The sequence below is a fragment of the Methylobacterium sp. HMF5984 genome, assembly GCF_045033435.1.
GTDB lineage: Bacteria > Pseudomonadota > Alphaproteobacteria > Rhizobiales > Beijerinckiaceae > Methylobacterium.
Map to the genome: position 1 here is coordinate 5,372,501 of NZ_JBJFLN010000001.1, position 54,250 is coordinate 5,426,750.

Genomic DNA, 54,250 nt, shown 5'->3' on the forward strand with positions numbered 1-54,250 from the left:
GATCCGCTCGGTCCCGATCGAGCGCAGGAAGGCCCGGGTGCCGGCCCCCCCGTCGCCGCGGGTCATGTCGTAGTAGACCGCCGCCGCCGTCTCGGACTCCGGCAGGCGGCGCTCCTCGACCGTCAGGCCGGCCTCCGCGAACGCCCTCGCCGCCGCGCGCACGGCCGCCGCGATCTCCGGCGTCGGGGCCGAGGCGCCGTCGTCGTCGAAGAAGGCGAGCTTCAGCCCGCGCAGGCCAACGGTGTCCGGATCGCACAACGGCATGTCGACGATGGTGTAGTCGCGAAAATCCGGCCCGGCGACGATGGGCAGCGCGAGGGCGAGGTCGTCGACGCGGCGGGCGATCAGGCTGACGTGGAACACGCTGTTGCGGGCACCCATCGGCCGGGGAAACTGCCCGGTGCGCGGGATGCGGCCCGAGGTCGGCTTGAGCGCGGCCAGCCCGCAATAATGCGCCGGGACGCGGATGCTGCCGCCGGCATCGGTGCCGAGGCCGAGGGGCGAGCCGCCGGCCGCGACGATCGCCGCCTCACCGCCGCTGCTGCCGCCCGGCGTGCGGGCGAGGTCGTAGGGGTTGTTGGTGCGGCCGTAGACGAGGTTGTCGGTCTCCAGCGCGCCGGCGAGCTCCGGCACGTTGGTCTTGCCGAGCACGATCGCGCCGGCCGCGCGAAGGCGGGCCACCGCAGTCGCGTCGGCCTTCGGCACGTAGGCGGCCCGGCCCAGCGTGCCGCCGGTGCAGACCACGCCCGCGGTCTCCAGCGTGTCCTTGATCGTCACCGGGACGCCGTGCAGCGGTTTCGGCGCCTCGCCCCGCGCCAGGGCGGCGTCGGCAGCCGCCGCCTCGCGCCGCGCGGAGTCGGCGGTGAGCTGCACGACGGCGTTGAGCTGCGGGTTGACCGCAGCGATGCGGGCCAGATGCGCCTCGACCACCTCCGCGGCGGTGACCCGCCGGGTGCGGATCGCCTCGGCCAGCGCGCTCGCGGAGGCGGCGGTGAGCGCGTTCGTGCCGCTCGCCCGGGCGGGCGATGCCGCGAGGGCCGCAGCCGTCGCGATCCCGCCGAGCAGGGCGCGTCGGTCGATGGTGGAGGTGTCGTGCACGGGCGTCATCCGCTGGGGTGTGGGGGACGAGGCATCTTCCGTGCCGGCGAGGCCGGGAGACACGCGGCGCCCCGGTCAGTACCCCTTCTTCACCTGCGCCAGCGCGCCGGTGAGGCCGCGGGCGATGCGGGCGCGCTCGTCGGGCGAGGCGTCGCGGGCGACGACGACGTATTCCCGGCGCGAGACCAGGGTCAGGCGCTGCAACCCGAACTCCTCGTCCTCGACCTGGGTGAGCTTGGTCCAGAGCGGGTTGAAGCGCCATTGGTGGCGCTCGCCGCGGTGGCTGACGCGGGTGAGCAGGATCTCGAGCTGGGAGATCATCACCTCCTCGAAGGAGCGGCCGCGGCGGAAGCTGACCTTGAGCGCGGCGTAGATCGCCAGCATGTCGAGGCCGAAGAAGCCGGCGACCGGCCAGAAGCCCATGCGCCAGCACCACACCGAGATCACCAGCGAGACCAGGCAGCAGCCCGTCATCACCACCTTGAAGCCGGCGCGGCTCAGGGACTGGGCCGGCCGGATGGTGGCCGAGAACACCGGCCGGTCGATGGTATCGGGATCGAGGCCGTCCGGGTGGACGTGGAGGTTGCCGCTCGCCATGGGGCCAATATAACCCGACGATGCCAGCCAGGAAGCCGCCCGCCGTGAAGAAAGCCGCGATCGGGGGCACGCTCGCCCGACCGATCGTCGCACGCGCCACCCGCGCGCCCGATCCGGTCGGCCCCGAGGCCGTCGTCGCGATCTTCTCGCGCCTGCGGGCGGCCAATCCCGAGCCGCGGGCCGAGCTCACGTTCCTCAACCCCTACACGCTGCTCGTCGCGGTGGTGCTGTCGGCCCAGGCGACCGACGTCGGCGTGAACCGGGCGACCGGGCCGCTCTTCGCGATCGCCGACACCCCGGAGGCGATGCTGGCGCTCGGCGAGGACCGGGTGCGCGACTTCATCCGCACGATCGGGCTGTTCAACACCAAGGCGAAGAACGTGATTGCGCTCTCGCGCATCCTGGTCGAGCAGCACGGCGGGGTGGTTCCGCGCAGCCAGGCGGAGCTGCAGGTGCTGCCCGGCGTCGGCGCCAAGACCGCGAGCGTGGTGCTCAACGTCGCCTTCGGCGAGGCCCGCATCGCGGTCGACACCCACATCTTCCGCGTCGCCAACCGCATCCCGCTGGTGGTCGCCGCCACCACCGACAAGGTCCAGGCCGGGCTGGAGGCGCTGGTGCCCGAGCCCTTCCGCCTCAATGCCCACCACTGGCTGATCCTGTTCGGCCGCTACGTCTGCAAGGCGCGCAAGCCCGACTGCCCGAACTGCCCGATCGCCGACCTGTGCCGCTACCCGGACAAGACGGCGTGAGGGGGCGCCCCGGTGCGAGGCCTGCAAGGGGGAAGGCATCCCGTCATCCCGCCCGCCATCCCGGGGCGCCGAAGGCGAGCCCGGGATGACGAGGCGGGGGCGGGAAGCGTGCGCGCGACGGACGAACGCCGGCGTCGACCAAGGCCGAGGAAGGCGCGCCGCGCGTATCCCCCACCCGGCTAACGCGTTGTGCTGCCAGCGCGCTTCGGGTAGTTTGCGGCACGGTCGCCGGGGTTCCCAGCCATGACATGTGCCCGCGGCCCGACCTCTCCCGAGGTCTGAACGCCGCGGAATCCGCGCACGTCTCGTCGCCAAGGAGCCACGGCCCGATGGACTTCCTCAAACCACGGTACACGCCTATGAACCGCCGCCGTCGCATCTACGAGGGCAAGGCGAAGGTCCTCTACGAGGGTCCGGAGCCGGGAACGCTCATCCAGCACTTCAAGGACGACGCGACCGCCTTCAACGCGAAGAAGCACGAGATCATCGACGGCAAGGGCGTGCTGAACAACCGGATCTCGGAGTTCGTCTTCCAGCACCTCAACGACATCGGCGTGCCGACCCATTTCATTCGCCGGCTCAACATGCGCGAGCAGCTGATCCGCGAAGTCGAGATCATCCCGCTCGAGGTGGTGGTGCGCAACGTCGCCGCCGGCTCGCTGGCGACGCGGCTCGGGCTCGAGGAGGGCACCCAGCTGCCGCGCTCGATCATCGAGTTCTACTACAAGAACGACGCGCTCAACGACCCGATGGTGTCGGAGGAGCACATCACCGCGTTCGGCTGGGCGACGCCCCAGGAGATCGACGACATCATGGCGCTGGCGATCCGCGTCAACGACTTCCTGTCGGGCCTGTTCCTCGGCGTCGGCATCCGCCTGGTGGACTTCAAGATCGAGACCGGCCGCCTGTGGGAGGGCGACATGATGCGCATCGTCGTCGCCGACGAGATCTCCCCGGATTCGTGCCGGCTGTGGGACATCAAGTCCGCCGACAAGCTCGACAAGGACCGCTTCCGCAAGGATCTCGGCGGCCTGATCGAGGCCTATACCGAGGTCGCCAAGCGGCTCGGGATCATGTCGGAGAACGAGAAGGTCCAGACCGGCGGACCGCGCCTGGTCCAGTAGGGCCGTCGACGGCGCCCGCGCGCAGCCGCGCGTGGGTCGAGAGATCGGGATCGAAGCCCGGATGATAATGGGGGTCCTGCGCCAGCAGCGGCCCCCATCGCATTTTGAATGCCGCGACCTCGCGGGCGTGGCGGCTTTCGGCCTCCGGCGAGCGCCTACGGCTCGCGCCCTCGCGGTGATGCAGCACCGCGCTTGGCACCATCAGCGTGCGGTGGCCGGCCGCGTTCAGGCGCAGGCACAGGTCGACGTCGTTGAAGTCGACCGCGAAATGCGCGGCGTCGAAGCCGCCGACCGCGCGGAACTTGGCCGCCTCGACCACGAGGCAGGCGGCGGTGACGGCCGAGACCGCATGCGTCGCCCGCAGGCGCATGCCGTCGCCGGGGGCGTCCCCGGGGAAGTGCCGATGCGCGTGGGTGGCGAGGCCTCCGGTGCCGAGCACGATGCCGGCGTGCTGGATCCGGCCCTCCCCGTCGAGCAGCTTGGCGCCGACCGCGCCGATCTCGGGCCGCAGCGCCTCGCGCACCATCCGCCCGAGCCAATCCGGCCTGAAGGCCTCGACGTCGTTGTTGACGAAGGCGAGCAGCGCGCCCCGCGCCAGCGCGGCGGCCGCGTTGTTCATGCCGGCGAAGTCGAACGGCCCCGGGCAGGCGACGACGCGCACCCCCTCGCCTTCGAGGGCGCGGAAGTAGGCCAGGGTCTCGGGCGCGCGGCTGTCGTTGTCGGCGATCAGGATCTCGAGGGTCGGCCAGTCGGTGCGGGTGCGCAGGCCGTCGAGGCACGCGCGCAGCAGATCGACCCGGTCGCGGGTCGGGACGATGACGCTGACCAGGGGAAGCGGATCGGGCAGCGGATGCAGGGCCGAGACGACGCCGTCGGGTTCGCGCGCCAGCCCGGTCACGGCCCGACCAGTGCGGTCGAGGTGGCGGCGTAGGCTGGCGAGCCGGGTTTCGAGATGGGCGTCTCGCGGCCCCCGCCTTCCCTCGCCCTGAAGCGGGAGAGGGTGGGCCTCGCGCGAGCGAGGGTCGGGAGCGGGGAGCGCCGTAGCCGGATCGGTCGCTCCCCTCTCCCGCCCGCCTTCGGAGGGTCCCCTCCCCCGCAGAGGGGGGAGGGAAGACGCGCGGTCGGAAGCGAGGTCCGGCCCGATCCGAACCGACACGATCCCCGGCAGGTGCCCGATCGCGTCCGGGCCGAAGCGCTCGACGATGCGCAAGGCGGCGTCGAGGGCCGAGATCTCCGCGTCCCCGCCGGCGATCGCGCAAAGGCTCGTCCGGCGCACGGCGAGCACCGGGCCGAGCCAATCGACGGCCATCAGGTAGTCTGGATCGAAGGCCGGGCGCAGCAGCGGGAACACCGGGCCGCCGGGCGAAGCCTGGACCAGCGCGTCACCGTAGAGCGCGTGCAGGCTCGGATCGGCGGCGAAGGCGGCGGCGAAGGCCCGGCGGGCGCCCGCGACGAGCGCGTGACCCGGTGCCGTGAGCAGGCGGAGGTCGGGATCGTCGGACGGGACGGGCTCGGTCGGAAACCGGTCCAGGATCCCGGGCGGCAGCGCCAGGCGGTGATCGATGCCGACGAGGGCCGCGCATTGCTGGCGCGCGCGCAGGCGCCGGCCGGTGAGGCGGGCCCAGAGGATCGCGAAGGTCCGCCGCGGATGACGCGCCAGGGTGGCGGCGACGGCGCGCGTGCCCGAGCCAGCCATGGCTATTCCAGGTCCTCGCCAAAGGTCGTGAGCGACAGGGCGGGATGATAGAACGGATCGTGCCGGATCACGTCGCGCCAGCGCTCGGTGAAGCGGGCGGCCTCCGCCTCGAACCGGATGCGCTTGGCGCCCACCGACGGGCCGCGGCTCACCGATTCGAGGTGGGCCAGGGTGGCGGCCGGCGTCCACACCGTCTTGCAACCGGCCGCCCCGAGGCGGAGGCAGAAATCCACGTCGTTGAAATCGACCGGGAACGCCTCCGCGTCGAAGCCGCCGACCGCCCGATAGTTTTCCCGTGAAACAGCGAGGCACGCGGCGGTGACGGCCGAGACCTCGTGCGCGACCCGCATCTGCCCGAGACGGCCGGGGCTGCCCGCGGGGCGCTTGCGCAGGATGTGCCCGGCCCGCCCGCCGAGCCCGACGACGACGCCGGCATGCTGCAACGTGCCGTTCGCGTAGAGCAGCTTGGCGCCGACCGCGCCGACCTCCGGCCGCAGCGCCTGCCGGACCATCGCGTCGAGCCAATCCGGGTGCAGCACCGCCACGTCGTTGTTGAGCAGCACGACGACGGCGCCGGTCGCGGCCGCCACCCCGGCATTGACCATCGCCGAGAAGTTGAAGGGCGCATCGAACGCGACGATCCGCACCCGCCGATCGCGCCGGAGCGCGTCGTAGTGAGCGAGCACCGCCGGATCGGTCGAGCCGTTGTCGACGATCACGCACTCGATCGCAGGGTAGGCGGTCTCGTGCAGCACGCCGCGGCAGACCCGCTCGATCAGGTCGAGCCTGTCGCGCGACGGGATCACGATGCTGACGCGCGGCGCCGGCTCGGGCAGCGGCCAAAGCAGGTCGACGACGCCGTCGCGGATCGCCGGCTCGGCGGCGTCGGTGCGATGCCGGGCGAGCGCGGCGGCGCGCGGCGCGGCATCCGGCGCGGCCCCGGTGGTCTCGGCGAGGATGCGCGGGAGGTGCGCCACACGGGTCGCGCGCGCGCCGAGCCACAGGTCGAGGGCGAGCGGAAACGCCGCGATCGCCCCGGCCGGGTCTTCGGGAAGGCGCGCGAGCAGGGCCGGCGCGGCGAGCCACGGCCGGCCCTGGTAGCCGGTGGTGCGGGCGAGATCCGGGCTCCAATCCGGTTTCAGCCGGGGCGCGCCGTCGCGCAGCTCGTCGGCGTAGATCAGGTCGGCGGTGCCGATCTCCGCGAAGAGCTGAGCGAGCGCCTCGGGCCTCAGCCGGTCGCCGGCGCGGAGCAGGCAGAGGGGCGCGATTCCGAGGACATCCCCGAGGCCGCGATCGTCGCGCCAGGCCTCGTGCGCGATGCGAGGGTCGTCGGGCGTGGCCTGCAAGGCGGCGGCGTGCAGGACGATCGCGCGCCAGTCGGGATGGGTCTGCGCGCGCAGGCTCGCGAGCGTCGCGGCGAGGCTTTCGGCATCCGCGTCGGCCAGGACGAGCACGCAGATCATGCCGAACGCCCCCTTCCCTCCCCCGCCTTCGGGGGAGGGCGGAGGGAGGGCGCGGTCCGCCGCCCAATCCGAGAACCGCGCGCGCGGCGTCACCGCGCAGGTCCCGCGGAGGGTGTCGCGATAGCGGCGCTCGTCGCCGCGCAGGCGTTCGTAGAGGGCGGAGACGGCGCGGAGCGGCCGGGTCGCGAGCGCTTGCAGGAACAGGCTCGCCTCGGTGCGGCGGCCGACGCGCTCCAGCACGAAGCCGGGTCCGGCGGCGAGGCGGATCTCGCGGAGGTCGTCCGGGAGCAGGCCGAGCCAGTGGGCGCAGGGCTGCGCGACGCCGGGCAGCACCACGTCCTGCGCGCCCTCGGCGCGGATCAGGCGCAGCATCGGCCGGCGCGGCCGGGCGGTCGGCGGCTCGCGATAGGTCAGGACGACCCAGCCGCCGCGGCCGATCTCCGGCAGCACGAGGCGGCGGTCGAAGACCGGGTCGGCCGCCGGCACGCAGTGGAACGCGGTCGCGCGCCCGAGGTCGAGCCGGGCGGTCAGGCGCGGAACGGGCCGTCTCCCGGCTTGGGCTTCACTGCGCGGCGCCCGCCTCGGCCGGAGCTTCGGAGGGCGCCTCGGACGGGGCCTGGGCCACCGGCGCGCGGCGGCGGGGTTTCGGCTTCGCCGCCGCCGCCTTCGGGGCGCCGCCCAGGCCGACGACGATCTCGTAGTCGGCGCTCACGGCGGCCGGCACGGGGATGTCGTCCTCCACCACCGTGGCGAAGCCCTGGGCCTCGCCCGACCCGACCGAGACCGCGACGCGGCGGGTGCGGGTGCTGACGGTCTTGTCGTCGTGCTTGATCGCGATGGTGAAGGGCACGTCGAACCGGCCGGGCGCGCCGGAGGGGCCGAGCAGGACGCGGGCCTCGATGCCGACCTTGACCGTGATCGACCCGTCCGCGCGCCGGGTGCACTCGCGGGCGATGCGCCCGAGGGAGACCTGGCTGCGGATGCCGGCGCCGGTGGCGCCGGCCGGGTTGGTGAGCGCGGCGCCGCCGTCCGGCACGTCGACGGTCGGGCAGTTGGGCGCCTCGAGCTCCTTGGGCTGCGACGGCGGCACGGTGGTGCCGCCGTACTTGAGCAGGCTGGAGAAGATGTTGCCCTCCTCGGCACCCGCGGGCGCCGCGCCGAGCGCGAGGGCGAGCCCGCAGAGGGCCGTTCGCCCGATCCCCAAAGCCCCGATCATGCCGCGCCTCCCGATGCTCACTTCAGGCTGTCGAACCCGGCCGCGAAGCCCTTCATCGACAGCGGGATGCCGACGCCCTCTTCCGGCGTCTGGAACACGATGAAGGTCGCCTGCGTGCCGGCCTTGAACTGGCGCACGAGGCCCTCGTCCATCACCACCTCGGCGACGCAGCCGGTGGTGAGGCAGCGCACGAAGCCGGCGCGGCCGACGTCGGTCTGGTCGATCTTCAGCCCGAGGCCCGACGGCAGCAGCACGCCGAGCGGCGCGACCACCCGCAGCAGGTAGCCGCGGTTGTCGGCGGTCTTCAGCACGATGACCACCAAGGTGAGGTTCGGGCGGTCCTCGGCGGCGAGGTACTGCACCATGGCGCATTGCTCGGCCTTGGCGCCGGCCGGGGTCTCGCAGCGCAGCTGCCAGTCCTCGAAGGTCTTGCGCACCATGCCCTGCGCCTGCGCCGCGCCGCCGAGGCCGCCCAGCAGGCCGCCGGCGAGGGCCACGGTTGCCAGCGCCGACGACAGGCGCCTGACACGGTCGAAACTCCTGTGCAGCCGCACCGACGATCCCTTCACGAGCGCCCCCCCGGGCCCGTTGCGGGCGGGAGGCCTTGCCGAAAACCCGGGTGTTCCGACCATGCGGGGCCCGGCGCTGTCAAGCGAGCCGCGCCGGCGCCCGCGGCAAACGCGCGGGCCTCAGCGCCGCCTCGTCCCGCCCGGGCCCGAAACGCGGCGGCCGGACACCGTGCGGACCGAATGTTGCCACAATGCGCTATCGCCGGGACGCGCCGCGACCTAGATATCGCAGCGATGCATCATCACACGAGAGCCGGCGCCATGCGTGTCCTCGCCCTGACGGTCCTGCTGCTCGGCGCCACCGGCGTCGCGGCGACGGCCGAGCCGCTTCCGATCGGCGAGACGACCTACGTCGAGCGCTCGCTCAACCGCAGCGGCCTGCTCACGGTCGAGCATCCGCCGGTGGAGGTGAACCCCTACGGCCGCCGCAACGGCAACGCCGCCATCGCCGGCTTCTGCCGCGAGGGCGGGCTGATCCGTCGCCGCGACGAATTCGGCAACCCGATCGTCGTGCGCCAGCGCGAGCTCTGCGACAGCGTCGCCCCGCGCACCCTCGATCCCGGCGAGGTCGACCCCCGCCCGGCCTGGCCGGCGGAACGGGTCTCGCGCGAGCGGGTGCTGCGCGCGAAGGGGTGAGATTCGCGAAGCCGCACCGTTCGCCCACGCGGTTTCTCGCTCCTTCCCGTCATTCCGGGGCGCCGAAGGCGAGCCCGGGATCCAGAACCGCAGGTCGTGTTCCCGTATGCGCCGTCGCGGCTCTGGATTCCGGGCTCCGCTGCGCGGCCCCGGGATGACGGGGAGGGACCGGTGGAATGGCGCGTCCTCGGTCCGCGATCCGCACCCTCACCCGTAGCGATGCAGCGCCGTGCCGTTGCGCTTGAGCCAGGCCTCGGCCGCGTCGACCTCGGGGCAGAGCTGGCCGAGCAGCGTCCAGAACCGGGCCGAATGGTTCATCTCGCGCAGGTGCGCCATCTCGTGGGCGACGAGGTAGTCGAGCACGACGGGCGGCGCGAGGATCAGGCGCCAGGAGAAGTTCAAGGCGCCGCCGGCGGTGCACGAGCCCCAGCGGCTGCGCGTGTCGCGCACCGTGATCCGCACCGGGCCCTGGCCGAGCTTGGCCGTGTAGTGCGCCACCGCACGCGCGAGGTCGCGGCGCACCTCCCCGTCGAGGAAGGCCTGCACCCGGCGGGCGACGTGCTCGGGCCCGCAGGAGACCGACAGCACCGGCTCGGCCGCGTCGGCCTCGATCCGAGTGATGCCGCTGCGCGAGCCCCGCCGCACGATCCGGTGCGGCACGCCGCGCAGGGGCACCATCGCGCCCTCCGCGAACGGCACCCGCTCGGGCACGCGGGCGAGGCGCGCGGCGATCCAGCCGCCGTGGCTCACGGCGAAGCGCTGGGCGGTGCTGATCGCGCTGCGGGCCGGCAGGGTAATCACCACCTCGCCGGTGGCGGCCGAGACCCGCAGCGTCAGGCGCCGCGCGGTCGGGCGCCGACGCACCGCGACGCGGTAGGTCTCGCCGTCATGCACGATATCGAGATGGTCGGGATCGGGGCGTCGCAGCAGCGCGAAGGGCATGGTGCCAGTCTAGCTGCGTGGCCGCCGCCCCTCCAGGGCGGCGACGCCAGATTCCGGCGCGTTTTCGCCCCGTCGGAAGCGCCGCTCAGCTCGCGAGCTGAATCGGCGCCGCGGCGTCGGCCGGAAGCCCCTGCATCGCGCGCACGAAGGCGGCGATCCGCGGGGCGATGATCGTGCGGTAGCGCGAGCCGTTGAACACGCCGTAATGCCCGACGCCCGGCTGCAGGTGGTAGGCCTTGCGCTCCTGGGGCAGGTTCGGCGTCAGGTCGAGGGCGGCGAGCGTCTGGCCGACGCCGGAGATGTCGTCGTTCTCGCCCTCGACCGCGAGGATCGCGCAGCGGCGGATCGCCGTCAGGTCGACCGGCACGCCGCGGTGGCGCATCGTGCCCTTGGGCAGGTCGTGGTTCACGAACACCGTCTCGACGGTCTGGAGGTAGAACTCGGCCGTCAGGTCCATCACCGCCAGGTACTCGTCGTAGAACTCGCGGTGCTTCTCCGCCGAATCGCCGTCGCCCTTCACGAGATGGTCGAACATGTCGGAATGGGCCGTCACGTGCCGGTCGAGGTTCATTGCCATGAATCCCGAGAGCTGCAGGAAGCCCGGATAGACCGCCCGCCACGCGCCCGGATGGATCGGCGGCACGTAGGAGATCGTGTTGGTCTCGAACCAGGCCTGCCCGCGCTCCTGCGCCATGCAGTTCACGGCGGTGGGCGAGCGGCGGGTGTCGATCGGCCCGCCCATCAGGGTCATCGAGACCGGCACGCCGGGATCGCCCGCGGCCTCCATCACCGCGATCGCCGCCAGCACCGGCACCGCGGGCTGGCACACGGCCATCACGTGCAGGTCCGGCCCGAGCGCGGCGAAGATCGCCTTGCAATAGTCGATGTAGCTGTCGAGATCGAACCGGCCGGCGAGCAGCGGCACCATGCGCGCATCCGACCAGTCGGTGACGAAGACGTCGTGGTTCGGCAGCATCGCCTCGACGGTGCCGCGCAGCAGCGTCGCGTAGTGGCCCGACATCGGCGCGACCACGAGGAGCTTCGGTTGCGGGCTGGCCGGCGGGGTCGCGAAGGCGCGCTCGAACGCGATCACCCGGCAGAACGGCCGCTCCCACACGATCCGCTCGGTCACCGGCACGGCGACGCCGTCGACGACGGTCTCGGACAGCCCGAAGGCCGGCTTGCCGTAGCGGCGGGTGGCCCGCTCGAACATCTCGCAGCCGGCCGCCATCGAGCGGGCGTAGGGCGAGTAGGCGAGCGGGTTGGCCGGGTTCTGCAGGCCGAACCGCGCCATGTCGGCGGCCATGCGCGCCGGCGCCATCAGGAACCGCATGCCCTCGAAGGCGGTGTAGGCGAGATCCATCCGGGCCATCGAACGCTCCTTCGCCCGGACGCGGCCGTCGGGCGTTGCAGGCAACCACCTTACCCGGGCGATGGTTCCGGTGAAGGCCCGTCGCGCGGACGTGATGCGATGGTCCTCGGCTCGTTACGCGACACGGCGTGGTCGAGGCGCGGGTCCCCTCTCCCGGACGGGAGAGGGGCGGGGCGGTGCTTCCCGGCCCCCCGAACGACCTACGCGTTGTCGCCGCGGATCGCGGCGATGACCGCGTCGGTGACCTGGCGCGTGGTGGCGGTGCCGCCGAGGTCCGGCGTGTGCAGGCTCGGGTCGGCGGTGACGCGCTCGACCGCGCGCATCAGCCGGTCGGCCGCCGGCGCCTCGCCGAGATGCTCCAGCATCTGGCACGCGGTCCAGAAGGTGGCGATCGGGTTGGCGATGCCCTTGCCCGTGATGTCGAAGGCCGAGCCGTGGATCGGCTCGAACATCGACGGGTAGGTGCGCTCCGGGTTGATGTTGGCGGTCGGCGCGATGCCGAGCGAGCCGGCGAGCGCCGCGGCGAGGTCCGAGAGGATGTCGGCGTGGAGGTTGGTCGCGACGATGGTGTCGAGGGTCTGCGGCTTCATCGTCATGCGCATGGTCATGGCGTCGACCAGCATCTTGTCCCAGGTCACGTCGGGAAAGTCCCGGGCGACCTCCGCCGCGATCTCGTCCCACATCACCATGGCGTGGCGCTGGGCGTTCGACTTCGTCACCACGGTCAGGAGCTTGCGCGGGCGCGACTGCGCGAGCTTGAAGGCGTAGCGGATGATCCGGTCGACCCCGGAGCGGGTCATCATCGAGACGTCGGTGGCGACCTCGTTCGGATGGCCCTGGTGCACGCGCCCGCCGACGCCCGCATACTCGCCTTCCGAGTTCTCGCGCACGATCACCCAGTCGAGCTCCGGCCCCGACACGTGGCGCAGCGGCGAGGTGATGCCGGGCAGGATCCGGGTCGGGCGGACGTTGGCGTACTGGTCGAAGGGCTGGCAGATCGCGAGCCTGAGGCCCCAGAGCGTGATGTGGTCGGGCACGTCGGGCGCGCCGACGGCGCCGAAGAAGATCGCGTCGTGGTGGCGGATCTGGTCGCGCCCGTCGGCGGGCATCATCACGCCGTGGCGCTTGTAGTAGTCCGAGCCCCAGTCGAAGTGGTCGAACCGGAAATCGAAGCTGCCGGCCTTCTCGGCGAGCGCGTCGAGCACCTCGATGCCGGCGGCGATGACTTCGATGCCGATGCCGTCAGCGGGAATGGCGGCGATTCTGTAGGTGGTCATGATGGGTCTCCGTGGGATGCGGTGCGCGGATCGAGCGGGGTTCTAGCGCGCGGTGGCGCCGGCCGGCTCGGCCCGCCGCCCGGAACGGGCGACGACGAGCGTGAGGACGGCCGAGAGGACGAGGAGCGCCGCCACGAAGACCAGGCCGCCGGTGAAGCTGCCGGTGCGGTCCTTGATCCAGCCGATCGCCCAGGGGCCGACGAAGCCGCCGAGGTTGCCGATCGCGTTGATCGTGGCGATGCCCACCGCCGCGGCCGAGCCGGACAGGAACATCGTCGGCATCGCCCAGAGCGGGGGCTTGGCCGAGCTGATGCCGACGTTGACGAGGCTCAGGGCCGCGACGACCGCCAGCGTCGAGGCGGCGCCGCCGGCCAGCATCAGGCCGGCCGCCGCGACGAGGCAGGCGACGACCACGTGCCAGGTGCGCTCGCCGGTCCGGTCGGAATGGCGCGCCCACAGGATCATCGCGACCACCGCGATCGTCGGCGGCACGGCATTGAGGAAGCCGACCGCCAGCGTCGACAGGCCGAAGCTCCTGATGATCTGCGGCGCCCAGATGCCGAGCGTGTAGAGGCCGGCGGAGGTGCCGAAGTAGATCAGCGCGAGCGCCAGCACGCGGATGTCGGTGATCCCGGCCATGAGGCCGTGCTTGGCGTGCACCCGCTTGCCGGCGCGCTCGGCGTCCATCTCCGCGACGAGCCAGGCGCGCTGGTCGTCGGCGAGCCACGTCGCCTTCTCGGGCCGGTCGGTGAGGTAGAACAGCACGACGACCCCGAGGATCACGGCCGGCACCGCCTCGACGATGAACATCCACTGCCAGCCGTGCAGGCCGAGGAGGCCCTCCATCTCCAGGAGCGCGCTGGAGAGCGGCGAGCCGAGCAGCACCGAGATCGGCGCCGACGCCATGAACAGCGAGACCACCGCCGCGCGGTAGCGGGCCGGGAACCAGTAGGTCAGGTAGAGGATGATGCCGGGAAAGAACCCGGCTTCCGCCGCGCCGAGCAGGAAGCGCAGCGCGTAGAAGCTGGTCTCGCCTTGGATGAAGGCGAAGGCGCCCGACAGCATCCCCCAGGTGATCATCACCCGGGCGATCCACAGGCGCGCGCCGACCTTGTCGAGGATGTAGTTCGAGGGCACCTCGAACAGGAAGTACCCGAAGAAGAACACCCCGGCGCCGAAGCCGAACACCGCCGAGGTGAAGCCGAGGTCCTTGTTCATCGTCAGGGCGGCGAAGCCGATGTTCACCCGGTCGATGAAGGCGACGAAGTACAGCAGGCAAATAAACGGCACCAGGCGCCACGCGACCTGGCGCATGGTCGCCTGCTCGAGCGTGCGGTCCATCGTGTCCTCCTCGGATGGGCTCCAGCGATCGAGTCGGTCTTCAGTGCCAACTTCCATGCAAGATGGCATGTGGTAAGATATTGCAGGCGGCCGCGTCAAGCCTGCATTGCAGCCTCCATGGAAGCTGATAGGCCTGCGCCGCGGTGGGAGGTCGTGATGGTTCGGGTGCGTGCGGAGAAGGCCGAGGAGGGCGACAGGCGTCCCTCCCTCGTCGACGACGCCTATGCGGCGATGAAGGAGGAGATCCGCGAATCGCGGTTTCCGCCCGGGTACCAGGCCTCCGAGCAGGAGATCGCGCTGCGCCTCGGCATGAGCCGGACGCCGGTCCACGAGGCCGCCATCCGCCTGCAGGAGGACGGCCTCGTCCGGATCCTGTCGCGCAAGGGCATCGTCATCTGCGCGCTGGCGCCGGCCGACATGCGCGAGATCTACGACGTGGTGATCGCGGTCGAGGGGCGGGCGGCGGCGCTGATCGCGGGCCTGCCGGAAGCGGAGCGCGAAGCGGCGGCGGCGCGGCTCGCCGCCGCCACCACCGCGATGGCCGAGGCCCGGGCGGCGGGCGACCACGCGGCCTGGGGCCATGCCGACGAGGATTTCCACCGCACCCTGGTCGAGCGCGCCGGCAATGGCCGCATGATCCGGATCAACCAGACGATCAACGACCAGTCGCACCGCGCCCGCATGCTGACGCTCAAGCTGCGCCGGGAGCTCGGGGCCTCGGTCGCCGAGCACGAGCGGATCGTCGCGGCGATCCGCCTCGGCGACGCCGCCGCGGCCCAGGAGCGCGCGCAGAGCCACCGCCTGCGCGCCCGCGACGAGCTGCTTCCGCTGCTCGAGAGCTTCGGGCTGAAGCACCTCTGACCCGAATGCGGCCGTGTCCCGGCGCCGTTCGGTCCCGCCGGGGACGGAGGCGGCGGTGGACGCCCGGTCTCACGCCGTCCTTCGCGCCACCGCCGGCCCCTCGTTTCGGCGCGGAGACGATGAGATCGGGACGCGTTGCTGTGCGTTAAGCGCTTTTTTACGGTCTTCGAAAAATCGAACTGAGCAATGACGCCTCATGGACGGTCGTTCGCGCGGAACAACTTCACGTTAAATATTGCGGTTCTATACATGCACCGTGGATTGCAGGCTCGGTGATCTCGGGCCTGGGTTGCGTGTGGAGATGTCGGATGCGTCGGGCCGTGTCGCGCGCGAGACCAGCGCTGGCTCGAAACCAGAGCGGCAACGTCGTCGTGATCTTCGCCCTGAGCCTGCCGTTGCTGCTCGGCGCCGGCGGGCTCGCGATCGACTACGGCAATGCCGTCCGCATCCGCGCCGTCGCGGCCAGCGTCGCGGACGCGACCGCGCTCCTCGTCGCCAACGCCGATACGGTCGCGGCGGCGGCCGAGGGCTTCCGCCTCGCCAACGCCCAGCTCACGTCCCGCCTCGGCACGGCCAATGCGGCGAACGGCTATCAGATCAACGGCACCTGGATCGACGGCGCGAACTATCGCGTGACCATCTCGACGACGCTTCGGACGAGCCTGCTGCACCTGCTGCCCGGCATGCCGCGCCAGATCACCGTCGCGACCGCGACCACGGTCAACCGCGTCGCCCCCGTCTACGAGACGGCTCCGCCGACGGTGAGCCAGCTGTCTCCCGATGCCGCCGACTACAATCGGATCTACATCTACTGCTATTCGTCCGACCCGGCCCGGCAGGCCTCCGCCGACAAGGGCCGCACGATCCCGGTGCCGATCGCCGACAACGCGACGCCGCCGTCGGACTATTCCAAGTACAAGGCCCCGACCTGCGGCGCCAACGAGGCGCCGTCCTACATGCTGCGGAACGTCCGGAACGGGCGCAGCAACAAGTCCGCCTGGGACGACCCCAATCAAGAGGTGTATCAATACTACACCGATACGATGATCGACACCGGACTGCGCGTTCAGACGATGGGCATGAAGGGCTATCGCGTCAATTCCAACGGCAGCATGACCACGGTCAACATGGTCTCGAACCCGATCCTCGAGACGATCGTCTGCGACAACCTGAGCCAATGCCGGAACAAGTCCAACGGCGGCATCCTGCCGAACAACAACACCACCCATACGCCGGCGACCTCCACCGCGAGCTGCAGCGAAGGGAAGTACATGTATTACGGGTGGGAGGATCGGCCGCCGAGCGCGGGAAGCGATCGCGACTACGACGACATCCGCATCGTCGTCTCCTGCCCGACCACGACGAAAGTCTCCGACAAGAAGCTCCGGATCGTGGAATAGGCGTTGTTTTCATGAACGCCCGCCCGACCCGTGAACCCCCTGCCCTGAGCCCGGGAATGGTCGTCGATGCGATCCGCCATCCTCGTCATCGGCAGCGGAAGACCGGCCCGGCCCTGCGTCGCTTCCCGGCGGCGCGCGATGGAGCCAGCGCCGTCGAGTTCGCGCTGGTCGCGATGCCGTTCATCGCCCTGCTGGCCATGGTCCTGCAAACGGCCCTGCTGATCTGGGCCTCGCGCGATCTCGACGATGCGCTGCAACGCGCCGGGCGGACGATCTACACGGGAGAATTCCAGACCTCGAACGCGGGCCAGAGCGACGCCGGCACCCTGCTCGCCGCCATGAAGACCGCGATCTGCGGCACCACCGCATCGCGCGTCGTCACCGTGTTCGATTGCGACACCCTGAAGCTCGACGTGGCCCTGGGCAGCTCGTTCGCCGGCAGCACGATCCCGACCCCGTTGGACACAAAGACGCGCGACTGGTCCAAGGGCTTCGGCTCGAACTATGCGTGCGCGCAGCCCGGATCGATCGTCGTCGTCACCGCGGCCGTCAAGCAACGCGTCGCGTTCGGCTTCCTCTACGCGAGCCTGCCGAGCTTCGGCGACGGCTCGCGCCTGCTTCAATCCACGGCGGTGTTTCGAACCGAACCCTATGACACGTCTTCCAGCAAGAGCTGCTAGGCCGAGGAACCGGGCGATGCTGCGGACGGCCGATCGGCCGGCATCGTCGTCCGGCTTCGGATCCGATGCCCGCGGCGTCTCGGCGATCGAGTTCGCGCTCGTCCTTCCGATCCTGCTGACGATCTCGCTCGGCATCTCGGAATTCGCGCGTGCGATCGACCATTACCGGAAGGTCACGCTCCTGGCGCGGACGGTCGCGGATCTCACCGCGCAGGGCGACGCCGCGACACCGATGGCGACCGCCACGATGACCGACATCCTGGCCTCGGCCAAGCTCGTCCTCACGCCCTATGCCAGCGGCTCGGCCAGCATCGTGGTCAGCGCGCTCGGCGTGTACGCCGACGGCGGCGGCCAGCGTCCCAAGGTCTGCTCCAGCTACGCCACGAGCAACGGCACGGCCCGCGGGCTCGGGACGGCGGCCGACCTCACCGTTCCCGACGGCTTCCAGATCGGCGGCATGCGCTACGTGCTGGCCGAGGTGAGCGTTCCCTACGCGCCGCTGCTCGGCAGCAACCTGATCCGCTTCGTCGGCGGGGCCAACAACCAGTTCACGTTCAAGGCCAACGTGCCCTGGCCGGTCCGCGGCGGCCAGCCCGCCAAGTCGACCTACAACGAGGTCGTCATGCCCGGCGGCAAAGCCTGCACCTGACGAGGCTTGCACCTGAGCGCGCCTCGCCGATCTGCAAGGCGCGCGACAGCCGGCCCTTCGCGCGGGCGGGACCGCGCCGTCAGGCCCGGCCCATGCTGACCGAGAGCATTGCCGGGTCGATGCCGTTGCCGCGCAGCGCCCGGTCGTACTTTCCGGCGAGGTCGGCGTGGAAGATCAGGTCCGGGTCGGCCGGGCAGTTGAGCCAGCCGTTGGCCATGATCTCGCTCTCGAGCTGGCCCGCCTGCCAGCCGGCATAGCCGAGCGCCAGCACGGCGCTGGCCGGCCCGTCCCCCGCCGCGATCGCGCGCAGGATCTCGACGGTGGCGGTGAGGCAGATGCCGTCGTCGATGATCAGCGTCGACTGGTCGATGTGGAAGTCGTCGGTGTGGAGCACGAAGCCGCGCTTGCCCTCGACCGGGCCGCCCATCAGCACCGGCATGTGGCCGACCCGCTCGCGCAGGCGGATCGCGTCGGCCTCGCCCGCCACGTCGAGCTGCACCAGGAGGTCGGGCATCGACAGGTCGGTCACCGGCTTGTTGACGATGATGCCCATCGCGCCGTCGGCGGAGTGCGCGCAGACGTAGATGACGGAGCGGGCGAAGCGCGCATCCGTCATCCCCGGCATCGCCACGAGGAACTGGCCGTCGAGGTAGGCGGGATCGCCGGAATCGGGCATCGGTATCGAAGGCCTGGGCATCCGCGCATGCTACGCTCCGCCCCCCCGATGTCCAGCGGACAAAACGCCGTGCGGGTGTCGCCGGTCACGCGGGCGGGTCGCGCTCCGGCGTCGCCCGGTCCGGCAGCGCTCTCCGCCCTTGGGCGGTCGCCGGCGCCGAAGCGAGCACATGAGCGAGCACGCGCGCGCGCAGCAGCGGGTCGTCGATCCCCTGCCACAGGCGAAGCAGCTCCGCCGTGTCGCCGAGCGGGCCGCCGAGCGGGCAGGCGCGCGGGTCGTCGAAGGCGGAGACCGGGATCGCGAGGGACCGGGCGATCTCCGCCAGCCTGGCGGCCGCTCGGCCGGAACCTGCGACGGATTCGGAACCCATGCGCATCACCGATCGAATGATCGGAAATCAGTTTTACAGTCGGCCATGCGGTCAGCGTAACCGATCTACGTCCGACAAAAACTATCGGATGATGGCACGACAGCTCGATGTTTTCGGGCCGCGCGTCAAACCCGTATCGAGGACGGATGAATTCGCATCGCGATCTCGCGACGACGGTCGATGCCTGCATCGCGGCGCAGGCGGCGGTCGAGGCGGCGGGGACGCCGGAGATGCGGACCCTCGTCCGCATCCTCCTGTTCCGGCCCAGCCGGGAGCTGGCGCGCCTGGAGCGCGCGCGGGCGAAGGCGGTGCGCCGAGGCGCGCGGCCCGAACCGGCGACCGCATCCCGATCCCGCGGCGCCATCCCTGCGATCACCCTGGCGATCGCCCTTGCGCGCGCCGCCTCGCTCGACAGCCCCCGCGGGCCGCGCTACGTCACCGCCGATCCGAAGCGGCGCGATGCCGCGATGCGCGAGGAACGGTCCAACATGACGATTCAGGTCGGCGATCACCTGCCCCAGGCCACCTTCCGCATCACCGGCCCCGAGGGCCCCCTCGCCAAGACCACGGACGACGTGTTCAAGGGCCGCCGCGTCGTGCTGATCGGCGTGCCGGGCGCCTTCACCCCGAGCTGCCACCGCAACCACCTGCCGGGCTTCGTCAACAACAAGGACGCGATCCTCGCGCGCGGCGTCGACGCCATCGCGGTCACCTCGGTCAACGACGTGTTCGTGCTCGACGCGTGGTCGAAGGCCAGCGGCGCGGAAGGGCTCGAGTTCCTCGCCGACGGCAACGGCGACTTCGCCAAGGGCCTCGGCCTGGAGATGGACGGCAGCGGCTTCGGCCTCGGCATCCGCTCCAAGCGCTACGCGATGCTGGTCGAGGACGGCGTGGTGCGCGTCCTCAACGTCGAGGAATCGCCCTCGAAGGCCGAGACCTCGAGCGCCGAGGCGCTGCTCAAGGTGATCTGATCCCGGCGGGGACGCCCTTGGGAGGGCGCGCCGGCCGAGGCCGGACATGCGCCCTCGAATGGCCACCTTCCCGTTGCGAATTGCGGCCCGATCAACCTCAGGGGCCGCATGTCCTTCCTGCACGAACTGCCGATCGCCGACCTGATCGCGTCCTACGGCTACGTCGCGATCTTCGTCATCATCACCCTGGAGAGCGCCGGCGTGCCGATGCCGGGCGAGACCGTGCTGATCTCCTCGGCCGTCTATGCCGGCAGCACCGGCAACCTCAACATCGCGCTGATCATCGCCGCCGCGGCCGCCGCCGCGATCATCGGCGACAACCTCGGCTACTGGGTCGGCCGGCGCTGGGGCATGCCGCTGCTGCTGCGCTACGGCCGCATGATCGCCCTCGACCACGGCCGGCTCAAGCTCGGGCAGTACCTGTTCCGCGAGCACGGCGGGAAGATCGTGTTCTTCGGCCGCTTCACCGCGATGCTGCGCGCCTACGCGGCACTGCTCGCCGGGGTGAACCGGCTCGATGCCCGCCGCTTCATGCTGTTCAACGGGCTCGGCGGCCTCGCCTGGGCGACCAGCATGGGGCTGGGCTCCTACTATTGCGGCCGCTCGATCGAGCAGATCGCCGGCCCCGTCGGGCTGGCGCTGCTGGCCCTGGTGATCTTCGGCGGCCTGGCCCTGTGGCTGTTCGTGCGCCGCCACGAGACGCGGCTGCTCGCCGAAGCCGAGCGCGCGATCCCCGGCCCGCTCGCCTGAGGGGCGCGGGTCCTCCCCCCTCAGCGGCGGGTCTTGAACGGCGCCATCGCGGCCACCGCCAGCGCGTCGACGCGGTTGTTCAGCGGGTCGCTGGCGTGGCCCTTGACCCAGTGCCACTCGACCGTGTGGCGGGTGCGCGCCGCGTCGATGCGGCGCCACAGGTCCTCGTTCTTCACCGGCTTCTTGTCGGCGGTGCGCCAGCCCCGCGCCTTCCAGCCGTGGATCCAGCTGGTGACGCCCTGGCGCAGGTACTGCGAGTCGGTGAACACGTCGACGCGGCAGGGACGCTTGAGCGTCTCCAGCGCCTCGATCGCGGCGAGCAGCTCCATGCGGTTGTTGGTGGTGTGCGCCTCGCCCCCCGAGATCTCGCGGCGCGTGTCGCCGTAGATCAGGATCGCGCCCCAGCCGCCGGGGCCGGGATTCCCCGAGCAGGCCCCGTCCGTGTAGATCTTGACCCGGGTGGGGGCCGCGTCGGTCGCCGCCTCGCTCATCGCGACCATCCGTAGGCCGAGGCGTCCGCGGCCTGCCGGTGGAAGCTCAGGCGGCGGTCGTACTCGCGCGGGTCCTTCGGCTGCACCAGGGCGCCGGGCGGCACGTTCAGCCAGTCGACCAGCCGCGTCAGCATGAACCGCAGCGCCGCGCCGCGGCACAGGATCGGCAGGGCCTCGATCTCGGCGGCCTCCAGCGGGCGCACCGCCTCGTAGCCGGCGATCAGCGCCGCGCCCATGTCGCGGTGGTAGGTGCCCTCAGGAGAGAAGCACCACGCGTTGAGGCAGATCGCGAGGTCGTAGGCGAAGGCGTCGGTGCAGGCGAAGTAGAAGTCGATCAGCCCCGACAACCCATCGCCGATGAAGAACACGTTGTCGGTGAAGAGATCCGCGTGGATCACCCCGCCGGGCAGGTTCGCCGGCCAGCGCGCCTCGAGCAGGGCGAGGTCGTCGCGGGTGCGCGCGGCGAGCCCGGGCGCGACGCCGTCGGCCTGGCGCTCGGCCTGGTCGAACAGCCCCCGCCAGGCGCCGACCGAGAGGCTGTTGTCGCGGCGCATGCCGAAATCGGCGCCCGCCGCATGGAGCCGGGCCAGGGCGCGTCCGAGCTCGGCACAGTGATGCGCGGTCGGCGCCTTCACCGAGACCCCGTCGAGGAAGCTGACGATCGCCGCCGGGCGGTCGCACAGGGTGCCGAGCGCCGTGCCGTCGCGGTTGCGGATCGGCTGCGGGCAGGCCAGCCCGCGGCTCGCCAGGTGCTCCATCAGGCCGATGAAGAACGGCAGGTCGCCGGCCCGCACCCGCTTCTCGTACAGGGTGAGGATGTAGGCGCCGCCGGTGGTGTGCAGGAAGAAGTTGGTGTTCTCGACCCCTTCCGCGATGCCCTTGTAGGAGAGCAGCCCGCCGATCTCGTAATCGGCGAGGAAGTCGGTCAAAGCCGCGTCGGATACCTCGGTGTAGACGGCCACGGCGCTTCTTTTCTACGGATCTTCAGATCAATCGGCACGCGACGATGTTCCCCGCCGGCCCGAGCCGGCGAGACGGGCGGGCGATGGCACCCGCCGCCCAAAGTCGCAGAGAACCTACTCGGCGGCTTCGCTGCGCAGCTCGCGCGGCAGCGGGAAGACCATGTCCTCGACCACGGTCTGCACCGTGTCGACCGTCACCGTGTAGCGGGCGGCGAAGGCGTCGATGATCTCCTCGACCAGCACCTCGGGGGCCGAGGCGCCGGCGGTGAGGCCGAGCTTGGTGATGCCCTCGAAGGCGGGCCAGTCGATCTCCTCGGCGCGGAGCACGAGGCGGGTGATTGGGCAGCCGACGCGCTCGGCGACCTCGCGCAGGCGCTGCGAGTTCGAGGAGTTCGAGGAGCCGACGACGATCAGCGCGTCGACCAGCGGCGCGATCTGCTTCACCGCCTCCTGGCGGTTGGTGGTGGCGTAGCAGATGTCGTCCTTGTGCGGCCCGGTGATGGTCGGGAACTTCGCCTTCAGGGCCGCGACGATGTGCAGGGTGTCGTCGACCGACAGCGTCGTCTGGGTGACCCAGGCGAGGTTGTTCGGGTTCTCGGGCTCGAGCGCGGCGATCTGCTCGAGGTCCTCGACCAGGGTGATCGAGCCCTTGGGCAACTGGCCCATGGTGCCAACGACCTCCGGGTGGCCGGAATGGCCGACGAGGAGCACGTGGCGGCCGCGCTTGTGGTGGATCTCGGCCTCGCGGTGGACCTTGGTCACCAGCGGGCAGGTGGCGTCGATGGTGATCAGGCCGCGGGTGTCGGCGTTGGCCGGCACGGTCTTGGCCACGCCGTGGGCGGAGAAGATCACCGGCGCCTCGCCGTCGGGGACCTCGTCGAGCTCGCGCACGAACACCGCGCCTTTGCGCTTCAGGCTCTCGACCACGTACTTGTTGTGCACGATCTCGTGGCGGACGTAGACCGGCGGCCCGTAGATCGCGAGCGCGCGCTCGACCACGTCGATCGCCCGCACCACGCCGGCGCAGAAGCCGCGGGGGGCTGCGAGCAGGATCTCCAGCGGCGGCTTTGCTGCGGTTGCGGACGCCCCGTCCGAGGCGGTGTCGAGATTCGTGATGGCGCTCATGATCCGGGATGTGGCGAGGAGGGGCCCGCCCTGTCAACCGGGCGGCCGCGGCAAACCCGCCGCGTGGGCACGCGCTATAGCACGTTTGCCGGCGCGGGTGACCCCCGGAGCCGGCGTTCGTCGAAGGGTGGGGATTCGGGGGCGCTGCGCGGGTCGCGTCGGGCTTCAGGTCCCGGCGCCGACGAGCCGCGCCTTGGCGGCCGAGGCGAGAAAGCCGGACCGGGTCTCGCCGGCCGAGGCGGCCGCGCGATCGATCCGCTTCAGCAGATTCTCCTCGACCGAGATGTTCACCCGCACGGCGCGCCCGGGGAGGTCGACGTCGATGAGGGCGACGATCGCATCGGCGCTGTCCTCGCGGAACACGGGATCGCAGCGTAGAACGTCGAGCGAGCGGATGCCGGGGATCGGCTCGCCATCCTCGGCCAGGCCGCCGACATGGAAGGCCAGCATCTCGGCCGCCTTCACGTAGAGCGTGTCGAGGTCGTCCGCGCCGGTGGTGGCGCCGGGGAAATCGGGGAACGAGGCGCCGTAGTTTCCGGCCTCGCCGTGGATCAGCATGACGACACGGGCCATGGGCGGTGCTTCCCGTCGGGCCGACGATCCGGCCTCGTCCTCGAAGGGGGAGGCGTCACCACACCCACCCGGCTTGCCGATACACGCTTCGCAGCGGGCCGATCGCCTGCTCGCGCCGACCGGCATCCACAGTCACCCGTCCCGGCCTGGTCGGATGCTTGAGCTGGACATGGTCGCCCGGGCCCTTCCGCGCGATCCCCCATCCGTCGGCTTCGAGGGCGGCCAGCAGGTCGCGGGTCTTCGAGAGGCGGACGCGAGGCGGCATGGCGATCCCGTCCGGGTCGCTCGCTGCGGCCGCAGCGCGGTCGATCCGCGGGCCTGCAAGCCGGATTATAAGCGTCGCCCGTCGCTTGCAAGCTTGTGTATGGCAAGCGCGCGTGCGGACGGCGCGATCGGCAGCGCGCGCCTGCCGTCCGACCTTCGTGACCGCGCGTCCCGCAACCGGGACGCGACCGCCGCCCCCTCCGGCCCCGCCTCAGGCGGCGCGGAGCGAAGCCAGCATGCGGCTCATCTCGGCGTTGAGGTGCTCGGACTGGCGCGACAGCTCGGTGGCGGAGGTCAGCACCTGCGAGGCCGCGGCGCCGGTCTCGTCGGCCGCCGCCGCGAGCCCGCCGATGTTGGCCGTCACCGCCCCCGTCCCGGAGGCCGCCTCGCCGACGTTGCGCACGATCTCCTGGGTCGCCGCGCCCTGCTCCTCCACCGCCGCCGCGATCGAGGCCGACACCCCGGAGATCTCCCGGATCCGTCCCGCGATCGCGTCGATCGCCGCGACCGCCTGGCGGGTCGAGTCCTGGATCCGCCCGATCTGGCTGCCGATCTCGCCGGTGGCCCGCGCCGTCTGCGCGGCGAGCTCCTTCACCTCGGCCGCCACCACCGCGAAGCCGCGGCCGGCCTCGCCGGCGCGCGCCGCCTCGATCGTGGCGTTCAGGGCGAGCAGGTTGGTCTGCCCGGCGATCGACGAGATCATCGCCACCACGTCGCCGATCCGGGCCGCCGCCTCGCTCAGGTCCTGCACCACGGCCGCCGTCTGCGCCGCCTCGGCCACCGCCCCCTGCGCCAGCGCCGAGGAGCCGCCGACCTGCCGCCCGATCTCCAGCACCGACGAGCCGAGCTCCTCGGCCGCCGCCGCCACCGTGTTGACGTTCGAGGCCGCCTCCTCGGCGGCCATCGCCACCGTCGTCGACTGCGATGCCGTCTGCGTCGCGGTCGCCGTCATGCTCTGCGCCGTCGCCTGCAGCTCGGTCGCCGCCGCGGTCACCGTCGCGACGATGCCGCCGACCGAGCGCTCGAAGGTGTCGGCCATCTGCCGCATCGCGGCCTTGCGCTGCGCCTCCGCGCCGGCCCGCGCCAGGGCGGTCTCGCTCTCCAGCGCCCGCATGCGCAGCAGCGCAGCCTTGAACACCTGCACCGCGTCGGCGATGCGGCCCATCTCGGTGCGCGTGCCCTGGAGCGGGATCGCGGTCTCGAGGTCGCCCTCGGCCAGAGCCTGCATCGGCCGGACGACGTGGTCGATCCCGCGGCCGATGCCGGCGATCAGCAGCACGGCCATCGCGACCGCCAGGGCCAGGGCCGTCCCGAGGGCCGCGACCATCCAGAACCGGGTGCGCGCGACGGATGCCGCGGCGGACGCTTCCGCGCGCGCGGCGCCCTCCGTGTTGAGGGCGATGATCCTCTCCAGGGCGATCGAGGCGTTGCGGCGCGCGCCGATCCCCTTGCTCTGGTAGGCGAGCAGCGCCTCGGCCTTCTCGCCGGCGCGGGAATGGGCGAGGATCGGCGCCTCGGTGGCGGTGAAGGCGCCCCACTCGCGCAGGAAGGTCTCGTACAGCGCCCGCTCCTCGGGCTGCGCGATGCCGCGCGCGTAGGCGGCCATCCCGGTCTCGATCGCTTGGCCGCGCTGGGCGATGTCGCCCTCGATGGCGGCCAGCGCCTTCGGCTCGGTGGTGAGCATGTGCCGCAGCAGGCTGGTGGTGTACCGCCCGGTCAGCGCGTCGAGGGCGCCGGCGTCGCGGACGTTCGGCAGCCACCGCGTCTGCACGTCGACCAGCCGTTCCTCGACCGTCGCGATGCCGGACAGGCCGGCGAGCCCGAGCCCGAGCACGAACAGGGTCAGCGTCGCGAAGGCGGCGACGAGCCGCGTGCGGATCGAAACATTTCTCAGGGACACGCGCGACTCCGGGAATAAAGTCTTCATGGGCTTCGGCGCCCGAACATTTGCTCGCAATAAAGTATAGGTGGCCCGCGTTAAGGAATACAAAAGCGCAACCCCGATCCGTGCCCGACGCCCGGGGGACGGCGTTCCGCGCCGGCCGTTCCGGCGGGCCCGCGCGCCGCCGCGGGCCGGCCGGGTGACGAACGGCACCCGCAAGGCCCTCGCGCCTCCGCGCCGTCCGCGGTAAGGGCAGGACGTCCCGTCCTCGCGATCAGGCGCTTCATGGCGAGCCCGGCCGAACATGCGAGCTTCCTGCCGCCGGTGCTGACGTTCCTGTCGGCGGCGGTGATCGGCGTGCCGATCTTCCGGCTGCTCGGGCAGAGCGCGGTGCTGGGCTACCTCGTCGCCGGGGTGCTGATCGGCCCGTCCGGCCTGTCGCTGATCGCCGAGCCCGAGACGGCGGCGAGCGTCGCCGAGATCGGCGTGGTGCTGCTGCTGTTCATCGTCGGGCTCGAATTGCACCTGTCGCAGCTCGTCTCGATGCGCCGCGACATCTTCGGGCTCGGCACGGCGCAGCTCGTCGTCTGCGCGATCGTGCTCGGGGGCCTCGGCGTGCTGCTCGGCGCGGCGCCCAGCGCCAGCGGCATCATCGGCATCACGCTGGCGCTCTCGGCCACCGCGGTGGCGCTGCAGCTCCTGGAGGAGCGCGGCGACCTCGGCACCGCCTACGGCAGCCGCGCCTTCGCGGTGCTGCTGTTCCAGGACATCGCCGTCGTCGGCATCCTGGCGCTGATGCCGCTCCTGGCATCGGCCGGCGGCGGCAGCGGCGCGCCCTGGCTCGGGGACGCGGCGCTCTCCACCGGCAAGGCGCTGGCGGCGATCGTCGCCGTGGTGCTCGTCGGCCGCTACGGCCTGAACCGCTTCTTCCGCCTGCTCGCCGCGAGCGGCGCCCGCGAGGTGATGACGGCGGCGGCCCTCCTGGTGGTGCTCGGCACCGCGCTGCTGATGGCCGAGGTCGGCCTGTCGATGGCGATGGGCGCGTTCCTGGCCGGCATCCTGCTGTCGGAATCGAACTTCCGCCACCAGCTCGAGGCCGACATCGAGCCGTTCCGCGGCATGCTGCTCGGCCTGTTCTTCATGAGCGTCGGCATGTCGATCGACGGCGGGCTGGTGCGCGCGGTCTGGCCGCTGCTGTTCGGGGCGACCTTCGCGGCGATCCTGGTCAAGGTCGCGCTGGTGGCCGGGCTGTTCCGCCTGTTCGGCTCGACCTGGCTCGACGCGGTGCGCGGCGCCGCGATCCTGGCGCCGGCCGGCGAGTTCGCCTTCGTGCTGCTGCCGCTCGCCGGCTCGCTGGGCTTGACCGACGCCACCGCCACGCGCTTCGCGGTGGCGCTCGCCGCCCTCACCATGCTGATCGGCCCGGTGGCGGCCAAGGGCCTCGACAAGGCGCTCGACCTCGCCCGCGCCCGCCGCGGCGGCGAAGCGCTGCCGGCCACCGACGTGGTCGAGAGCGCCGAGGCCCGCGTCCTGGTGATCGGCTTCGGCCGGTTCGGGCAGATCCTGACGCAGGTGCTGCTCGCCGAGGGCATCGGCGTCACGGTGATCGACAAGGACGTCGAGCAAATCCGCTCGGCCTCGCGCTTCGGCTTCCGGATCTACTACGGCGACGGCACCCGCCTCGACGTGCTGCGCGCCGCCGGCATCGGCCGGGTCGACCTGGTGTGCCTGTGCATCGACGACGCCGAGGCGGCGCTGAAGATCGTCGACATCGTCCACGAGGAGTTCGAGTCGGTCCGCACCTACGTCCGCGCCTACGACCGGATGCACGCCGTCGAGCTGATGAACCGCGACGTCGACTTCCACATCCGCGAGACCGCCGAATCCGCCCTGGTGTTCGGCCGCGCGACGCTGGAGGGCCTCGGGCTGTCCGCCGACGCCGCCGCCGCGCGGGTCGAGGACGTGCGCAAGCGCGACGTCGCCCGCCTCGTGCTGCAGCAGGCCGGGGCGCTCCCCGAGGGCGGCGGCTGGCTGCGCGGCATCGGCGTGCCCGAGATGAAGCCGGAGCCGCTCACCGCCCCGCAGCGCCCGGCCCGCGCGCTCTCGGCCGAGACCCGCGACATCATCGGCAACGACCGCCGCGAGGCCGCCGGCCGCATGCTCGACCGGCCGCCGGTCGACACCGCCGAGCGCGAGGCCGAGCGCGAGGCCGAGGCCGCGGCGCAGGCGGAGGCGGACGCCCAGGCCGCGCGCGCGATCCGCACGCCGGCGATGGAGGTCCAGAGCGGTGAGCGGTGAGGCGGACGCCGCCCTTCCCCCTCCCCCTGAAGCGGGGAAGGGTCCCCCCCGCAGCAGGGGGAGAGAGCGGAGCGCGTCATCCGGAGACGGCGCTCCCCTCTCACGGCCCTCGCCGACGCGAGACCCTCCCTCCCCCGCTTCGGGGGGAGGAAAGACCGTGCCACCCGATGCCGGCCGCTTCGTCACCGGCTCGATCCTGCGCCACGTGGTGGTGATGAGCGCCACCGGCTCGATCGGCCTGATGGCGGTGTTCGTCGTCGACCTGCTGTCGCTGCTCTACGTGTCGAAGCTCGGCGACACCGACCTCACCGCCGCGGTCGGCTTCGCCGCGATCGTCCAGTTCTTCGCCATCGCCATCAACATCGGCCTGATGATCGCCGCCGGCGCCCTGGTCAGCCGCGCGATCGGCGCCGGCGACCGGGACGGCGCGCGGCGGATCGCGACCTCGTCGACGCTGCTCGGGCTCGCCGCCTCCGCCCTCCTCGTGGCGCTGCTGCTGCCGCTGTCGGACCCGCTGCTGCGGGCGATCGGCGCGGAGGGCGAGACGCTGACCGTGGCCGAGCGCTTCCTCTGGATCGCCCTGCCCTCGAACGTGCTGATGGGCCCGGGGATGATGTTCTCCGGGCTGCTGCGCGCGGTCGGCGCCGCGCGCCAGGCGATGTTCGTGACGCTCGGCGGCGCGCTGGTGACGGTGGGGCTCGATCCGCTGCTGATCTTCGGGGGCGGGCTCGGGGTCGACGGGGCGGCGATCACCACCTGCGTGGCGCGCGCCACCTTCGCGCTGATCGGCTGGCACGGGGTGCGCCAGCACCGGATGCTGGCGCCCGCGAGCCTCGCGGCGACGGTCGCCGACGCGCCGCTGGTGTTCCGGATCGCGCTGCCGGCGGTGCTCACCAACCTCGCGCCGTCTGTGGCGAGCGCCTTCCTCGCCCACGTGCTGGCCCGCTACGGCGCGGTGGCGGTGGCGGCCAACGTGGTGATCGACCGGCTCACCCCGGTGGCCTTCGGCGGGCTGTTCGCCCTGTCGGGCTCGATCGGCCCGATCCTCGGCCAGAACTGGGGCGCCCGCCGCTTCGACCGGATGCGCGGCGTGCTCCGCGACGGCGCGCTCGTGACCTTCCTCTACGTGGCGGTGGTGTGGGCCGCCCTGGTGCTCGCCCGCGGCCCGCTGATGCGGCTATTCGCGCTCGACGGGGTCGCCGCCGACCTGTTCGGCTTCTTCTGCCTCGTCAGCGGCGGGGTGTGGTTCTTCAACGGCCTGCTGTTCCTGGCCAACGCCGCGTTCAACAACCTCGGCTTCCCGTTCCGCTCGACCCTGCTCAACTGGGGCCGGGCGACGCTGGGCACGATGCCGCCGGCGCTCGCGGGCGCCGCCCTGTACGGGCCGCGCGGAGTTCTCGCCGGCGTCGGCATCGGCTCGCTCGCCTTCGGGCTGGCCGGCATCCTGATGGCCGCCCGCACGGTCACGCTGCTCGAGCGCGACGTCGTGGTGCCGGCGCGCGCGCCCGATCCCGAGGCGAGCGTCGCCGCCGGCCCGGCCCATGGCGGCGCGCTGGTGTAGCGCGCCGCGTCGCGTCGGCGGGCGCGACATCCCCGGGCATCCCGGCCGGGACGCGATCCCCGGTGGATGCGCGGCACCGATCGCGCCGGGACGCGCCCGAACGTTGGCCGGCAACTGGCCAGCGGCGTCGATAAGGGTCTAGACTTGGAACGCGCGGCCCGCGATGCGGTCTTCCGCGCGGCGAACAGACCAAGGCCGCGTGATGTTCAACCCGCTCGACATGCTTCAGGCCCAGAACGGCGCCGGGATGCAGAGTGTGGCGCAGCAGTTCGGCCTCACCCCCGAGCAGACGCGCCGGGCGATGGAGGCCCTGATGCCGGCCTTCGCGCTCGGGCTGCAGCGCAGCGCCGTCCCCGACCCGACCGGCCTGTCGCAGATGTTCGGGCTGGCCGGCGCCCGCCCCGCCGCCAGCCCGGCACCCAGCCCGGCCGAGACCATGCTCGGGCAGATGTTCGGCTCGCCGGCCCTCACCCAGGCGATCCTGCAGCAGGCCTCCTCGGCCAGCGGCGTCGGCTCGCAGGTGCTGCGCCAGATGCTGCCGATGATGGCCGGCGCGGTGGTCGCGAGCATCGTCCACATGCTGCTGAACCAGCAGGCTCCGGAGGCCAAGCCGGCGCCCGCCCCGGCACCCTCGCCGTTCGCAGTCGCGCCGGGCTGGGCCGAAATGATGAAGGCGTTCGTCCCGGCGCAGGCCGCGCCGGAGGCGCAGAAGCAGGCCGCCAGGCCCCCGGTCTCGAAGCCCCAGGTCTCGAAGCCCGCGCCGAAGCCGGAACCCGATGCCGCCGGCGGCATGTTCCAGCAGATGCTGAAGACCGGCGCCGAAGTTCAGGAACAGAACGTCAAGGCGATGCAGGGCCTGTTCGAGGCGTTCTGGGCCGAGGCCGATCCGGCCAAGGCGGCCGCGGCCAAGCCCTCGGGCACGACGCCGAACGCCGACCCCGCCTCGGAGCCGGACGCGTCGCACCGGTCGCGCAAGGGCCGGCCGGGGACGCGCTGAGGTTGGTCAGTTCTGGCTGACCGCGTTTCCGATGGTCTGGTAGACGGTGCTGACCTTGGACGCGTAGAGGCGCAGGCTGCCGACGATGGCCAGGAAGACCAGCCCCGAGATCAGGGCGTACTCGATGCTCGTCGCGCCGCGCGCGTCGGCGGCGAAGCGACGCTTCGCCGGCACGGCTCCGGCCCCTTTCGACAGTTCGACGACCGTCCTCGACATCGATGATCGCCTTCCTCGGCCGAACCGGCACACGGCGACCCTACCCGCGCGACCTTGAGGATGTTTTAACTCGATCGGCGACGGGCGACGGTCGCGGCATCCGCCGAAGCAGGATCCGTGCGACCGGCCGTTATGCGGGTCCCCCCCCGCTTGCGGCGAGAGGGGATGGGCGCTCGGGCGACCCGTCGGGAGCGGGCCCCGCGGGCGCCTTCGCTCCGCTCAGCCGTGGCCGGCTTCCTTGCGCAGGGCGTCGATGCGCTTGGAGGCCTCGGCCTTGTCGATGTCGGGATCGAACGCCTCGGGCTCCTTGGTCTCCTCCGACAGGGTCTTGAGATAGGAGGCCTGCGCACCGGTCATCGGCTCGCCGCCGGTGGTCCACTGGTCGGGATCCTTGATCTGGTTCGACACGTCCTTCGGGTCGGTCTTCGGGTTCTCGTTCGAAGCGGACTTCGTGTCGGACTTGGCGTCGGACTTCGAATCGGACTTCGCCGTGGTCTTGGCAGCGGCCTTGGTCATCGGGCACTCACGCGTTCATGGAATGTTCCGTCAGAACGCGGCCCGCATCCCCGAGGTTCCCCGCCGGCCGGAACCGGCGGGGGATAAGACGCCTGAGGCCGCGCGCGCCTTCAGGCTGCGCGCGCCTGCGGCTGCACCTCGGCGAGGTAGTCGTCCATCAGCGTGCGGGTGATCGCGCCCGGCGCGAACCGGTAGGGCCCGATCTCGGAGACCGGGGTGACCTCGGCGGCCGAGCCGGTGATGAAGCATTCCGAGAAGTCGGCCATCTCCTCGGGGCGGATGCGGCGCTCGGTGACCGCGAGGCCGCGGCGGCGGGCCAGCTCGATCACCGTCTGCCGGGTGATGCCGTTGAGGAAGCGGTCGGCGGTGGGGGTGTGGATCGCCCCGTCGCGGATGAAGAACACGTTGGCGCCGGTGCACTCGGCGACGTTGTCCTCGAAGTCGAGCATCAGCGCGTCGGCATAGCCCTTGTTCTCAGCCCGGTGCTTGGAGATCGTGCAGATCATGTACAGGCCCGCCGCCTTCGAGGCGCAGGGGGCGGTGCGGGGATCGGGCCGGCGATACTCGGCAATGTCGAGACGGATGCCCTTCATCTTGGTGGCGGCGTCGAAGTAGCTCGGCCATTCCCAGGCGGCGATCGCCAGGTGGATGGTGTTGCCCTGGGCCGAGACGCCCATCATCTCCGAGCCGCGCCAGGCGACCGGGCGGAGATACGCGTCCTGCAGGCCGCTGACCTTGAGCACGGCCTCCTTGGCCGCGACGATCTCGGCGGCCGAATACGGCACCGCGAAGTCGAGCAGCTCGGCGGAGCGGCGCAGGCGCTCGGCATGGGCGAGGCTCTTGAAGATCACCCCGCCATAGGCGCGCTCGCCCTCGAACACCGACGAGCCGTAATGCAGCCCGTGGCTCAGCACGTGGATCTTGGCGTCCCGCCACGGCACCATGGCGCCGTCGAACCAGATGGTGCCCTCGCGCTCGTCGAACGGGATCACGGACATGGGAACGTCTTCCTGGAAATCGTCGCGGCCCGCGCAACCTGCGGGCCCTTCGGCGGGGACGATGTCGATGGGCGCGCATGCGGGCGGCGCCGGCGGGGTTGACGGGTACCAACCGGCCTGGAATATGTCAACGACACTGACGTATATCGCGCGCACGCTCCTCCTTCCCATCCTCTCCGCTCCGACGTCCTTCGCGCCGACGTTCGTCTCCTCTCCCGCCCTTCGCGCCGCAACCGGACCCGGGCCGCACGTGACATCTCCCGCCCTCCGCGAACGCAAGGACGCCGCCGAGCCGGCCGCCGCCTGCAGCAGCGACGACCTGATCGAGCTCCTGTTCTTCGCCTATCGCGACTTCGTCGGCGATCCGGACCGGATCCTGGCCGAGTACGGCTTCGGCCGGGCGCACCACCGGGTGCTGCACTTCGTCGACCGCTATCCCGGCCTGACCATCGCCGAATTGCTCGACATCCTGCGCATCACCAAGCAGAGCCTCAACCGGGTGCTGAAGGACCTGATCGGCCAGGGCTACATCGCCCAGCGGCCCGGCACCCAGGACCGGCGCCAGCGCCTGCTCACCTGCACGCCGAGCGGCGCGGCGCTGGCCGCCGACCTCACCCGCGTGCAGGCGCGGCGGCTGGCCCGCGCGCTGGCCTCGCCGGAGGATGCGGCCGCCCCCGAGAGCTTCCTGATGGCGATGATCGAGCCCGACGAGCGGGCGGTGGTGCGCCGCCTGATGGCCCGCCGCGGCGGCGGGGCCGCCTGATGGCCGCCCATGCCCGCACCGAGCTCTCCGACGGGGCGCCGCACGTCCTCGTGGTCGACGACGACCGGCGCCTGCGCGAGCTGCTCGCCCGCTACCTCGCCGAGCAGGGGTTCCGCGTCACCGCCGCCGCGAGCGCGGCCGAGGCGCGGGCCAAGGCGCAGAGCCTGGTCTTCGACGCGATGGTGCTCGACGTGATGATGCCGGGCGAGGACGGCTTCGCCTATGCGCGCAGCGTGCGCGAGACCTCGCGCGTGCCGATCCTGATGCTCACCGCCCGCTCCAACCCGAACGACCGGGTGATGGGCCTCGAGATCGGCGCCGACGACTACCTGCCGAAGCCGTTCGAGCCGCGCGAGCTGACGCTCCGGCTCACCAACATCATCAACCGGGCGTCGGGCCCGCGCCGCGACACCGGCACCGGCGACGTGGTGACCTTCGGGCCGTTCTCCTACCGGATCGAGCGCGGGGAGCTGCGCCGCGAGGACGAGATGATCCGCATCACCGAGCGCGAGCGCGAGATCCTGACGATCCTGGCCGGCGCCCACGGCGCCAACGTCGAGCGCGAGGTGCTGGCCGGAGGCGGGGGCCTCGCCGCCGAGCGCACCATCGACGTGCAGATCAACCGCCTGCGCCGCAAGACCGAGGTCGACCCGGCCAACCCGACCTTCCTGCAGACCGTGCGCGGGGTCGGGTACCGGCTCGCGGTGGATTGAGGGGCGATGGCGCCCCTCAGATCTCGATCTCGGTCCCCACCTCCACCACCTGCCGCGTCGGCAGCCCGAAATGGGCGCCGGTGCGCTCGGCGTTGCGCTTCATGAAGGCGTAGAGGCCCTCGCGCCAGCTGTGCATGCCGGGGTTGGTCGGCGACGGGATGATGGCCTCGTGGCCGACGAAGTAGGTGATATCCTCCACGAACTCCGCCGGCAGCAGGCCGCTCGCCACCGCGCATTGCAGCCCTTCGGGAATCGAGGCCGTCTGCATGAAGCCGTAATGCAGCACCACGCGCTCCATCCCGGGCGTGTATTTCGAGATCGCCTTGCGGATGCCCGAAGCCACGAGCGTCACCTCCGCGCGCTGCGACGCCGGCACGATCGGCTCCTCCTCGTAGATCACGGTGATCAGGAGGATGCGCTCGTGCAGGCAGCGGCTGCGCTCGACCAGGCGCCCGAGCGCCATCGGGATGCCCTCGCTCGCCGCCGAGAGGAAGGCGGCGGTGCCGGGCAGCGTCACCGGCGGGTGCGAGGCGAGGCGGGCGAGGAAGGCGTCCTCCTTCTGCCGCAGCGGCTCGCGCACCGCCTCCAGCACCCGGTTGCCCTTCATCCAGGTCAGCATCAGGAAGGCGACCGAGAAGGCCAGCACCAGCGGGAACCAGCCGCCCTCGAGGAGCTTCGCGCTGTTGGCCGCCAGGAACACCAGGTCGATGGCGAGGAAGAAGCCGTTGACCGCGAGCACCGCGGCGAGGCCGTAGCCCCAGCGCAGCGCGATCAGCGCGGCGAGCAGCGTGGTGATGCCCATCAGCGCCGAGACGGCGATGCCGTAGGCGCCGGCCAGCGCATCGGAGGAGCCGAACAGCACCACCGCGACGAGGGTGGCGAGCGCCAAGAGCCAGTTCACCGCCGGCACGTAGATCTGCCCGCGCTCGTGCTTGTCGGTGTGGACCACCCGCATCGCCGGCATGAAGCCGAGCTGGATCGCCTGCTGCGTCAGGGAATACACCCCCGAGATCACCGCCTGCGAGGCGATGACGGTGGCCATGGTGGCGAGCGCCACGAGGGGATAGTGCGCCCAGTCCGGCGCGAGCCGGTAGAACGGGTTCTCGATCGCGTCCGGCTCGGCGATGAGCAGCGCGCCCTGCCCGCAATAGTGGATCAGCAGCGCCGGCAGCACGAGGCCGAACCACGCGGTGCGGATCGCCGGCGCCCCGAAATGCCCGAGATCAGCATACATCGCCTCGCCGCCGGTGACCGCGAGGAAGGCCGCGCCGAGCATCAGGAACGAGACGTGCCAGCCGGCATGGACCAGGAAGTCGACCGCCCGCCACGGGTTGACCGCCGCCAGGATCTGCGGCGCGTGCCAGATGCTCGGGATCGCCAGCAGCACCAGGACGGAGAACCACACCAGCATCACCGGGCCGAACACCCGGCCGATCACCGCCACGCCCTGCCGCTGGACCAGGAACAGCCCGATCAGGATCAAAATCGTCAGCGGGACGACGAAGGGGCTCAGCACCGGCGCGTCGACCTTCAGGCCCTCGATCGCCGACAGCACCGAGATCGCCGGGGTGATCGCGCCGTCGCCGTAGAGAAGCGCCGCGCCGACGAGCCCGACCACCAGCAGCAGCGCCTGCCAGGTGCCGGCCTTGGCGTGGCGGGCGCCGAGCAGCGCCAGCATCGCGACGATGCCGCCCTCGCCGCGGTTGTCGGCGCGCAGGATCAGCACCGCGTATTTCAGCGAGACGATCAGGATCAGCGCCCACAGGATCAGCGAGACCGCGCCGGTGGCCGCCGCCGCGACCGGCGCCCCGCCGGAGATGCCGGCCTTCACCGCCTCCTTGAAGGCGTAGAGCGGGCTGGTGCCGATGTCGCCGTAGACGACCCCGAGCGCCCCGAGCGTCAGCGCCGGCCCGGCCGCGTGCCGCACCGCCCCGGGCTTTCGCGCCACCGGGGCGACCGGGAGCGCACGCTCCTGCGAAGGGCTGACGGCTCGGCTCACGGACACGCCCCTCGGATCGAAGATCGGCGCGAGGCTGCCTGCATCCGCGCGGCCGTTCAAGATGCCGGTGCGGGCGAATGCTGTGGGAACACGGCGATGTGTCCGGGTTGCACAAGTCGGGACGGCCCGGAATCGCGGAGAGACGGGATCCGATCCGTCGACCGCCCCGACGTGACCCGCCCCGACGTGGCCTGCCTCGACGTGACCTGCACCGACGGGATCTGCTCCCAGCCGGTTCGGCTGCGCCCCGCGTGCGGCCGGGGCCGGCACGATTTCAGGACGCGCGTGCGGCCGGGGCGAAACTCGCGGCGAGCATCGTCCGGTCCCCGGCCGGCATCCCACGCGCCGCCATGAACTCCGGCACGCGCCGCATCGCCGCCTGGACCGCCTCGCGAATGCTGTCGGCCGCGATGCGGGACAGCTTGAACCGCGGATGGGACGCGAACGCCCGTTCGGCATCCCATTCGGGACCAAGGCCCGGCGCCGGCGCGCAGACATGCCGCATCACGCCCGGATGCGGTGCGATGTCGAAGACCGGCGACAGCCGCCACCCGTCGCCCGCACCGAGGAACGCGTGGGTGCGCAGGTGGTCGTCGGTGATGTGGAGGCACGCGTTCACCAAGAGCCGCCGGAACATCTCCGGAAACGCGTTCGCGACGCCGATCGACTCCGCGACCGCCGCGATGTCGACGTAGGTCTTCCGGGTGCCGTAGCCGAAGCTCGGCTCCTTGAGCAGCGTGGCCGCACTCAGATAGGCGATCGGCTCGCCTTCCGAGGTGCGGTCGAACCGTTCGACGAGAAGCGCGCTTCGACCGCCGATATCGAGAAGCTCGCGAGCCGGGACCGACAGGCCGGCCGCCTCGGCGACGTCGAGGCAGACCGCCTCCGCGCGCGGATCGTCGAACCTGTCGCCCCAGGCGGGAAACTTCGCGATCCACTGGCGCCCGCGGTGCCGCAGCCGCGCCTTGGGGCGGGCGCCCCCGACGTCGGCGCTGTTGCGGAGGAGCACCTGCAGGTGATGCGAGGCGCTGCGGCCGTCCTCGATCGCCTTGGCCGCCGCCAGCAGCGCCGCGACGTCGTCCTCCGCGGCGGGCAGGTGCAGGAGCGGGGCTTCGTCCGGAACCCAGGTCCGGGGACCGTCCGGGGTCGGGCCGAAGGCGAGGTCCCCCGTTCGCGTGGTTCCGCCCAGGGCAAGATACTCGGCCATCCCGAGGCGTCGATGCGGGAAGGCCCGATCGAGGATGCCCTTGCCCCAGCCGTCGGGCCCGGCATCGTGAAAGGCGAGGTGGACTTCGTCGGGATGAGCCGACCTCGACCGGCCGCTGATCGGAAGCCCGATCGGATCGATCGGCCTCGGGGTCCCGGAGCGAAGGACGGACTTGGCGTAGACGAAGCGGCCGATCCGCCTGTCGCCCCCTTCGAAGCGGAGCGAGCCGACGGGGACGTAGCGCGCCGCATCCCATCGGAAGACGACGAGCTCGTCGAGGCGGCCGGATTCAGAAATCCGCCACATGGGCAGACCTCCTCGATCGCCGGCGGCCGAGCACGGCGTCCATGTCGTCGCCGATCGGATCGGCGGCGACGATCTCCCCGAGGCGTTCGGTATAGCCGAGGACGGTCAGCGCCTTGAGCAGGATGCCGACCGCCACGCCCGGACGCCCGTTCTCGATCGCGACCACGGATGGGCGGCCGACCCCCATGCGCTCGGCGAACGCGGCCTGGGTGAGGTTTCGGCGCAGCCGTGCGAGCCGGATGGTCTGGCCAAGCCTCGCGAGGCTCGCCAGTTCGTCGCTCGACAGGACCGTGGTCGTGCGCATGGCTAGAACTCCATACGTTATCTCGGTTTGTGATATATCTTCTGATCGCCCGAAGGACCAGCACGGACTGCCGGGCGGGAACCCTCCGCCGAACCGACCGGACACGGGCTCGCGTCGCCTCCGTGGGCGCGCCGACGCGCCGGCCGCCTGAGCTGGGCGCCGCGACGCACCCGGCGCGCTCCGGTGCCCACGATGCCGCGTAACCGATGGCCTCGGCTGCGCGTACATCAGGATCGGCCCCCGCCCCGCGCGCGCCGCGCCCCCTCGCTCGGAGACCGCCATGTCCACGAACATGTCCCTGACACCCAAAGCGTCCGGCCTGCGCGGGGTCGCGCTCGCGACGGTCGCGGGCCTGGCCCTGATGGCCGGTGCGGTCTCGCTGCGCGGCCTCGCCCATGCGGAGGAGCCCGGCCGGCGCCTGCCGGAGGCCGCCGTGACCGCCCGGGAGACCGCGAAGGAGACCGGCCTGCGCACCGCAACGCTCGCCGGCGGCTGCTTCTGGGGCGTGCAGGGGGTGTTCCAGCACGTGCGCGGCGTCCGCCGGGCCGTGTCGGGCTATGCCGGCGGCGACGCGTCGGATGCGCGCTACAGCGCGGTCAGCACCGGCGGCACCGGCCATGCCGAGGCGGTGCGCATCACCTACGATCCCAAGGTGATCCGCTACGACGAGCTGCTGCGGATCTTCTTCTCGGTGGCGCTCGACCCGACGCAGGTGAACCGCCAGGGCCCGGATTCCGGCCCGCAATACCGCTCGGCGATCTTCCCCGCCGACGCGGAGCAGGCGCGGGTCGCCGAGGCCTACATCGCCCAGCTCGACGCCGCGCACGCCTACGCGAAGCCGATCGCCACGCGGATCGAGCCGGGCGCGACCTTCTACCCGGCGGAAGGCTACCACCAGGACTTCATGGCGAGCCACCCGAACCACCCCTACATCGCCGCCAACGACGCGCCGAAGCTGCGCGACCTGCAGGCGCTGTTCCCCGAGCGCACCGCGCCGGAGCCGGTGCTGGTCGGCGGCCGCCCGCCGGCCTGAGGACGTCTCACGGGCCGAATCGGCCACCGGCCCGGCACGGGTGTTGTCATCATTGACAACACCCGTGCCGGGCCGCTAGGGATGGCACCATGACGGCGGTGCTGATCGAGAAATCCCGCACCGTCCTCAGCGACACCGCCTTCTTCGAGGTAACGCTTTGGCATGTCCCGGCCCCGGTCCCGGGCAGCCTGCATGCCTTCAAGTACCGGCTCGCCCTCGTCGTGAACGGCGCGTGCGTGCTTCGCTACGACAACGAGCGCGGCAAGGGCGATCACCGCCCTATCGGATCGCGGGAGGACCGGTTCGCCTTCACGAGCCTGGAAGCCCTCTTCGACGCCTTCGAGGCCGACATGTGAAGGATCCTGGAATGAGCATTCTGACGGTCGGCATCGGATCCGTGGCGGATGCGAGGACCCGCTTCCTCGAGGCGGCCGCCGATGCCATGGCCGGGCACGCCGCTGCCGCTGCGCCGACGATCTACTTTGCCAGCTACGATGCGTTGCATCGCGTCCTCGCGCCGTCGCGCCTGGCGATCGTCAAGGCGATGGCGGGCCAGGGACCGCTCGCCATCCGCGAAGTCGCCCGGCGGGTCGGTCGCGACGTCCAGGCGGTGCATCGGGACGTGGTGACGCTGGCGGAGGCCGGCGTCGTCGACCGGTCGGACGCGGGCGTGACCTTCCCCTACGACCGGATCCATTTCGAGTTCGACGTCGGCGCCGCCGCCTGAGCGCAGGCGAGCGGTCCCTGAGGGCCGCCCCCGCGCACCGCGACAATCCTGCGCCCTTCCCCCCTCCCGTGCCGCCGGCGCCCTTGTCCTGCCGCTCCGATCCGCGCCAGGATCGCCGGGTCGGCGAAAGGGGACCGGATCATGGCTGTGGCGTCGGGACCCGGAGCCCCAAACCCCCTCGACCTCGTGCCGATCGAGGATGCCAGCCTCGGGGCGTTCTACCGGAGCATGACCACGCCCGAGCGGCGCACCTTCTGGGCCTGCGCCGCCGGCTGGGCGCTCGACGGCATGGACTTCATGATCTACCCGCTGGTGATCGGCACGATCATCAGCCTGTGGAGGGTCGATCCGGGCACGGCCGGCCTCGCCGCCACCGTCACGCTGCTGGCCTCCGCGCTCGGCGGGTGGCTCGCCGGCTTCGTCGCCGACCGCATCGGCCGCGTGCTGACGCTGCAGATCACCATCCTCTGGTTCTCGGTCTTCTCGCTGGTCTGCGCCTTCGTGCAGAATTTCGAGCAGCTGCTCGTCGCCCGCGCGCTGCTCGGCCTCGGCTTCGGCGGCGAGTGGGCGGCCGGCGCGGTGCTGATGGGCGAGACCATCCGGGCGCAGTATCGCGGCCGGGCCGTCGGCTCGGTCCAGTCCGGCTGGGCGATCGGCTGGGGGATGGCGGTGCTGTCGCAGGCGGTGCTGTTCTCCTATCTCCCGCCCGAGAGCGCGTGGCGCTGGATGTTCGCGATCGGCGCGCTGCCGGCGCTGCTGGTGTTCTACCTCCGCCGCTACGTCGCGGAGCCGAAGGTCGCCGCCGAGACCCGCGCCAGGGCGCGCGCGGCCGGCGAGGAGCCCAAGCTCTGGGAGATCTTCGCCGGCCCGCTGCTGCGCACCACGATCCTGGCCTCGCTCGCCGCCGCCGGCTGCCAGGGCGGCTACTACGCCATCACCACCTGGCTGCCGCGCTACCTCACCACCGAGCGCGGCCTGTCGATCGTCTCCTCCACCGGCTACCTCTCGGCGCTGATCGTGGGCTCGTTTGCCGGCTACCTCGTCGGCGCCTGGCTCGCCGACCAGCTCGGGCGGCGCCCGCTGTTCCTGATCTTCTCGATCGGCGCGATCCTGGTCATCGTCGCCTACACCCAGCTGCCGCTCTCGAACGCGGTGCTGTGGGTGCTGGGCTTCCCGCTCGGCTTCTTCGCCTCGGGCTACTTCTCGGGGATGGGCGCCTTCCTCACCGAGCTCTACCCGACGCGGCTGCGCGGCTCGGGCCAGGGCTTCTGCTACAATTTCGGGCGGGGCCTCGGCGCGCTGTTCCCGTTCCTGGTGGGCGAGCTCTCGAAATCGATCGGCCTCGCCTCGGCGATCGCGGTCTTCGCCGCGGGCGCCTACGGCGTGTTCTTTCTCGCCGCCTTCGCCCTGCCGGAGACGCGGGGGAAGGTGCTGCACGCCGACGGGTAGGGGGACGGGTTTGTCCCTCCCCCCTCTGCGGGGGAGGGAAAGACTGCGTCGAGTTCGGAGGAGAGGACGCCATGATCCCGATCCGCGATTGCCCCGCCCCCGATCCGCATCCCGCCGGCCCGACGCGCTACGCGGTGCCGGCGGGGGCGGTCGACAGCCATGCCCACGTGATCGGCCGGCCGCCGGCCCATCCGTTCGTGGAGAATCGCAGCTACACCCCGCCGGCGGCGCCGGCGCAGGCCTACCTGGCGATGCTCGACGCCACCGGCATGGCCCACGGCGTGCTGGTCCAGGTCAGCGTCCACGGCACCGACAACCGGTTGCTGCTGGAGACGCTGGCCGCGAACGCCGAGCGCCTGCGCGGCATCGCCGTGATCCCCCTCGGGCTGCCCGAGGGCGACCTCCGCGCGATGAAGGACGCCGGCATCGTCGGCCTGCGCCTCAACGTGCTCTACGGCGGCGGCATCGATTTCGCGGCGGTCGAGGCCTACGGCGCGCTCGCCCGCGAGATGGGCTGGCACCTGCAATTCCTGATCGACGCCCGCAGCCTGCCGCCGCTCGCCGCGCGGCTGTCGCGGCTGCCGGTGCCGTTCGTCGTCGACCACATGGGCCACATGCCGACCGCCGCGGGCCTTTCGGACCCGGGCTTTTCCACCCTCGTGGCGCTGGTGCGCGACGGCGCCTGGGTGAAGCTCTCGGGCGCGTTCCGCACCTCGGTGGCGGGCGCGCCCTACGCCGACACCATCCCCTTCGCCCGGGCGCTGAACGACGCCGCACCCGAGCGCTGCCTGTGGGGCTCCGACTGGCCGCACGTCGCCGCCTGGGACGGGCCGCCGAAGCTCGCGACGCTCCTCGACCTCGTGGCCGACTGGGTGCCGGACGAGGCCAGGCGCCGAAGGCTCTTCGTCGAGAACCCGCGCGCGCTCTACGGCTTCGGCTAGGCCTGGGCTTCGGCTAGGCCTGGGGCTTCAGGTAGCTCCGACCGTCGAGATAGGCCTTGCGCCAGCGCTGGATCGCGACCCGCTCGAACAGGCCGGCCTTCGCGAACGGGTCCTCGGCGATGAAGCGCTCGGCCTCCGCCCGCGTCTCCACGTCGACGAGGTAGAGGCCGCCGCCCGCATCCGACCCGTCGTCGGACAGTTTCGCGCCGCAGGCGAGCAGCCGCGCGGCCTGGGCCTCCAGGAAGGCGAGGTGCTCGGCCCTCGCCGCGCGGCGCAGGTGCTCGTGGCCGGGCTTGTCGAAGGTCTCGATGATGAACGGCATGGCGGCTCCGGGGGCGGGCTGCGGATAACGGCGATCGTTTGTGTAGCGCGGCGCAGGCGATGGCGCCCTCGGGCTTCCTGACACCCGCGGGCGGTTCTCACCGGTTCGCCCCGGCCGGGCGCGATCGCGCACCGGGACGCCGCTATAGGTGAAGCCGGCCGCGCGCGAGGCCTCGCGCACGGCGCCGGCCTGCCTCCGGACGCGGGGAAAAACCGCCAACCGGGCGAGGCCGGATCACCGAATCCGCGGGCGGGCACGCGGACCGGGTTCGCGACCACAAGCCCCCGGGAGGACGATCGTGGCAAGGACCATTCCCGCATCCGCGCTCGCTGCAGCGCTGTCCACGGCCGTGCTGCTCGCGGCCACGCCGGCCTCCGCCCAGTACGCCGACGGCGGCATCAGGATCGGCGTGCTGACCGACATGTCCGGCGGCTACTCGGACCTCGCCGGCAAGGGCTCGGTGACGGCGGCGCAGCTCGCGATCGAGGATTTCGGCAGGGCGATCGGCGGCCGCAAGGTCGAGCTGATCTTCGCCGACCACCAGAACAAGGCCGACATCGCCTCGACCATCGCCCGCCGCTGGTTCGACACGGAGGGGGTGGACGCGATCTTCGACACGAACTCGTCGGTGGCGGGGCTCGCCGTGCGCGAGGTCGCCCGCGCCAAGGGCAAGGTCGACATCAATTCCGGCGCCGGCTCGATGGCGCTGACCAACGCCGCCTGCTCGGCCACCGGCGCGCACTGGTCCTGGGACACCCACGCGCTCGCCGCCGGCACCGCCGCGGCGCTGGCCGACGACCCGAAGAACACCTGGTTCTTCATCACCGCCGACTACACCTTCGGGCACGACCTCGAGGCCCAGGTCACCCGCGTGGTGCGGGCCAAGGGCGGCACGGTGCTCGGCTCGGTCAAGCACCCGTTCCCGAACGCCGACTTCTCGTCCTACCTGATCCAGGCGCAGGCCTCGGGCGCCCGGATCATCGGCATGGCCAATGCCGGCGCCGACACGATCAACACCATCAAGCAGGCCGCCGAGTTCGGCATCGCCGAGGGCGGCCAGTCGCTCGGCGGCCTCAACATCTTCCTCACCGACGTCAACTCGGTCGGCCTGAAGGCGGCACAGGGCATGATCCTGACGACGGGCTTCTACTGGGACCTCGACGACCGCACCCGCGCCTTCGCGAAGCGCTTCGGCGAACGCATGGGCGGGCGGATGCCGACCATGGTCCAGGCCGGCGACTACTCGGCGGTGCTGCACTACCTCAAGGCGGCCGAGGCGGCGGGCACCGACGACGGCCTCGCGGTGATGGCCAAGATGCGTGCGCTGCCGATCGAGGACGCCTTCGCGCGCAACGCCAAGCTGCGCCCCGACGGCCGCATGGTCCACGACATGTACCTGGCGCGGGTGAAGACCCCGGCCGAGTCGAAGGGCCCGTGGGACTTCTACACGATCCTCAAGACCATCCCCGGCGACGAGGCCTTCCAGCCGCTGGCGCAGAGCACCTGCAGGCTGGTGACGAACCCATGATCCCAGCCTTCCCTCTCCCGCAGAGGGGAGAGGGAAGGGGCCCCCCGCTCACAAGGCCGACGGGTGCCGGGCCAGCGGCGTCACCGTCACGCTCATGAACGGGAACAGCGGCAGGCCGGAGAGGATCGCGTGCAGCTCGTCGTGGTCGGCCACGTCGAACACGCTGATGTTGGCGTACTGCCCGGCGATGCGCCAGAGGTGCACCCACCGGCCCGATTCCTGGAGCGCCCGCGCCTGCGCCTTCTCCTCGGCCTTCAACCGGTCGAACTCGGCCGGCGGCAGCTGCGTGGGCGGATGGACGTCCATCCTGACGTGATACAGCATCGCTTCCTCCTCGATGTCCTGTTCGGGAACGCGGCCTTCCGCCGCGAGCGCCGAATGCAGTGCCGGCCAGGATCGCTGCGAGTCTCGCCACCGTCGAATTCTCATCCGTGGAGCCGGCGTCCCTCGCATCGGAGCCTGCGTCGGGTTTCCTTCGCACAAGTCCCGGCGGTGGCCGCGCCCCGTGCCGTGCCGGAGCTGTCGCCGGCGTCCGGCGCGGCTTTGCGGCGCCGCGAATCGATGGAATGAAGACCGCGGACATGGGCGCCATCGAGACGCCCAGCCACCATCACCCGCGAGGAAGACGCCCATGACTGCTCCCACCTCGAACCGGCGCGACGTGCTGACGGCCTCGCTGCTCGGTGCTCTGCCCCTCGCGTTCGGCCAGGCCGCCGCCTCACCGCTCGACCCGGAACAGACCATCATCCGCTTGCCGAACCAGCTGGTCTGGACCCCGACGCCGACCTATCCCGACCATTGCTCGGACCGCTGCGCCCTCACCGGCGACAGCAACGGAACCGGCTTCTACTACACGCTCGTGCGGTGGTGGCCCGGCTACATGAGCGCTCCGCACACCTACACGACCGACCGGTTCTGCATGGTGGTGTCCGGCATCTGGTGGTGCAACAGCGGCCCCGACTTCGATCCCGCCTCCTGCGTTCCCGTTCCGGCCGGTAGCTTCGTGCGTCGGGTCGCGGGCACGCCGCACTACGACGGCGTGATCCGCCCCGGGACGGAACCGGCGGTGATCGCGATCTGCGGCCAACCTCCGGTCAACTATCGCCTCGTCGATCCGAGCCAGCCGGGATGGCGCCGCGTCTGACGCAGACCACGCCCACCCGAAGGCGCGGAAGCCGGTGCGATCACGGCGCCCTCGACCGCCGCCCACGCCGGGCGGCCGTTGCCGGGCACATGCCGGAGGCGCCCGGCTTGCGCGAAAGGGGGTTGTTGCGGCGCGCGAAACCGGGTCCCCTGCCGGCACGATCGCGAGCCGAGGAGCCCTCATGTCCGACCTGAACGCACGGAAGAACGCGCCCTCGCTGGAGGCGTTCTGGATGCCGTTCACGGCCAACCGCCAGTTCAAGGCGGTGCCGCGGATGTTCGTGGCCGCCGACGGGATGCACTACACCACCGACGACGGCCGCCAGGTGCTCGACGGGACGGCGGGCCTGTGGTGCTGCAACGCCGGGCACGGCCGCCGCGGGATCGCGAGCGCGGTCGAGCGCCAGCTCGCGACGATGGACTTCGCCCCGACCTTCCAGATGGGCCACCCGATCGCGTTCGAATTCGCCGAGCGCCTGGCCGAGATCGCGCCTGGGCCGGCCGGCGCCGCGCTCGACCGGGTGTTCTTCACCGGCTCGGGCTCGGAATCGGTCGACACCGCGCTCAAGATCGCGCTGGCCTACCAGCGGGCGGTCGGCCAGGGCACCCGCACCCGGCTGATCGGGCGCGAGCGCGGCTACCACGGCGTCGGCTTCGGCGGCATCTCGGTCGGCGGCATCGTCTCGAACCGCCGGGCCTTCCCGACGCTGCCGGGCACCGACCACCTGCGCCACACCCACGACCCGGCCCGCAACGCCTTCACCAAGGGCCAGCCCGAGCACGGGGCCGAGCTCGCCGACGACCTCGAGCGCCTCGTGGCGCTGCATGGCGCCGAGACCATCGCCGCCTGCATCGTCGAGCCGGTGGCGGGCTCGACCGGCGTGCTGGTGCCGCCGAAGGGCTACCTCGAGCGCCTGCGCGCGATCTGCGACGCCCACGGCATCCTGCTGATCTTCGACGAGGTGATCTCCGGCTTCGGGCGGCTGGGCGCGCCCTTCGCCGCCGACTTCTTCGGGGTGACGCCCGACCTCGTCTGCACCGCCAAGGGGCTGACCAACGGCACCATCCCGATGGGCGCGGTCTTCGCCGGCCGCCACGTCCACGACGCGCTGATGAACGGCCCGGACGGGATCGAGCTGTTCCACGGCTACACCTATTCCGGGCACCCGGTCGCCTGCGCGGCGGGGCTGGCGACCCTCGACATCTACCGCGACGAGGGCCTGCTCACCCGGGCGGCGGACCTCGCCGACGACTGGGCCGCTGCGATGCACGACCTGCGCGGGCGCGCCCGCGTCACCGACATCCGCACCATCGGCCTGATCGCCGGGATCGAGCTGGAACCGCGCCCCGGCGCGCCGGGCAAGCGGGCCTACGACGTGTTCGTCGACTGCTTCGCGCGCGGCCTGCTGATCCGCGTCACCGGCGACATCGTCGCGCTCTCGCCGCCGCTGATCCTGGAGCACGGCCAGATCGGCGAGATCGCGCAGGTGCTGGGCGACGCGATCGACCGGGTGGCGTGAGGCCGGGGGCCCGGTTCCGCAATCCGGGCGATGCGGGCACCTCCCCTCCCCCGCAGAGGGGGAAGGGAAGAGGCGTCTTCGCTGCAACGCAACGCACGCCCGCTGGTTGAACCCGCATACGAAGGCCGCGCGCCTTCGGCAGCGAGGGTCATGCATGACGGGTTCGGTTCTAATCGTGGGCGCCAGCGGCATCGTCGGGAGCGCGGCCGCCGAGCGGTTCTCCGCCGAGGGCTGGGCGGTGGCGGGGCTGGCGCGCAAGCCCGTGGCGCAGGACGGCGTCGTGCCCGTCGCCGCCGACCTGCAGGATCCGGCCTCCCTCCAGCGGGCGCTCGCGGGCCTCAAGCCGAGCCACGTGGTGCTCGCGACCTGGATGCGCCGCGACACCGAGGCCGAGATGATCCGCGTCAACGGCGCGATGGTGGAGAACCTGCTCGACGCGCTGCGGCCGGCGGCCTCGCTCCGGCACGTCGCCCTGGTCACCGGCCTGAAGCACTATCTCGGCCCGTTCGAGGCCTACGGGAAGGGCTCGGTGCCGCAGACCCCGTTCCGCGAGGACCAGGGCCGGCTCGACGTCGAGAACTTCTACTACGCCCAGGAGGATGCGGTGTTCTCGGCCGCCGCCCGCGACGGCTTCCGTTGGAGCGTCCACCGCCCGCACACAATCATCGGCAAGGCGGTCGGCAACGCCATGAATATAGGCACGACGCTGGCCGCCTACGCCACCCTGTGCCGCGAGACCGGCCGGCCGTTCCGCTTCCCTGGCTCCGGCATGCAGTGGAGCGGCCTGACCGACATGACCGACGCGCGGCTGCTCGCCCGCCACCTGCTCTGGGCCTCGACCAGCGCCGTCGCGGCCAACCAGGACTTCAACGTCGTCGACGGCGACGTCTTCCGCTGGAGCTGGATGTGGGGCCGGATCGCGGCCTGGTTCGGGCTGACGCCCGAGCCGTTCGACGGCACGGTGCGCCCGCTCGAGGCGCAGATGGCCGAGGACGGCCCGATCTGGGCGGAGATCGCTTCGCGCCACGGCCTCGCCGAGCCCGACCTCGCCAAGCTCGCCTCGCCCTGGCACACCGACGCCGACCTCGGCCGGCCGATCGAGGTGGTCACCGACATGAGCAAGAGCCGTCGGCTCGGGTTCCTCGCCTACCAGCCGACCGACGACGCATTCTTCGACCTGTTCGCCCGCCTGCGGGCCGACCGGCTGATCCCGTGAGCCGCGCCTGACGGGACGGCCGGCGCGATCCCGCATCGAGCCGGCCGATGCCTCGCCCCGGCGGCGTAGACCGGCAAGGTCGCGCCAAGGAGAAATCTTGCGCATCCAAGGACCGTCCGGTCCTTATAGGGTGATCTTAACCGGGATCGACAATCACGGAGCCTTGCGACGAAGGATTCCGCGATGCTGGCCCATTTCTCGATCCGTGCGCGCCTGGTCGGCGCGGTGCTGGTGCTGTTCCTGCTGACGGCCGGGCTCGGCGGCTTCTGCTACGCGCGCCTGCACGCCCTCAGCACCGTGACCGACGCGCTCGCGGGCAATGCGCTGCCGTCCACCCGCATCCTCGGGCGGCTCGCCACCAACTTCGAGGCGCTGCGCAGCCGGCAGCTCGCCTACCTCGTCTCCAGTGACGAGCGGCGGCCGCAATCGCTGCCGCGGCTGCGCGCCAGCATGGCCGAGCTGGACGCGGACCTGAAGGACTATGCCGGCTTCGTCAGCCCCGGCGAGGAGGCGCTGTGGGAGGCGGTGAAGGCAACCGTGCCGGCCTACTCGGCGATGGGCGAGGAATTCCTGCGGCGGCTGCAGGCGGGCGACGCGAAGGGCGCGAGCGCGCACCTCCTCGACGGCATGCTCCCCGCGCTCAACGCCGCGCGCGCCGCGCTGAAGGCCGACCTCGCCTTCAACGACGCCGCCGGCCGGGCGAGCGCCGAGAGCGCCACGGCGCTCGGCGAGCAGGCGCGCTTCGCCATCGCCGTCGGCCTCGGCCTCGTCGCGGCGACGGCGTTGGCGGTCGGGTGGATGTCGGTGTTCACGATCTCCGTGCCGGTGCAGCGGATGGCCCGGGTGATGGACACGGTGGCGGCGGGCGACACCGCGATCGCCGTGCCGCATACCGGCGAGCGCAGCGAGATCGGCGCCATGGCGGCGGCGGTGCAGGTGTTCAAGGACAACCTGATCCGCACCCGCAAGCTCGAGGCCGACACGGCGCAGGCGCGGCTGGCGGCCGAGGCGCAGCGCAAGGCCGGCATGCGCCAGATGGCCGACGACTTCGAGGCGGCGGTCGGCGGGATCATCGGCATGGTGTCGTCCTCGGCGACCGAGCTGCAGGCCACCGCCCAGACCCTGACCGCGACGGCGACCGAGACGGCCGGCCAGTCCACCACGGTCGCGGCCGCGGCCGAGGAGGCCGGCACCAACGTCAACACGGTGGCGGCGGCCGCCGAGGAGCTCGGCTCCTCGGTGGCCGAGATCGGCCGGCAGGTCGGCGGCTCGGCCGAACTCGCGCATCTGGCCGTGCGCGAGGCCGACCAGACCGGCGCCCGGGTGCAGGAGCTGAGCGCGGCGGTGTCGCGGATCGGCGCCGTGGTCGGGCTGATCTCGGACATCGCCGGCCAGACCAACCTGCTGGCCCTGAACGCCACCATCGAGGCGGCCCGCGCCGGCGCGGCCGGCAAGGGTTTTGCCGTGGTCGCCTCCGAGGTGAAGGCCCTGGCCGAGCAGACCGCCAGGGCGACGAGCGAGATCTCGGGCCAGATCGCGCAGATCCAGGCCTCGACCGGTCAGGCGGTCGCCTCGATCGGCGGGATGACCGGGCGCATCCGCGAGATCAACGCGGTGGCCACCGCGATCGCGGCGGCGGTCGAGGAGCAGGGCGCGGCGACGCAGGAGATCGTGCGCAACGTCGGCCAGGCGGCGATGGGCACGGCCGAGGTGACCAGCAACATCACCGGCGTCGCCGGCGCCGCCGAGGAGACCGGGGCGGCCGCGACCCAGGTGCTCGGCGCGGCGTCCGAGCTGTCGCGCCAGTCCGAGCACCTCGCCGCCGAGGTCGGGCGCTTCCTCGCCACCGTGCGCGCCGCCTGACCGGGCGGGATCAGGCCGGCTCGGTCCCGCACCATTCGGCGACGAACAGCGCCATCGCCGTGGTGATGCGCCGGACCGAGGCGAGGCTGACGCGCTCGTCGAAGCCGTGGATGTTCTCGCTCCGCGGGCCGTAGCACAAGGCCGGCACCCGCTCGTAGAGGGCGTGCACCCGGGTATCGAGGTAGCAGGGCGACATGACGCTCGTGAGCGCCGTCCCGACCGCCGCGCGGTGGGCGGCGGCGAGCACGTTCTCGGCGTCCGAGCCCGGCTCCAGCACGTAGCCCTCGGCGAAGAAGCCGTCGAAGCTCACCCGCGGCGGCGTGCCCGACAGGAACGGGTCGGTGCGGGCGAAGGCGCCGACCGCCGCCTCGATCTCGGCGGCGGCGTCGGCCGCGCGGAGGCCGGGATAGAGCGCGATCCGGCAGCCGATGCGGCACCAGGCCGGCACCGAGGAGATCCAGTCGCCGCCCTCGATCCGGCCGATATTGAGGTTGATCGGGTGCTCGGCCTCGGCGAAGTGCGGCCGGCCGGCCCGGTCGGCGTTCCAGCGCGCCTCGACCGCGCGCAGGGCGCCGATCACCCGGTAGGTCGCGTCGATGGCGTTGGCGCCGGCCCCCATCTCGCGCACGTGCACCGGGCGCCCGCGCACCTCGACCGTGAACCACAGCACGCCGGTGTTGGCCCGCACCAGGGCCTCGTCCATCGGCTCGGGGATCAGCACCGCGTCGGCGCGGTAGCCGCGCAGGTGCGCCGCGAGCGCGCCGTTGCCGGTGGATTCCTCCTCGACCACCGACTGGATCGTCACGGTGGCGGCCGGCTGCAGGCCGATGCGGCGCAGGGCGTCGAGGGCAAACAGGTTGGCCGCGTGCCCCGCCTTCATGTCGGCGGCGCCGCGCCCGTACATCCAGTCGCCGGCGATCACCGGATCGAAGGGCGGGTGCGTCCACAGATCGAGCGGCCCGGGGGGCACCACGTCGACATGGGCCTGGAGGATCAGCGAGCGCCCGCGCTCGTCCCGCGGCCGGTGGATGCCGACCACCACCGGCGCCTCGGAATGCCCGGCCGCGACCTTGGCGCCGCCGGGATGGGCCTCGACCGCGGCGGCGTCGATGCCGAACCGCTCGGTGGCGTAGCCGCGCGCGCGGAAGCCGCGGAACACGAAATCCTGGATCGCGTGCTCGGCGCCGCGGGTCGAGCCGAACCGCACCAGCGCCTGGGTGTGGGCGACCTGGTCGGCGAACCCGTCCGCGACGGAAGCCTCGATGCGGGCGGCCAGGGCAGGATCGAGGCGCATGCGGGGTCCTCAGGGCTCGCGACGGCGGAACGCCGCGAGCCTACCGCGCCCGCGCGCGCCGGCCTAGGCGAAGGCCGGCGCGGCATGCCTTCGCGCAGCGGTCGCCGGCGAGACGACCGGAAGCCCTGGGCCGGATCGCACGCGTCGTCCCATCGAATGCGGAACGCGATCGGGACATCGCCTCGTTCCAACGCCGCGATTCGCCCCGAGGTCACCCGACCTCGTCGCCTCGGAGATCTTGCGGTTCGCGCGCAGGCCGGCTGCGCTGGGCGATCGCCTTGCCGACCGTGAACAGGAGCATCCGACTCATCGTCTTCATCTCGTGCGTGCCGTGCTCGTCGATGACAACATGCGCGGCCATGACCGCGTCGGCGACCGCTTTCAGATCAGGCGTGTGATCCACAAGCATTTCCTTCCTGCACGGGAAGATAAAATGTAAAATTTTTACAGAGCTGTGCCGTTCTCTATTTTTGTACATTATTTACGATTTTACTACCCCCTCTGCAATGCTAAGATGCATTCCTGTCGAGCTAGAGACGGATACACGAGGGAATAGGATGGATATGCCGACACCTAAGGGGACCGACATGGCCCCTGAAGTCAGCGGTTCCGAGACGCTCGCTCAGCTCGCGCTGATGCTCGGCTGCTCCCCAGACTCATTCTTCGAGCAGTCCAACGCCGGCTACCCGAAGGATGCCTCGCTGCTCATCCAGACTTGGCTGGCGATCAAATCGCCGAAAGGGCGCGACGCGGTGTTCGCGTTCGCCCGCGAAATGCTGCGGGCGGAGAAGCAGTAAGATCACGCGGATTGCTCGGCACCCCTCCCTTGGATGGAGAATCAAATCACGCTCGATAAGTAAAAATATGACGATTTATCCGGGAATTCCACCTGATTGATGTCCATGGTACGGCTCGGAGCGATTGCTGATCTATGTATCGCGCACCATGTATTCTCGGTGGTCGGCTCGTTTCAGGGCGCTGACGATTGAGGGACAGCGTGTGCTCTTGCCCGCAACGCGAGAGCACACGTGGCAGATCTCCAGCAGCCCGCCCTGCGCAACCGCCTCCTGCGCGCGTTGCCTCCGGAGGACTTCGCCGCCCTGGCGCCTGCGCTGCGTCCCGAGGCGATCCCGCTCCGGCGCGTGCTCATCTCGGCCAACACGCAGATCACGAGCGTCCACTTCGTGGAGGCGGGCATTGTCTCCGTCACCTCCGATGCGCCCAGCGGCCGCATCGAGATTGGGCTGCTCGGCCGCGAAGGCTTGGTCGGGGCCGCCCCGGTCCTGCTCGACGACGACCGCAGCCCGTTCACCCACTTCGTGCAGGCGGCCGGGCACGTCTTGACGGTCGATGTGCCCGACCTGCGCGCCGAAGTGGAGCGACGCCCCGCCCTACGGAGCCTCCTGCACCGATACATCCAGACCCAAACCATCCAGACCGCGCAGACCGCGTTCGCGAACGCCCGCGGCGGTACGCCGACCCGCCTCGCCCGTTGGCTGCTGATGTGCCACGATCGCGGCGAGGGCGACGACATCACGGTCACGCAGGAGTTCATGTCGCTGATGCTGGGCGTCGAACGGCCCGGCGTGACGATGGCGATGAAGGTTCTCGAGAAGGACGGCCTCGTCGGCAAGCGCCGGGGCCACGTCCAGATCATCGACCGCGAGCGTCTGCTCGATGTGGCGGGGGACGGCTACGGCTTGGCCGAGACCGAGTACGCCCGGCTGATCGAGGGAAGCGACGCTCCGGAGGCGCGGTAGTCCGCGCCACGACCGCGTCACGGGTCGGGCCGACCCCGAGCCGCGAAAGGGACTTGCCGCCGGTGGATGCCCGCGGGGCGGACGCCTCGGGAGCATCCGTCGCGCGCCCGCCGGCTCGCGACCCGCCTCATGCCAAGCCTCGCCGAGCGTGACGCATCGAGGCTTGGCCCCCGCGACTGCGGGGCGGCGGTCGTCCGCCGGACCTCATGGGTCCTGACCCATGAGACCCGGTATCAGTCGTGCGCCGCGGGGATCGCGCCATCGATGCGCGCTGCGGTGACGCTCACCCGCACGCGGTGCCAGCAGGCGCAGAGGTAGCCCTTGTGGTTCCAGGTGTCGTCCGGCAGCGCCGGCTGCGTCTGGCCGGCGGCGTCCCAGGCGCGGACCGCGAGCTCGTGCTCGCCCGGCGGCAGATCGAGCTCCACCGCCCAGAACGTCCAGGCGAACGGCGCGCCGGCCGCGTGCTCCAGGTCGGCCTGCCGCCAGGACCGGCCGCCGTTGCCGGAGACGTCGACGCGCACGATGGCCCGGTCGCCGCTCACCGCGTAGCCGCGAACCCTGGTGCGACCGGCGCGGAGGGCGGCGCCGCGCTCCGGCTCGCAGATCGCGGCGTTCAGCGGCATCGTGTCGATGGTGTGCCCCCGGGCCGGGTCCGCCGTCTCGGCGCCGACGTCGGGCGGGTACAGCTTGTAATCCTCGGCCTGGATCGGGTTGTCGGACGGGCGATCCTGCACGGCGAGGCGCCGGAGCCATTTGGGGCTGCGCACGCCGGCGAATCCCGGCACCACCGCGCGGACCGGGAAGCCGTGCTCGGGCAGCAGGGCTTCCCCGTTCATGGCGTAGGCGAGCAGGGTCTCGGGCGCCATCGCCTTGGCGAGCGGGATCGAGGCGCCGTACGGGCGGCCGTCCACCCGGTCGTGGCTCTCGAAGGCCACGTGGAGATCGGCGCCCTCGGTGACGCCCGCCGCGCGCAGGAGGTCGCCGAGGCGCACGCCCGTCCACGCGGCCGTGCCGATCGCCCCGGCATCCCACGGGTCGCCCGAGACCGGGGCGACCGCCCGCATGTCGGCGCGCCGGTTGCCGGCGCACTGCAGCGTCGCCGTGACCGTGACCTGCGGGAAGCGGGTCCGCAGGTCGTGCAGCGAAAGCGCCCGCGCGGCACCGTCTCCGCCCTCGACGGCGAGGCGCCAGGTGTCGGGGTCGAGGTCCGGCAGGTCGCCGTGCGAGCGGACGTAGAAGTCCTCCGCCGGGGTCCGGTAGGCGGCCCGCAACCGGGCGAGCGGCGGCTCGGCGTTGTAGGGCCGATCGCCGTGGACGATCAGGCGCGCCTTTCGCTCGGCCAAGCTCGACATCGGGGCTCCCGTTCGGATGCGGACACGGGCCGTGAACGCGCCGGCGGCGCGAAGGCTCACGCGCCGCCCCGAAACGGCCCGGGCGACATCGTCACAGGCGTTGGCGCGATCCCGCGCGCCCCCGATCCCGGGGATCGGGTCCGGGCCGGGGAGCCCGCGCGGCTACGTCGCGGCGTGGAGGGTCGGCGGCCCGAGATGCTGCAGGAAATCCGGCTTGCCGAGGCTCACCCCGGCGGCCCGCAGGATGCCGTAGGCCGTGGTGACGTGGAAGAAGAAGTTCGGAAGCGCGAAGCCGGTGAGGTAGCCCTGCCCGCTGAAGCGGTATCCCATGCCGTTCGGGAACGTCAGCTCCACCGCGCGCTCCGCGCCGAGGGCCAGAGCCGCCGGATCGACGCCCTCGACGAAGGCGATCGTCCGGGCGCAGCGCGCCTTGAGTTCGGCGAAGCTCGCCTCGACGTCGGGCATCGCGGGCGCCGCGATCCCGGCGAGC

Annotated in this window: 56 protein-coding genes (2 of these 56 cut by a window edge); 26 read left to right on the plus strand and 30 right to left on the minus strand. The window is 71.9% G+C overall.

The genetic code is table 11. From position 1 onward, the window contains the following. Positions 1-1,098, minus strand: the 5' portion of a protein-coding gene (locus ACFZ8E_RS26175; RefSeq protein WP_405044269.1) for an amidase. 393 nt of this gene lie to the left of the window's left edge; the window shows 1,098 of its 1,491 coding nt (coding positions 1-1,098); its start codon is at positions 1,096-1,098; its stop codon lies beyond the left edge, outside the window. Positions 1,099-1,173: 75 nt separating this feature from the next. Continuing rightward, on the minus strand, positions 1,174-1,695 hold the full coding sequence (locus ACFZ8E_RS26180) for a DUF2244 domain-containing protein (protein WP_147728907.1): 522 nt from the start codon (positions 1,693-1,695) through the stop codon (positions 1,174-1,176). 20 nt (positions 1,696-1,715) lie between these two features. Between ACFZ8E_RS26180 and nth the strand changes: the two genes are divergently transcribed. Together nth and purC are read left to right on the plus strand one after the other, a co-directional pair. Continuing rightward, the gene (nth, locus tag ACFZ8E_RS26185) at positions 1,716-2,444 is read left to right on the plus strand and encodes an endonuclease III (protein ID WP_147728906.1); all 729 of its coding nucleotides are present in this window, start codon (positions 1,716-1,718) and stop codon (positions 2,442-2,444) included. Between the two features lie 329 nt (positions 2,445-2,773). Next, a complete protein-coding gene (gene purC, locus ACFZ8E_RS26190) occupies positions 2,774-3,568 on the plus strand; it encodes a phosphoribosylaminoimidazolesuccinocarboxamide synthase (RefSeq protein WP_147728905.1) in 795 nt (264 codons plus the stop codon). On the opposite strand, the gene ACFZ8E_RS26195 is transcribed toward purC, so the two are convergent. The 4 genes from ACFZ8E_RS26195 to ACFZ8E_RS26210 all read right to left on the minus strand — a co-directional run bounded on the left by ACFZ8E_RS26195 (position 3,516) and on the right by ACFZ8E_RS26210 (position 8,497). After that, positions 3,516-5,264 carry a glycosyltransferase gene (locus tag ACFZ8E_RS26195; RefSeq protein ID WP_405044270.1) on the minus strand — a complete coding sequence of 583 codons (1,749 nt, stop codon included), beginning with the start codon at positions 5,262-5,264 and terminating at the stop codon, positions 3,516-3,518. The genes purC and ACFZ8E_RS26195 overlap by 53 nt on opposite strands. A gap of 2 nt (positions 5,265-5,266) precedes the next feature. After that, a complete protein-coding gene (locus tag ACFZ8E_RS26200) occupies positions 5,267-7,099 on the minus strand; it encodes a glycosyltransferase (RefSeq protein WP_405044455.1) in 1,833 nt (610 codons plus the stop codon). Positions 7,100-7,289: 190 nt separating this feature from the next. Continuing rightward, complete coding sequence (locus tag ACFZ8E_RS26205; RefSeq protein WP_405044271.1) at positions 7,290-7,943, minus strand: hypothetical protein; 654 nt, start codon at positions 7,941-7,943, stop codon at positions 7,290-7,292. Between the two features lie 17 nt (positions 7,944-7,960). Beyond that, the gene (locus tag ACFZ8E_RS26210) at positions 7,961-8,497 is read right to left on the minus strand and encodes an invasion associated locus B family protein (protein WP_243938115.1); all 537 of its coding nucleotides are present in this window, start codon (positions 8,495-8,497) and stop codon (positions 7,961-7,963) included. Positions 8,498-8,773: 276 nt separating this feature from the next. Here ACFZ8E_RS26210 and ACFZ8E_RS26215 point away from each other — a divergent pair, with 276 nt between their 5' ends. Continuing rightward, entirely contained in the window at positions 8,774-9,148 is a 375-nt protein-coding gene (locus ACFZ8E_RS26215) for a hypothetical protein (protein ID WP_147727962.1), read from the plus strand. A gap of 207 nt (positions 9,149-9,355) precedes the next feature. Here the strand turns inward: ACFZ8E_RS26215 and ACFZ8E_RS26220 are convergent, their stop codons facing one another. From ACFZ8E_RS26220 to ACFZ8E_RS26235, 4 genes are all read right to left on the minus strand, one after another. Continuing rightward, complete coding sequence (locus ACFZ8E_RS26220; protein WP_147727963.1) at positions 9,356-10,090, minus strand: M48 family metallopeptidase; 735 nt, start codon at positions 10,088-10,090, stop codon at positions 9,356-9,358. Positions 10,091-10,175: 85 nt separating this feature from the next. Further along, positions 10,176-11,453, minus strand: coding sequence for a polyhydroxyalkanoate depolymerase (locus ACFZ8E_RS26225; protein WP_243938219.1), 1,278 nt, complete (start codon positions 11,451-11,453; stop codon positions 10,176-10,178). A 209-nt stretch (positions 11,454-11,662) separates the two neighbouring features. Next, positions 11,663-12,739, minus strand: a complete 1,077-nt coding sequence (locus ACFZ8E_RS26230) for a tartrate dehydrogenase (protein WP_147727964.1) — start codon at positions 12,737-12,739, stop codon at positions 11,663-11,665. Between the two features lie 42 nt (positions 12,740-12,781). After that, positions 12,782-14,080 carry an MFS transporter gene (locus ACFZ8E_RS26235; RefSeq protein WP_405044272.1) on the minus strand — a complete coding sequence of 433 codons (1,299 nt, stop codon included), beginning with the start codon at positions 14,078-14,080 and terminating at the stop codon, positions 12,782-12,784. Between the two features lie 156 nt (positions 14,081-14,236). Between ACFZ8E_RS26235 and ACFZ8E_RS26240 the strand changes: the two genes are divergently transcribed. The 4 genes from ACFZ8E_RS26240 to ACFZ8E_RS26255 all read left to right on the plus strand — a co-directional run bounded on the left by ACFZ8E_RS26240 (position 14,237) and on the right by ACFZ8E_RS26255 (position 17,670). Further along, positions 14,237-14,941 (plus strand): GntR family transcriptional regulator, encoded by a 705-nt coding sequence (locus ACFZ8E_RS26240; RefSeq protein WP_147859472.1) that lies wholly within the window; start codon positions 14,237-14,239, stop codon positions 14,939-14,941. A 308-nt stretch (positions 14,942-15,249) separates the two neighbouring features. After that, the gene (locus tag ACFZ8E_RS26245; protein ID WP_147729039.1) at positions 15,250-16,341 is read left to right on the plus strand and encodes a pilus assembly protein TadG-related protein; all 1,092 of its coding nucleotides are present in this window, start codon (positions 15,250-15,252) and stop codon (positions 16,339-16,341) included. Between the two features lie 11 nt (positions 16,342-16,352). Next, the gene (locus ACFZ8E_RS26250; RefSeq protein ID WP_405044273.1) at positions 16,353-17,021 is read left to right on the plus strand and encodes a TadE/TadG family type IV pilus assembly protein; all 669 of its coding nucleotides are present in this window, start codon (positions 16,353-16,355) and stop codon (positions 17,019-17,021) included. A gap of 16 nt (positions 17,022-17,037) precedes the next feature. Beyond that, entirely contained in the window at positions 17,038-17,670 is a 633-nt protein-coding gene (locus ACFZ8E_RS26255; protein ID WP_147843509.1) for a TadE/TadG family type IV pilus assembly protein, read from the plus strand. Positions 17,671-17,749: 79 nt separating this feature from the next. On the opposite strand, the gene ACFZ8E_RS26260 is transcribed toward ACFZ8E_RS26255, so the two are convergent. Together ACFZ8E_RS26260 and ACFZ8E_RS26265 are read right to left on the minus strand one after the other, a co-directional pair. Further along, positions 17,750-18,367 (minus strand): YqgE/AlgH family protein, encoded by a 618-nt coding sequence (locus ACFZ8E_RS26260; protein ID WP_187274848.1) that lies wholly within the window; start codon positions 18,365-18,367, stop codon positions 17,750-17,752. 64 nt (positions 18,368-18,431) lie between these two features. Beyond that, on the minus strand, positions 18,432-18,716 hold the full coding sequence (locus ACFZ8E_RS26265) for a hypothetical protein (protein ID WP_405044274.1): 285 nt from the start codon (positions 18,714-18,716) through the stop codon (positions 18,432-18,434). Positions 18,717-19,204: 488 nt separating this feature from the next. Between ACFZ8E_RS26265 and ACFZ8E_RS26270 the strand changes: the two genes are divergently transcribed. Both ACFZ8E_RS26270 and ACFZ8E_RS26275 read left to right on the plus strand, forming a co-directional pair. Continuing rightward, the gene (locus ACFZ8E_RS26270; RefSeq protein ID WP_147728447.1) at positions 19,205-19,687 is read left to right on the plus strand and encodes a peroxiredoxin; all 483 of its coding nucleotides are present in this window, start codon (positions 19,205-19,207) and stop codon (positions 19,685-19,687) included. A gap of 108 nt (positions 19,688-19,795) precedes the next feature. Beyond that, entirely contained in the window at positions 19,796-20,437 is a 642-nt protein-coding gene (locus ACFZ8E_RS26275; RefSeq protein WP_147728441.1) for a DedA family protein, read from the plus strand. 20 nt (positions 20,438-20,457) lie between these two features. Here the strand turns inward: ACFZ8E_RS26275 and rnhA are convergent, their stop codons facing one another. The 6 genes from rnhA to ACFZ8E_RS26305 form a co-directional block, all read right to left on the minus strand. Continuing rightward, on the minus strand, positions 20,458-20,928 hold the full coding sequence (gene rnhA / locus ACFZ8E_RS26280; protein WP_147728442.1) for a ribonuclease HI: 471 nt from the start codon (positions 20,926-20,928) through the stop codon (positions 20,458-20,460). After that, positions 20,925-21,890: a homoserine kinase gene (locus tag ACFZ8E_RS26285; RefSeq protein WP_147728443.1), complete on the minus strand. Its 966-nt coding sequence runs from the start codon at positions 21,888-21,890 to the stop codon at positions 20,925-20,927. The genes rnhA and ACFZ8E_RS26285 overlap by 4 nt, the downstream gene beginning before the upstream one ends. 114 nt (positions 21,891-22,004) lie before the next feature. After that, positions 22,005-23,015 carry a 4-hydroxy-3-methylbut-2-enyl diphosphate reductase gene (gene ispH, locus ACFZ8E_RS26290; protein ID WP_147728444.1) on the minus strand — a complete coding sequence of 337 codons (1,011 nt, stop codon included), beginning with the start codon at positions 23,013-23,015 and terminating at the stop codon, positions 22,005-22,007. A 165-nt stretch (positions 23,016-23,180) separates the two neighbouring features. Next, positions 23,181-23,588, minus strand: coding sequence for a type II toxin-antitoxin system HicB family antitoxin (locus ACFZ8E_RS26295; RefSeq protein WP_243951666.1), 408 nt, complete (start codon positions 23,586-23,588; stop codon positions 23,181-23,183). A 55-nt stretch (positions 23,589-23,643) separates the two neighbouring features. Next, the gene (locus ACFZ8E_RS26300) at positions 23,644-23,853 is read right to left on the minus strand and encodes a type II toxin-antitoxin system HicA family toxin (RefSeq protein ID WP_243951667.1); all 210 of its coding nucleotides are present in this window, start codon (positions 23,851-23,853) and stop codon (positions 23,644-23,646) included. A 210-nt stretch (positions 23,854-24,063) separates the two neighbouring features. Further along, the gene (locus tag ACFZ8E_RS26305) at positions 24,064-25,752 is read right to left on the minus strand and encodes a methyl-accepting chemotaxis protein (protein WP_405044275.1); all 1,689 of its coding nucleotides are present in this window, start codon (positions 25,750-25,752) and stop codon (positions 24,064-24,066) included. Positions 25,753-26,019: 267 nt separating this feature from the next. Between ACFZ8E_RS26305 and ACFZ8E_RS26310 the strand changes: the two genes are divergently transcribed. The 3 genes from ACFZ8E_RS26310 to ACFZ8E_RS26320 all read left to right on the plus strand — a co-directional run bounded on the left by ACFZ8E_RS26310 (position 26,020) and on the right by ACFZ8E_RS26320 (position 30,590). After that, positions 26,020-28,032, plus strand: a complete 2,013-nt coding sequence (locus ACFZ8E_RS26310; protein WP_147859476.1) for a monovalent cation:proton antiporter-2 (CPA2) family protein — start codon at positions 26,020-26,022, stop codon at positions 28,030-28,032. 214 nt (positions 28,033-28,246) lie between these two features. After that, complete coding sequence (locus ACFZ8E_RS26315) at positions 28,247-29,593, plus strand: MATE family efflux transporter (protein WP_405044456.1); 1,347 nt, start codon at positions 28,247-28,249, stop codon at positions 29,591-29,593. Positions 29,594-29,795: 202 nt separating this feature from the next. Beyond that, positions 29,796-30,590: a DUF937 domain-containing protein gene (locus ACFZ8E_RS26320; RefSeq protein WP_147728603.1), complete on the plus strand. Its 795-nt coding sequence runs from the start codon at positions 29,796-29,798 to the stop codon at positions 30,588-30,590. A gap of 6 nt (positions 30,591-30,596) precedes the next feature. On the opposite strand, the gene ACFZ8E_RS26325 is transcribed toward ACFZ8E_RS26320, so the two are convergent. The 3 genes from ACFZ8E_RS26325 to ACFZ8E_RS26335 form a co-directional block, all read right to left on the minus strand. Beyond that, the gene (locus ACFZ8E_RS26325) at positions 30,597-30,764 is read right to left on the minus strand and encodes a Flp family type IVb pilin (protein ID WP_405044276.1); all 168 of its coding nucleotides are present in this window, start codon (positions 30,762-30,764) and stop codon (positions 30,597-30,599) included. A 261-nt stretch (positions 30,765-31,025) separates the two neighbouring features. Beyond that, complete coding sequence (locus tag ACFZ8E_RS26330; protein ID WP_147728601.1) at positions 31,026-31,322, minus strand: DUF3072 domain-containing protein; 297 nt, start codon at positions 31,320-31,322, stop codon at positions 31,026-31,028. Positions 31,323-31,432: 110 nt separating this feature from the next. After that, positions 31,433-32,320: a branched-chain amino acid aminotransferase gene (locus ACFZ8E_RS26335; RefSeq protein ID WP_147728600.1), complete on the minus strand. Its 888-nt coding sequence runs from the start codon at positions 32,318-32,320 to the stop codon at positions 31,433-31,435. 250 nt (positions 32,321-32,570) lie between these two features. Between ACFZ8E_RS26335 and ACFZ8E_RS26340 the strand changes: the two genes are divergently transcribed. Together ACFZ8E_RS26340 and ACFZ8E_RS26345 are read left to right on the plus strand one after the other, a co-directional pair. Beyond that, positions 32,571-33,083 carry a MarR family winged helix-turn-helix transcriptional regulator gene (locus tag ACFZ8E_RS26340; protein WP_147859478.1) on the plus strand — a complete coding sequence of 171 codons (513 nt, stop codon included), beginning with the start codon at positions 32,571-32,573 and terminating at the stop codon, positions 33,081-33,083. Next, a complete protein-coding gene (locus ACFZ8E_RS26345) occupies positions 33,083-33,796 on the plus strand; it encodes a response regulator (protein ID WP_147729183.1) in 714 nt (237 codons plus the stop codon). Before ACFZ8E_RS26340 ends, ACFZ8E_RS26345 begins: the two co-directional genes overlap by 1 nt. Positions 33,797-33,812: 16 nt before the next feature. Here the strand turns inward: ACFZ8E_RS26345 and ACFZ8E_RS26350 are convergent, their stop codons facing one another. From ACFZ8E_RS26350 to ACFZ8E_RS26360, 3 genes are all read right to left on the minus strand, one after another. Further along, a complete protein-coding gene (locus tag ACFZ8E_RS26350; protein WP_147843773.1) occupies positions 33,813-35,744 on the minus strand; it encodes a potassium transporter Kup in 1,932 nt (643 codons plus the stop codon). 325 nt (positions 35,745-36,069) lie between these two features. After that, positions 36,070-37,308, minus strand: a complete 1,239-nt coding sequence (locus ACFZ8E_RS26355) for a type II toxin-antitoxin system HipA family toxin (protein ID WP_243938143.1) — start codon at positions 37,306-37,308, stop codon at positions 36,070-36,072. After that, positions 37,292-37,612, minus strand: a complete 321-nt coding sequence (locus ACFZ8E_RS26360) for a helix-turn-helix transcriptional regulator (protein ID WP_147729654.1) — start codon at positions 37,610-37,612, stop codon at positions 37,292-37,294. The genes ACFZ8E_RS26355 and ACFZ8E_RS26360 overlap by 17 nt, the downstream gene beginning before the upstream one ends. A 292-nt stretch (positions 37,613-37,904) precedes the next feature. Between ACFZ8E_RS26360 and msrA the strand changes: the two genes are divergently transcribed. The 5 genes from msrA to ACFZ8E_RS26385 all read left to right on the plus strand — a co-directional run bounded on the left by msrA (position 37,905) and on the right by ACFZ8E_RS26385 (position 41,762). After that, on the plus strand, positions 37,905-38,645 hold the full coding sequence (gene msrA / locus ACFZ8E_RS26365) for a peptide-methionine (S)-S-oxide reductase MsrA (RefSeq protein ID WP_243938902.1): 741 nt from the start codon (positions 37,905-37,907) through the stop codon (positions 38,643-38,645). Between the two features lie 89 nt (positions 38,646-38,734). After that, positions 38,735-39,001, plus strand: a complete 267-nt coding sequence (locus ACFZ8E_RS26370; protein WP_405044277.1) for a DUF6516 family protein — start codon at positions 38,735-38,737, stop codon at positions 38,999-39,001. An 11-nt stretch (positions 39,002-39,012) separates the two neighbouring features. Beyond that, on the plus strand, positions 39,013-39,372 hold the full coding sequence (locus ACFZ8E_RS26375; RefSeq protein ID WP_243938145.1) for a helix-turn-helix domain-containing protein: 360 nt from the start codon (positions 39,013-39,015) through the stop codon (positions 39,370-39,372). Between the two features lie 141 nt (positions 39,373-39,513). After that, positions 39,514-40,821 carry an MFS transporter gene (locus ACFZ8E_RS26380; RefSeq protein ID WP_405044278.1) on the plus strand — a complete coding sequence of 436 codons (1,308 nt, stop codon included), beginning with the start codon at positions 39,514-39,516 and terminating at the stop codon, positions 40,819-40,821. 71 nt (positions 40,822-40,892) lie between these two features. Further along, on the plus strand, positions 40,893-41,762 hold the full coding sequence (locus tag ACFZ8E_RS26385; RefSeq protein ID WP_405044279.1) for an amidohydrolase family protein: 870 nt from the start codon (positions 40,893-40,895) through the stop codon (positions 41,760-41,762). 13 nt (positions 41,763-41,775) lie between these two features. Here the strand turns inward: ACFZ8E_RS26385 and ACFZ8E_RS26390 are convergent, their stop codons facing one another. Next, positions 41,776-42,084, minus strand: coding sequence for a YciI family protein (locus ACFZ8E_RS26390; protein WP_147728656.1), 309 nt, complete (start codon positions 42,082-42,084; stop codon positions 41,776-41,778). Positions 42,085-42,382: 298 nt separating this feature from the next. Between ACFZ8E_RS26390 and ACFZ8E_RS26395 the strand changes: the two genes are divergently transcribed. Continuing rightward, on the plus strand, positions 42,383-43,612 hold the full coding sequence (locus ACFZ8E_RS26395) for an ABC transporter substrate-binding protein (RefSeq protein WP_405044280.1): 1,230 nt from the start codon (positions 42,383-42,385) through the stop codon (positions 43,610-43,612). A 48-nt stretch (positions 43,613-43,660) separates the two neighbouring features. On the opposite strand, the gene catC is transcribed toward ACFZ8E_RS26395, so the two are convergent. Continuing rightward, entirely contained in the window at positions 43,661-43,936 is a 276-nt protein-coding gene (gene catC / locus ACFZ8E_RS26400; protein ID WP_147728655.1) for a muconolactone Delta-isomerase, read from the minus strand. A 307-nt stretch (positions 43,937-44,243) separates the two neighbouring features. On the opposite strand from catC, the gene ACFZ8E_RS26405 reads away from it, so the two are divergent. The 4 genes from ACFZ8E_RS26405 (at position 44,244) to ACFZ8E_RS26420 (ending at position 49,354) form a co-directional block, all read left to right on the plus strand. Continuing rightward, positions 44,244-44,756 (plus strand): hypothetical protein, encoded by a 513-nt coding sequence (locus ACFZ8E_RS26405; protein ID WP_405044281.1) that lies wholly within the window; start codon positions 44,244-44,246, stop codon positions 44,754-44,756. A 181-nt stretch (positions 44,757-44,937) separates the two neighbouring features. Beyond that, a complete protein-coding gene (locus tag ACFZ8E_RS26410; protein ID WP_405044282.1) occupies positions 44,938-46,275 on the plus strand; it encodes an aspartate aminotransferase family protein in 1,338 nt (445 codons plus the stop codon). 154 nt (positions 46,276-46,429) lie between these two features. Beyond that, positions 46,430-47,491, plus strand: a complete 1,062-nt coding sequence (locus tag ACFZ8E_RS26415; protein WP_405044283.1) for an SDR family oxidoreductase — start codon at positions 46,430-46,432, stop codon at positions 47,489-47,491. A 183-nt stretch (positions 47,492-47,674) separates the two neighbouring features. Beyond that, complete coding sequence (locus tag ACFZ8E_RS26420) at positions 47,675-49,354, plus strand: methyl-accepting chemotaxis protein (protein ID WP_405044284.1); 1,680 nt, start codon at positions 47,675-47,677, stop codon at positions 49,352-49,354. Between the two features lie 10 nt (positions 49,355-49,364). Here the strand turns inward: ACFZ8E_RS26420 and ACFZ8E_RS26425 are convergent, their stop codons facing one another. Beyond that, entirely contained in the window at positions 49,365-50,648 is a 1,284-nt protein-coding gene (locus ACFZ8E_RS26425; RefSeq protein ID WP_405044285.1) for an ArgE/DapE family deacylase, read from the minus strand. Between the two features lie 211 nt (positions 50,649-50,859). Beyond that, the gene (locus ACFZ8E_RS26430; RefSeq protein ID WP_405044286.1) at positions 50,860-51,051 is read right to left on the minus strand and encodes a hypothetical protein; all 192 of its coding nucleotides are present in this window, start codon (positions 51,049-51,051) and stop codon (positions 50,860-50,862) included. Between the two features lie 184 nt (positions 51,052-51,235). Between ACFZ8E_RS26430 and ACFZ8E_RS26435 the strand changes: the two genes are divergently transcribed. Beyond that, entirely contained in the window at positions 51,236-51,445 is a 210-nt protein-coding gene (locus ACFZ8E_RS26435) for a hypothetical protein (protein WP_243937249.1), read from the plus strand. A gap of 231 nt (positions 51,446-51,676) precedes the next feature. Then, positions 51,677-52,408, plus strand: a complete 732-nt coding sequence (locus ACFZ8E_RS26440; protein WP_243937247.1) for a Crp/Fnr family transcriptional regulator — start codon at positions 51,677-51,679, stop codon at positions 52,406-52,408. A 233-nt stretch (positions 52,409-52,641) separates the two neighbouring features. On the opposite strand, the gene ACFZ8E_RS26445 is transcribed toward ACFZ8E_RS26440, so the two are convergent. Both ACFZ8E_RS26445 and ACFZ8E_RS26450 read right to left on the minus strand, forming a co-directional pair. Next, entirely contained in the window at positions 52,642-53,760 is a 1,119-nt protein-coding gene (locus tag ACFZ8E_RS26445) for a molybdopterin-dependent oxidoreductase (protein WP_405044287.1), read from the minus strand. Between the two features lie 162 nt (positions 53,761-53,922). After that, positions 53,923-54,250, minus strand: partial view of a DUF1993 family protein gene (locus tag ACFZ8E_RS26450; protein WP_405044288.1) — the 3' portion only. 194 nt of this gene lie beyond the right edge of the window; 328 of the gene's 522 nt are visible here — the last part of the coding sequence; its start codon lies off the right edge, out of view; the stop codon is at positions 53,923-53,925.

What these genes read in the sequence shown, in the direction of transcription:
- ACFZ8E_RS26180 (WP_147728907.1), bottom strand. Translation starts at nt 1,695, where the DNA reads ATGGCGAGCGGCAACCTCCACGTCCACCCGGACGGCCTCGATCCCGAT.
- nth (WP_147728906.1), top strand. Translation starts at nt 1,716, where the DNA reads ATGCCAGCCAGGAAGCCGCCCGCCGTGAAGAAAGCCGCGATCGGGGGC.
- purC (WP_147728905.1), top strand. Translation starts at nt 2,774, where the DNA reads ATGGACTTCCTCAAACCACGGTACACGCCTATGAACCGCCGCCGTCGC.
- ACFZ8E_RS26195 (WP_405044270.1), bottom strand. Translation starts at nt 5,264, where the DNA reads ATGGCTGGCTCGGGCACGCGCGCCGTCGCCGCCACCCTGGCGCGTCAT.
- ACFZ8E_RS26200 (WP_405044455.1), bottom strand. Translation starts at nt 7,099, where the DNA reads ATGCTGCGCCTGATCCGCGCCGAGGGCGCGCAGGACGTGGTGCTGCCC.
- ACFZ8E_RS26205 (WP_405044271.1), bottom strand. Translation starts at nt 7,943, where the DNA reads ATGATCGGGGCTTTGGGGATCGGGCGAACGGCCCTCTGCGGGCTCGCC.
- ACFZ8E_RS26215 (WP_147727962.1), top strand. Translation starts at nt 8,774, where the DNA reads ATGCGTGTCCTCGCCCTGACGGTCCTGCTGCTCGGCGCCACCGGCGTC.
- ACFZ8E_RS26220 (WP_147727963.1), bottom strand. Translation starts at nt 10,090, where the DNA reads ATGCCCTTCGCGCTGCTGCGACGCCCCGATCCCGACCATCTCGATATC.
- ACFZ8E_RS26225 (WP_243938219.1), bottom strand. Translation starts at nt 11,453, where the DNA reads ATGGATCTCGCCTACACCGCCTTCGAGGGCATGCGGTTCCTGATGGCG.
- ACFZ8E_RS26230 (WP_147727964.1), bottom strand. Translation starts at nt 12,739, where the DNA reads ATGACCACCTACAGAATCGCCGCCATTCCCGCTGACGGCATCGGCATC.
- ACFZ8E_RS26235 (WP_405044272.1), bottom strand. Translation starts at nt 14,080, where the DNA reads ATGGACCGCACGCTCGAGCAGGCGACCATGCGCCAGGTCGCGTGGCGC.
- ACFZ8E_RS26240 (WP_147859472.1), top strand. Translation starts at nt 14,237, where the DNA reads ATGGTTCGGGTGCGTGCGGAGAAGGCCGAGGAGGGCGACAGGCGTCCC.
- ACFZ8E_RS26245 (WP_147729039.1), top strand. Translation starts at nt 15,250, where the DNA reads ATGCGTCGGGCCGTGTCGCGCGCGAGACCAGCGCTGGCTCGAAACCAG.
- ACFZ8E_RS26250 (WP_405044273.1), top strand. Translation starts at nt 16,353, where the DNA reads ATGAACGCCCGCCCGACCCGTGAACCCCCTGCCCTGAGCCCGGGAATG.
- ACFZ8E_RS26255 (WP_147843509.1), top strand. Translation starts at nt 17,038, where the DNA reads ATGCTGCGGACGGCCGATCGGCCGGCATCGTCGTCCGGCTTCGGATCC.
- ACFZ8E_RS26260 (WP_187274848.1), bottom strand. Translation starts at nt 18,367, where the DNA reads ATGCCCAGGCCTTCGATACCGATGCCCGATTCCGGCGATCCCGCCTAC.
- ACFZ8E_RS26265 (WP_405044274.1), bottom strand. Translation starts at nt 18,716, where the DNA reads ATGGGTTCCGAATCCGTCGCAGGTTCCGGCCGAGCGGCCGCCAGGCTG.
- ACFZ8E_RS26270 (WP_147728447.1), top strand. Translation starts at nt 19,205, where the DNA reads ATGACGATTCAGGTCGGCGATCACCTGCCCCAGGCCACCTTCCGCATC.
- ACFZ8E_RS26275 (WP_147728441.1), top strand. Translation starts at nt 19,796, where the DNA reads ATGTCCTTCCTGCACGAACTGCCGATCGCCGACCTGATCGCGTCCTAC.
- rnhA (WP_147728442.1), bottom strand. Translation starts at nt 20,928, where the DNA reads ATGAGCGAGGCGGCGACCGACGCGGCCCCCACCCGGGTCAAGATCTAC.
- ispH (WP_147728444.1), bottom strand. Translation starts at nt 23,015, where the DNA reads ATGAGCGCCATCACGAATCTCGACACCGCCTCGGACGGGGCGTCCGCA.
- ACFZ8E_RS26295 (WP_243951666.1), bottom strand. Translation starts at nt 23,588, where the DNA reads ATGGCCCGTGTCGTCATGCTGATCCACGGCGAGGCCGGAAACTACGGC.
- ACFZ8E_RS26300 (WP_243951667.1), bottom strand. Translation starts at nt 23,853, where the DNA reads ATGCCGCCTCGCGTCCGCCTCTCGAAGACCCGCGACCTGCTGGCCGCC.
- ACFZ8E_RS26310 (WP_147859476.1), top strand. Translation starts at nt 26,020, where the DNA reads ATGGCGAGCCCGGCCGAACATGCGAGCTTCCTGCCGCCGGTGCTGACG.
- ACFZ8E_RS26315 (WP_405044456.1), top strand. Translation starts at nt 28,247, where the DNA reads ATGAGCGCCACCGGCTCGATCGGCCTGATGGCGGTGTTCGTCGTCGAC.
- ACFZ8E_RS26320 (WP_147728603.1), top strand. Translation starts at nt 29,796, where the DNA reads ATGTTCAACCCGCTCGACATGCTTCAGGCCCAGAACGGCGCCGGGATG.
- ACFZ8E_RS26330 (WP_147728601.1), bottom strand. Translation starts at nt 31,322, where the DNA reads ATGACCAAGGCCGCTGCCAAGACCACGGCGAAGTCCGATTCGAAGTCC.
- ACFZ8E_RS26335 (WP_147728600.1), bottom strand. Translation starts at nt 32,320, where the DNA reads ATGTCCGTGATCCCGTTCGACGAGCGCGAGGGCACCATCTGGTTCGAC.
- ACFZ8E_RS26345 (WP_147729183.1), top strand. Translation starts at nt 33,083, where the DNA reads ATGGCCGCCCATGCCCGCACCGAGCTCTCCGACGGGGCGCCGCACGTC.
- ACFZ8E_RS26355 (WP_243938143.1), bottom strand. Translation starts at nt 37,308, where the DNA reads ATGTGGCGGATTTCTGAATCCGGCCGCCTCGACGAGCTCGTCGTCTTC.
- ACFZ8E_RS26360 (WP_147729654.1), bottom strand. Translation starts at nt 37,612, where the DNA reads ATGCGCACGACCACGGTCCTGTCGAGCGACGAACTGGCGAGCCTCGCG.
- msrA (WP_243938902.1), top strand. Translation starts at nt 37,905, where the DNA reads ATGTCCCTGACACCCAAAGCGTCCGGCCTGCGCGGGGTCGCGCTCGCG.
- ACFZ8E_RS26370 (WP_405044277.1), top strand. Translation starts at nt 38,735, where the DNA reads ATGACGGCGGTGCTGATCGAGAAATCCCGCACCGTCCTCAGCGACACC.
- ACFZ8E_RS26375 (WP_243938145.1), top strand. Translation starts at nt 39,013, where the DNA reads ATGAGCATTCTGACGGTCGGCATCGGATCCGTGGCGGATGCGAGGACC.
- ACFZ8E_RS26380 (WP_405044278.1), top strand. Translation starts at nt 39,514, where the DNA reads ATGGCTGTGGCGTCGGGACCCGGAGCCCCAAACCCCCTCGACCTCGTG.
- ACFZ8E_RS26385 (WP_405044279.1), top strand. Translation starts at nt 40,893, where the DNA reads ATGATCCCGATCCGCGATTGCCCCGCCCCCGATCCGCATCCCGCCGGC.
- ACFZ8E_RS26390 (WP_147728656.1), bottom strand. Translation starts at nt 42,084, where the DNA reads ATGCCGTTCATCATCGAGACCTTCGACAAGCCCGGCCACGAGCACCTG.
- catC (WP_147728655.1), bottom strand. Translation starts at nt 43,936, where the DNA reads ATGCTGTATCACGTCAGGATGGACGTCCATCCGCCCACGCAGCTGCCG.
- ACFZ8E_RS26405 (WP_405044281.1), top strand. Translation starts at nt 44,244, where the DNA reads ATGACTGCTCCCACCTCGAACCGGCGCGACGTGCTGACGGCCTCGCTG.
- ACFZ8E_RS26410 (WP_405044282.1), top strand. Translation starts at nt 44,938, where the DNA reads ATGTCCGACCTGAACGCACGGAAGAACGCGCCCTCGCTGGAGGCGTTC.
- ACFZ8E_RS26415 (WP_405044283.1), top strand. Translation starts at nt 46,430, where the DNA reads ATGACGGGTTCGGTTCTAATCGTGGGCGCCAGCGGCATCGTCGGGAGC.
- ACFZ8E_RS26420 (WP_405044284.1), top strand. Translation starts at nt 47,675, where the DNA reads ATGCTGGCCCATTTCTCGATCCGTGCGCGCCTGGTCGGCGCGGTGCTG.
- ACFZ8E_RS26425 (WP_405044285.1), bottom strand. Translation starts at nt 50,648, where the DNA reads ATGCGCCTCGATCCTGCCCTGGCCGCCCGCATCGAGGCTTCCGTCGCG.
- ACFZ8E_RS26435 (WP_243937249.1), top strand. Translation starts at nt 51,236, where the DNA reads ATGGCCCCTGAAGTCAGCGGTTCCGAGACGCTCGCTCAGCTCGCGCTG.
- ACFZ8E_RS26445 (WP_405044287.1), bottom strand. Translation starts at nt 53,760, where the DNA reads ATGTCGAGCTTGGCCGAGCGAAAGGCGCGCCTGATCGTCCACGGCGAT.